The organism is Sphingomonas populi (genome assembly GCF_004208535.1).
Lineage (GTDB): Bacteria > Pseudomonadota > Alphaproteobacteria > Sphingomonadales > Sphingomonadaceae > Sphingomonas > Sphingomonas populi.
This window is the reverse complement of sequence record NZ_SGIS01000017.1, coordinates 55182-103504: the sequence shown is the minus strand read 5'-3', so window position 1 is coordinate 103504 and position 48323 is coordinate 55182. Positions and strand designations below refer to the sequence as shown.

The following is a 48323-nucleotide window of genomic DNA, read 5'->3' as shown; positions in this document are numbered from 1 at the left end:
CCCGCCGCTCCCCGGAGGGGAGAGGGCTTTTACGTGCATCAATGCGACCGACACTCATGAACGCGCCGCATAACCTCATCCCACATCCACGCCCTAATCAGCCACCACCCAGAAGCCTATCTCCCACCCACCGATGGCGCATGTCACCGGCGCACAGGAGTATCGCACATGGAAACACGCACGCTCGGCACCAGCGGTCTCGAGGTCTCGGCGCTCGGCTTCGGCTGCATGGGATTGAACTTCAGCTACGGCCAAGCGCTCGGCAGGGACGAGAGCGTCGCGCTGATCCGCACTGCGGTCGATCTCGGCGTCACCTTTTTCGACACCGCCGAAGTCTATGGCCCGTTCACCAATGAGGAGATCGTCGGCGAGGCGCTGCGCCCGGTGCGCGAGCAGGTGGTGATCGCGACCAAGTTCGGCTTCAACGCCGATAAGGGCGTGGCCGGCGGCCTCAACAGCCGGCCCGACCATATCCGCGCGGTATGCGACGCCTCGCTCAAGCGGCTCGGCGTCGAGGTGATCGATCTGTTCTACCAGCACCGCGTCGATACCGAAGTGCCGATCGAGGATGTCGCCGGAACGGTCCGGGATCTCATCGCCGAGGGCAAGGTCAAGCATTTCGGCCTGTCCGAAGCCGGCGTGGCGACGGTGCGCCGCGCGCATGTGGTCCAGCCGGTCGCGGCACTCCAGAACGAATATTCGCTGTGGACGCGCGGGCCAGAGACCAACGGCATCCTCGACGCATGTGCCGAACTCGGTATCGGCTTCGTGCCGTACAGCCCGCTCGGCAGGGGCTTCCTCACCGGCGCGATGGGCGCTGACAGCCAGCTTTCCGAAGGCGATTTCCGCAAGCTGCTGCCGCGTTTCACCCCCGAGGCGATGACGAAGAACCAGGCGCTGATCGGCCGGATCAGGACGATCGCCGACGCCAAGCAAGCGACCCCGGCGCAGATCGCGCTGGCGTGGCTGCTCGCCCAGCGCCCGTGGATCGTGCCGATCCCCGGCACCACCAAGCACCACCGGCTGGAGGAGAATCTCGGCGCGGTGAATGTCATGCTGAACGACGGCGATCTCGCCGACATTCGTACCGCGCTGGCCGAGATCGATGTCGAGGGCGAGCGCTATCCAGCCCAGTTCCTGGCGGCGACCGGCAATTGATCGCTTTCCGGCGCAGTGCGTCGCGCCGGCCTGATGTGGCATTGCCGGCTGTTCGTCCGCCGCGCGATCTGGCAAGGGCAGCGCGTCGTTCACCTGCCGGATGCCCGCATGCGCTTTCACCTCGACCGCTTCGATCTGGATGCTTTCGTCGCGGCGACGCTCGCCGAGGATATGGGGGACGCAGGCGACATCACGGCGGCGGCGGTGATCCCTGCCGAGGCGCGCTTCACCGGCGTGATGGACAGCCGCGACGCGATCGTCGTGGCGGGGCTGGGCGTGGCCGAAGCGTTCTTCCGTTCGCTCGATCCGAGTGTGGCGATCACCCGGCTGGTCGAGGACGGCGATCAGGTCGCGCCGGGTACTGAGCTGCTCCGGCTCGAAGGGGCCGCGCGCGCGATGCTTACCGCCGAGCGCTCCGCGCTCAACACCGTGCAACATCTGTCGGGCATCGCCACGCTGACCCGCGCCTATGTCGATGCGATCGCCGGCACCGGCGCGACCCTGCTCGACACGCGCAAGACCATCCCCGGCCTGCGCGTGCTGGAGAAATATGCGACTCGCATGGGCGGCGCCACCAACCACCGCATGGGGCTGTGGGATTCGGCGATGATCAAGGACAATCACGTCGCGGTCGCTGGCGATATCGGCGAGGCGGTGCGGCGCGCGAAGGCGGCGGGGATCGCGAGCATCATCGCCGAAGTCGATACGCTCGCCCAGATCGCGCCCGCACTTGACGCGGGCGCGACGCACCTGCTGCTCGACAATATGGCGCCCGACATGCTGCGCGAGGCGGTCGCCTTGGTGGCTGGCCGCGTGCCGACCGAAGCCTCGGGTGGGGTGCGGCTCGATACGATCCGCGCGATTGCCGAGAGCGGCGTGACCTATGTCAGCGTCGGGCGCATCACCCAGTCGGCGCCCGCCGCCGATATCGGGCTTGATTTCGCCGCGCTGTGAAGGCGATGGCGACCGGACACGAGGGGAGACGCCGCATGAAACTGTCGTACATCCTGCCGCTGCTGGCGCTGGCCTTGCCCGGTGTCGCGAGCGCGCAGGCGTTGCAATGCGCGATCCCCGCCTTTGTGCCGGCCCCGCGCCCCGAACTGCCGTCGATTAAGGAGCCGATGCGCAATCTGCCGATCGGCAGCTACACGCTCGCGCTCACCTGGGCGCCCGAATATTGCCAGGCGCACCGCCGCGACGCGGGTGCGCAGATCGAATGCGGCGGCGGCAACCGCTTCGGCTTCACGCTGCATGGGCTGTGGCCGGACGGGGTGGGGGCGGAGTGGCCGCAATATTGCCAGGCGACGCCGATCCTGCCGGCCGCGCTCATCAAGCAGCATCTGTGCTCGACGCCGTCGGCGCAGTTGCTCCAGCACGAATGGGCCAAGCACGGCACCTGCATGCCGACCACGCCTGCGGAGTATTTCAAGCGCTCGACCGGACTGTACGCGAAGCTGCGCTACCCCGACATGAACGCGCTCTCGCGCCGGCCGCTGACGGCGGGCGATTTCGCGGCGGCGTTCGCGGCGGCCAATCCGGGTCTGCCGGCCAGTGCGATCCGCGTGACCGCCAACCGCAGGGGCTGGCTCGACGAACTCTGGCTGTGCCTCGACAAGAGCTTCGCGTATGAGCGGTGCAAGCCCAATTCCGGTGGGGTCGCTGCGGGAGCGCCGCTAAAAATCTGGCGCGGCCGCCGCTAAACCGTCGCCCCGGCGCAGGCCGGGGCCGTTACGTAATTTGGCGATCCGGTCGCCCAAAACCCAGCGGCCCCGGCCTACGCCGGGGCGACGGTGATTACCGCTGCTCGACCACCGCGATCGACGGATGATGTTTGTCGAGATGCTTGTGGATGATCTTCAGATTGCGCGTGTTCGATCGGAACAGCGCATCGGGAATCGCGCCGATGAACGGGATCAGCCCGAGCGCGAAGTCGATGCCGACGTTGCCCATCATCCGCGCGATCTGCGTCTTGGACATGCCGAGGTTGCGCGCCTCCCACACCATCCACGCGCCCATCGCCGCGCCGACCGCGTCGCCACCGACCGGGATCAGGTCGAGGATCACGTCGAGACCGATCTTCCGGTTGATGCCGGGGATGACGAACAGCCCTTCGAGCAGATGCTCCATCGCCTCGATGCGCTTGCGCACGGCGGCGGCGTCCTTGCCGACATAGCCGGAGGCGAAACGGTGGAGCGGTTCGGGCTTGATGCGGGTTGCCTGGGTCATGTCACCTCAATTGGTGTCGCTGCGTAGCCGATTCAACGGATGCCATGCGCGCGGGTTCCCGGCCCACGCCTTGAGCCGCGCCGAAACCAGCGACCAGCGCAGTGGCCGCGCGATCGGCACGAACGCGACATCGGCGGCGAGCGCGGCGTCGGCATCGGCGATATGGCGCCCGCGCTCGGCCAGCGTCGGCGCGTCGCGCGCGGCGTCGATCGCGGCCTGCGCGGTGTCGCCGCACGGTTGGCACGCCATCGCCAGATACCAGCGCGCGCTGTCATACGGCGCGACCGCATCGACCAACCGCAGGTCGGCGGGGTCATTCAGCGCCACCCGCTGCGGCACGATGCCGATCCGCACGAGCGCGGCGGCGACATGCCCGTAGAGGATCGTCGCGCCCGGCCCAGCCGGCAGCGCGACGCGCAGGTACAAAGGCAGCGGGTGCATCTGGCGCCATTGCTGCACGCGCTCCGCCGGGGAGAGGTTGATCGCCCCGGCCTGCTGCCAGGTCGGCACGGCGGGCGGCGCGGCGGAATCGAGCTGTTCGGGCAGGATGCTCAGCGTCGCCGCCCAGCCGGGCGCGAACGCGGCGACGATCGCGTTGCGGTCGATCACCTGCGCGATCGCGGCGCGGTTGCCGGGATCGGCGAGGAAGCCGGTGCGATCGGCGATGGCCAGCCCGAACACCCCCGCCGCCGGATCGACCCGCAACGCGGCGGGCGCGATCGACGCCTGCGCAAGCAGCGGCCAGTCAGTGAACGTGCCACCCGTGACGAGACTGGTGTCATGATGCTGGAAATGCAGGATCGCTTTCGCCGCGCGTTCGCCGATCAGCCGTACCGAGGCTTGCCGGGGCGGCGCCGTGGCGTCGTCGTCCTCGGCACGGTTCGGGTCGAGCGCCGGGTGCAGTATCACCCCGTCGCGCCGGACGGTGCCGGCGCGGAACGGTCCGCTGCCACCGGGCGGGCGGGCGCGCAGGATGGCGAGTTCGGGCTGCGCGAACAGCTTGAGCAGATCGGGGCGTGGCCGGCTCAGCCGCACCTCGATCACCTCGGGCGTCATCTCGACGATTTCGTGGATCGCGGTGAGGAACGGGCGCAGCGGGTTGCGCGAGGCTGGCGAAAGCTGGCGCTTGAGGATCGTGACCACCTCGGCGGCGGTGACGGGCTCGCCGTCGCTCCACGTCGCATCGCGGATGCGGAAGATGTAGCTGCGGCCGTCATCAAGCACGGTCCAGCGCTCGGCGAGGCCGGGTTCGATCTGCCCCGCCGCGTCGAAGCGCACCAGCCCCTGCGCGGCCGAATCGAGCAGCAGCCGGTCGGGCGTGGTGAGGCTCCCACGCGCCGGATCGGCCAGCGTGGGCGCGCCGCCAATCGCGCTGACCACCACCGCGCCCGCATCCGATCGCGAGTCGCACCCGCCGGCAGCGAGCAACAGAATGAGAGGCAGTAGGCGACGCATCCGGGGTGTCTTGCCACCGCGCCGCCGTCGCCGCCACCTATCGCGCAAAAAAGCCCGGGGTCTGGTCGCGTTCGGGGTGCAGCATCGCGTCGATCCGCGCCGCGTCGTCTTCGGTGGCGGGGTTGTAGACGATCAGCCCGAGATCGGGCCGGCCATCGACCGCGAACGCCGAATATTCGAACGCGATCGGCCCAAGCACCGGATGGCGCAACTGCTTCAAACCCCCGCCGTAATAGCGCACGTCGTTATCCGCCCACAGCCGCGCGAAATCGGCACTCGTGGCGGACAGTTCCTCGACCAGCGCGCTCGCCTGCGCGGTGGCGCCAGCGCGTGTCACGTCGGCGCGGAACGCCGCGACGACGAAGCGGGCGACACTCTCCCAATCATATTGCGCGGCGCGGACGCGGGGATCGCAGAACAGGAAGCGCAGGATGTTGCGCTTGTCGGGCGGCAGCGCGCCGTAATCGGTCAGCACCAAGGCTGCGGCGCGATTCCACGCCACCACATCCCAGGTCAGCGTCTTGATGAGCGCGGGGCAATTGCCGAGCGCATCGAGCACGCGTTGCAGCCGCGGCGTGACGCCGTCGCTCGATTGATAGCGCACCTCGGGCGGGCGGCCGAGCGCGAGCAGGAAGATATGCTCGCGTTCGACATCGGTCAGCATCAGCGCGCGCGCGATGCGGTTGAGCACGTCGGCCGAGGGCGCGCCGCCGCGCCCCTGTTCGAGCCAGGTGTACCAGGTCGCGCTGATATGCGCGCGCTGCGCGACTTCCTCGCGGCGCAGGCCGGGCGTGCGGCGGCGGCCCGGCGCGAAGCCAAGCACCGCCGGATCGAGCCGGGTACGCCGGTCGCGCAAATAGGTGCCCAGCAAATTGTCGTCGGTGCGGCTCGCCATGCTGCCCGCTATACGCCGATATCATCGCGTCTTTAAGCAGATACGATAGCGCAAACGTGGGGCGAACATACGGTCTGGCGTACCCCATTGGCCTGTCCTATTGACAGCGCTGGCCCTGCCGTGCTGGTAGCGCTATCAAATCTAATAGACGACCGGAGTGGGATATGAGGGGCGGGACCGCAATTCAGAACAGCTTGCCAAGCGACTGGCAGGCCGGGCGTTTCCTCGGTCGTGTGCAGACCGCGCAAGGCCCGAGCCCGGTGCTGGTCATCGGCGGCGAACTGTTCGACATGTCCCGAGTCGCGCCGACCGTTTCGGCGCTGGTCGAAACGGGCGATTTTTCCGGCGCGGGCGGCGTGTCGCTCGGCGCGCTCGACCATGCCGATGTCACCGTCATCAGCCCGGTCGATCTGCAATGCGTGAAGGCGTGCGGCGTCACCTTCGCGGTGTCGGCGGTCGAGCGCGTTATCGAAGAGCGCGCGCGCGGTGACTGGGCCGCTGCCGGCGCGATCCGCGACAGCCTCGAAGCGCGCGTCGGCGGCTCGATCCGCTCGGTCGTGCCCGGTTCGGCCGAGGCGGCCGAACTCAAGGCGGCGCTGGTCGAGGCTGGCCTGTGGTCGCAATATCTCGAAGTCGCGATCGGCCCCGATGCCGAAGTGTTCACCAAGGCGCCGGTGCTCTCCACCGTCGGCGCCGGTGCCGAGATCGGCATCCGCTCCGATTCGAGCTGGAACAACCCAGAGCCGGAAATCGCGCTGCTCGTCGACAGCAAAGGCCAGGCGGTCGGCGCGTGCCTCGGCAACGACGTCAACCTGCGCGATTTCGAGGGACGCTCGGCGCTGCTGCTCGGCAAGGCCAAGGACAATAACGCATCGTGCTCGCTCGGGCCGTTCGTGCGGTTGTTCGACGACAGCTTCACGATCGACGACGTGCGCAAGGCCGAGGTTCGCCTCACCATCGAAGGCGAGGACAATTACCGCCTCGAAGGTGCGAGCAACATGGCCGAGATCAGCCGCGATCCGCTCGATCTCGTCAAGCAGACGCTGAGCGAGCATCAATATCCCGACGGCTTCGTGCTGTTCCTCGGCACGCTGTTCGCGCCGGTGCAGGACCGTGACGAGCCGGGCCGGGGCTTCACCCACAAGGTCGGCGATACGGTGCGGATCGAGAGCGCGCGGCTCGGCGAACTGGTCAACCGCGTGGTCTATTCGCGCGACGCGGCGCCGTGGGAAACCGGCATCGGCGCGTTCATTGCCAACCTCGCCGCGCGCGGCCTGCTCGGCGGCGCAGCGTGAGCACCGCACTCCTTCCTGTCGAAGACCGCGCCGTCTATCCGAGCCTCAAGGGCAAGCGCGTGCTGGTGACCGGCGGCGCGACCGGCATCGGCGCCGGTCTGGTCGAGGCGTTCGCGCGTGCCGGCGCGCGTGTTGCCTTTCTCGACATCAATGCCGAGGCGGGCGCGGCCCACGCGGCGCAGTTCGAAGGCGCGATCTTCAAGCCCTGCGACTTGCGCGATCTGGCCTTGCTCAAGGCAACGATCGAATCGATCATCGCCGAGTTCGGCGGCATCGACGTCCTCATCAACAACGCCGCCAGCGATGACCGCCACACGATCGACGAGATCACGCCCGACTATTGGGACGAGCGGATGGCGACCAACCTGCGCCACCTGCTGTTCGCCGCGCAGGCGGTGGTGCCCGGTATGCGCGCCAATGGCGGCGGCGTGATCCTCAACTTCGGGTCGATCTCCTGGCACCTCGGCCTCGCCGAACTGCTCCTGTACGAGACCGCCAAGGCCGGCATCGAAGGCATGACGCGCGCGATGGCGCGTGATTTCGGCCGCGACAACATCCGCGTCTCGACGATCGTGCCCGGCAACGTCCAGACGCCGCGCCAGGAACAATGGTACACGCCCGAGGGCGAGGCGGAGATCGTCGCCGCGCAATGCCTCGGCGGGCGCATCCAGCCCGCCGATGTCGCGGCGCTGGCGCTGTTCCTGGCTTCGGACGATGCGCGGATGTGTACCGGCCACAATTATTGGGTGGACGCGGGCTGGCGCTGATCCACGAAGCACGACACGATATCAGGTGGGATGAACGCCGGTAGCGGCGCAACAATAGGAGCAGGGTGTGACAGGTTCGGCGACATTATCCCCCGACCAGAAGCTGAATATGGGCTTCATCGCCATGATCGTGGCGGTGGCGACGATCGGCGGCTTCATGTTCGGCTATGATTCGGGTGTCATCAACGGCACGCAGAAGGGGCTGGAGGCCGCGTTCGATCTCGGCAAGCTCGGCCTCGGCATCAACGTCGGCGCGATCCTGATCGGGTCGTCGATCGGCGCGTTCATCGCCGGGCGTCTCGCCGACCGGATCGGCCGGCGCAGCGTGATGATGCTCGCCGCCGTGCTGTTCCTCATCAGCGCATTGCTCGCCGGCGCGGCGGGCAGCTCGGTGGTGTTCATCCTCGCCCGCATCATGGGTGGCCTTGGCGTCGGCGCGGCCAGCGTCATCTCGCCGGTGTACATCTCGGAAGTCACGCCGGCGGCGATCCGCGGGCGGCTGTCGAGCGTGCAGCAGGTGATGATCATCACCGGCCTCACCGGCGCGTTCGTCGCCAATTACGCGCTGGCGCGCTTCGCCGGCGGCTCGACCGCTGATTTCTGGTTCGGCTTCTCGGCGTGGCGCTGGATGTTCTGGCTCCAGGCGATCCCGGCCGCGATCTACCTCGTCGCTCTGTTCTTCATCCCGGAGAGCCCGCGCTTCCTCGTCAGCAAGGGCCGCGATGAGGACGCGCGCGGCGTGCTCACCCGGCTGCTCGGCAGCAACGAGGCCGATCGTAAGGTGACCGAGATTCGCGGCAGCCTCGCCGCCGATCACCACAAGCCCAAGCTGTCCGATCTGATCGACAAGACCACCGGCAAGATCCGTCCGATCCTGTGGGCGGGTATCGGCCTTGCGGTGTTCCAGCAGCTCGTCGGCATCAACGTCGTCTTCTATTACGGCGCGACCTTGTGGGAAGCGGTCGGCTTCTCCGAAAACGACGCGCTGATGACCAACATCCTGTCGGGTGTCCTCTCGATCGGCGCGTGCCTCGCGGCGATGGCGATGGTCGACAAGGTCGGCCGCAAGCCACTGCTGCTGATCGGGTCGGCCGGCATGACCGTGACGCTCGCCACCGTCGCCTGGGCGTTCTCGACAGCGGTGACCGGCGCCGACGGCGCGGTGACGCTGCCGGGCCACAACGGCGTGATCGCGTTGATCGCGGCCAACCTCTACACGATCTCGTTCAACATGAGCTGGGGCCCGATCATGTGGGTGATGCTCGGCGAGATGTTCCCGAACCAGATCCGCGGTTCGGGCCTCGCGGTGGCTGGTTTCGCGCAGTGGATCGCCAATGCGGCGATTTCGGTGAGCTTCCCCACGCTCGCCAAGTCGCCGGGCCTCGCGCTGACCTACACCGGCTATGCCGTGTTCGCGGCGATCTCGTTCTTCTTCGTCCAGAAGATGGTCAAGGAAACGCGCGGCCGCGAGCTGGAAGCGATGGAGGGATAAGTTGGATGGGGTGCTGGACGAGTTTCAGCACCCCACCTATTTTGGGGCCTGACGACATCATCTTACCCGTTCGTGCTGAGTAGTGATCGAGTAGGCGAAGCCGTATCGAGAGCACGTATCGAAGCACAGGGGATCGCGCGGGTCCTGTCCTTCGATACACTACCTCGATACGCCCTGCGGGCTACTTGGCAGTTACTCAGGACGAACGGAAATCTTTAACGCCTCGCGCTCAGCCTGGCGCCGATCATCCGGCCAGATCGAGACGGTTTACAGAGCTTCCTGCGCGCGTGCGCCGCGCCGGGCCGCCGGGCGGCGGCGTGGCGCAGCATCGGACTGGCGCCGGATCAGCTCATATTCGGCGACGAGATGCGCGCCTGACGCGTTCCTGTCGCTCGCCTTGCGCGCGCGGATTTCGCGGACCAGCATGTCGATCGCCATGCGCGACATATCGATGACCGGCTGGCGGATCGTGGTCAGTTCGGGCCAGATCGTCGTCGCCAGCGCGGTATCGTCGAACCCGCACACCGTCAGATCGCCCGGCACATCGAGCCCGCGCCGGTGCGCGATCGCCACCGCCGCTGCCGCCATGTCGTCGTTCGACGCGAAGATCGCCGACGGCGGGTTGGCAAGTTCGAGCAACTGATCGGCGGCATCGAGGCCCGATCGATAGGTGAACAGCCCTTCCGCGATCAGCTCGGGCGCTTCCGCCAGCTTCAGGTCGATGAGCGCGGCGCGATAGCCTTCGAGCCGCTCGGCGCTCGCGGTCAAATTCGGGTTGCCGGTGATGAAGCCGATCCGGTTGTGGCCGAGCGCGCCGAGGTGACGCGTCATGTCATAGGCGGCCTGGCGATCGTCGATGCTGACCGACATCGCCCAGTCCGGCGCATGGCTGGTCGCCACCGCCACCACGGGGAGATCGGTCGCCTCCAGCGCGCTGAGGATCGAGGGCGAGTCACTGAGCGGCGGCGGCAGCACGATGCCATCGACCCGGCCGCGCAGCAGATGTTCGATCGCGGATTGCCCGCTGTCGTCGTCGTCGCATTTCTCGACGACGATCTGCACGTTGCTGCGGCTCGCCTGATCGAGACTGCCGACCAGGAACGCGCTCAGATAGGCGAAGCTCGGGTTCGAATGGAGCAGGCCGATGCGGATCTCGTCGCCGCCGGCCAGCGTCCGCGCTGCCGCGCTGGGGCGATAGTTGAGCGCGGTGATCGCTTCCTCGACACGCCGGCGCGTTTCGTCGCGCACGTTCGCCTCATGGTTGATGACCCTGCTCACCGTCATCGGTGACACGCCAGCCTGCGCCGCGACATCGTTGATCGTCGGCACGTTGCGTTGGCGCCGGAGGCCGCGGGGTTCCTTCAATGTAATACCTTTCGCAGACCAGTTTACGCACCCGCGAACAATGTGCAAGCTCGGGAAGGTCGCGGTCCCCTAACCCAATTCACTGCTGAGCAGCAAAAAACCTTGCACCCCCCGCGCGCGACGGCGGCTCATTTGCCCTGTCCGGGCGCGAATGGGAATGTCTGCCCCTTGTACCAGTCAAGATCATGCTCGGGTGCCGCCTCGCCCGCCGGCAGCGGCAGGTGGTTGAGCGACATCCAATAGGCGAGGCTCGCGTCGCGCCACCAGCGCGCCTCGCGCTCCTGGATGGCGAGATAGGTCGCGGTTTTCTGCCAGCGCTCGGCATCGACCAGTGGCTTCAGCCCGTCCCAGCGCGCGCGCATGCCGGTGACATAGGCGATGCCGCGATCGTAATGGGCGATCAACTCGGCCCAGAGCGTGCGGCCCGATGCCATCTTCCGGTCCCATGCGACATGGTGGAACCACAACAGGTCGCGCTCGGGCGTCAGCGTGGGGTCGGCGAAGATCTTCGCGAGCGGCGGCGCATATTGCGACACCGCGTCGCTGCCAGTGGCGGTGCGGTCGAAACCGATGCCCTTGGCGTCGGCGCGATTGTAATAGACCGGATTCCATTCCGGGCGCTTGAGATCGGCGATCCACGGTGCCGGCCCGTAGTGGCCCGACGTGCTCATCTGGTGGGCGAGGCCGAGCGGCGTCATGTAATCGACCACCGCCTCGCGCGAGCCCTGCATCATCGCCACGCTGGTATCGACGACTTTGGGATCGGTGCCGAGCGTCTGCTCGGCCCATTCGCGCGCGATCCCCTCCGACGACAGCGACGGGTCCCACGCTAACCGCCCGAAAGCATACCAGTTCGCCTGGTTGAAGGTCGATCCCGACCAGTCGCGGTCGCGCCCGATATTGGCGACGCCGGCGATGCCGGTGAGCTTGTGCCCCTCGATCGACCCGTCGATCACCCGCGCTACGGTCGAGCCGGGGCCGCGCTCATAGGTGTCGGAGTCGAGCGTTTCCTTGAACAGCGGCGCGAGATAGGCGAGGTGAGTCGCGAAGCCGAGATATTCCTTGGTGATCTGGAATTCCATCATCAGCGGCGTCTTCGGCATCGCGCCGAACAGCGGATGGAACGGTTCACGCGGCTGGAAATCGATCGCGCCGTTCTTCACCTGCAGGATCACGTTGTTCGCGAAGGTGCCGTCGAGCGGCTTGAACTCGCTATACGCCTGCTTGGCGCGGTCCTCGGCGTTGGTCTCGGCATAGACGAACGCGCGCCACATGATGATGCCGCCGTGCGGCGCGACCGCCGCCGCCATCATGTTGGCGCCATCGGCGTGGCTGCGGTGGTAATCGCGCGGGCCGGGCTGGCCTTCGCTGTTGGCCTTGACGAGGAAGCCGCCGAAATCGGGGATGGCGCGGTAGATTTCGTCGGCCTTGGCCTTCCACCACGCCGCGACCTGCGGGTCGAGCGGATCGGCGGTCTTCAGCCCGCCGATCTCGATCGGCGCCGAGAAGCGCGCCGACAGATAGACCTTGATGCCATAGGGCCGGAAGATGTCGGCGAGCGCCGCCGCCTTGGCGATGTACGGCGCGGTCAGGCTGTCCGGCTTGGCGTTGACGTTGTTGAGGACGGTGCCGTTGATGCCGATCGAGGCATTGGCGCGCGCATAGTCCACGTAGCGCGGGTCGCGGAAATCGGGGAGCGTCCACCAGTCCCACAAGGATTGCCCGGCGTAGCCACGCTCTATCGAGCCGTCGAGATTGTCCCAATGATCGAGCATGCGCAATTTGATGCGCGGCGCAGAGGTGAGGGTAGCGGTATCCACGCTGCCGCCGGTGTGCGCGTGGCGGATCAGCGCGAACGCGCCGTACAGGATCGCGACGTCGCTGTTGCCGGTGACGAGCGTGACGGCGCGGCCGGCGAGTCGCACCTGCCGCACCGCATAGCCTTCGCCCCCAAGCGTGCCCAGCTTCAGCCCAAGCGCGCTGACCTCGGGTGCAGTGGCGCGCTCCAGCACGATCGGGTGTGAGGCGCGGGGCAGTCCGCGCCGCAGTTCGGCAGCGGCGACAGCGAGCGTCGGCGAGCTTTGCGGGACGGAAATCGCCGCAGCGCCGGGTTGGCCGTAGCGCAACCAAAGGTCATAACCATCTTCGGCGTTTGCCACGCCGGTGGTCATACCAAAAAGCGCGATACCCGCGCACAGCGTCTTTACGAGTTTCACATGCCTCTCCCGCCGTTCGCGCCATTGACAACGGCGCCCGGTATCGTGAGTGATATCGCTATCACCACGACGGCAGCACAGCAATGCCGCGTTTTATGAGAAAAAAGCAGGAGAGGCTTGGTGATGCGACGATCGACTACGGATGTGCCGGGTGGCGACGGGCCATCGATGCCGCCGGTGTCAGAACGCGCTTCCAATTTGCGCGCGCGCCCTGCATATGATCTGACCAATTCCTGGGAGATGGTCATGTCGTGGTGCGCAAAGCTGTGAACAGCCGTCGCGATTTCCTGCGCTGGAGCGCGGGCGTCTCGATGCTGACGCTGCTGCCCGCCGCGACTCGGGCCGCGCTGCCGGTCTATAAGGATGCGCGCGCGCCGATCGATCTGCGCGTGCGCGACCTGATGGCGCGGATGACGCTCGACGAAAAGGTCGCGCAACTCGATGTGCTCTCCACCCGCAAGCGCGCGGTGATGGCGCCCGATGGCGGGTTCGATGCCGCGCGCGCCGACACGCTCCATCCTTCCGGCATCGGCCAGATCACCCGTCCGTCCGACCTCGCCGGCGCCGCCACCGCGACCAACACCGGCGCCGACGTGAGTGGCCGCTGGCGCACCCCCGCCAACACGATCGCGTTCGTCAACGCGGCGCAAGACTGGGCGCGGACGCGCACGCGGCTGGGCATCCCGATCCTGTTCCACGAGGAAGGGCTGCACGGCTATATGGCGCCCGACGCGACCAGCTTCCCGCAGGCGATCGCGCTCGCCGGCACGTTCGATCGCGATCTCGTCCAGCGCGCCAACAGCGTCATCGCGCGCGAGGTGCGCGCGCACGGATCGACCCTGGTGCTGTCGCCGGTCGTCGATATCGCGCGCGATCCGCGCTGGGGCCGGATCGAGGAAACCTTCGGCGAAGATCCCTATCTGTGCGGCGAGATGGGCGTCGCCGCCGTCGTTGGATTGCAGGGCGAGGGCCGCGAACTCGCGCCCGGCAAGGTCCACGCCACGCTCAAGCACATGACCGGCCACGGCCAGCCGCAAGCCGGCGACAATATCGCGCCGGCCTTGCTCGGCGAGCGCGAGTTGCGCTCGGCATTCTTCCCGCCGTTCCGCGCGGTGGTGTCACGCACCGGCATCGGCGCGGTGATGCCGTCGTATAACGAGATCGACGGCGTGCCGAGCCACGGCAACCGCTGGCTGCTGACCGATGTGTTGCGCGGCGAATGGGGTTTCGACGGCGCGATCGTCAGCGATTACGCCGCGATCGGCGAACTCGCGACGCTCCACCACGTCGCCGCCGACGCGGGCGAGGCGGCGCGGATCGCGCTCGATGCTGGCGTCGATTGCGACTTGCCCGACGGCAGGAGCTACGGCGCGCTCGCCGATCTGGTCCGCGCCGGCACGGTGCCGCTCGCCAACGTCGATGCGGCGTGCCGGCGCATGCTGACGATGAAGTTCCGCGCCGGGCTGTTCGAAGCGGCACCCGCCGATCCGCGCGCCGCCGCCAGCCTCACCGGCAATGCCGATGCCCGCGCGATCGCGCTGGAAGCGGCGCGCAAGAGCATCGCCTTGCTCGTCAACGACGGCACCTTGCCGCTCGACGCCAGGGCGCTCAAGCGCGTCGCGGTGATCGGCCCCAATGCCGCCATCGCCCGGCTCGGCGGCTATTCCTCCGTTCCCAAGGCGACCGTCTCGCTGCTTGACGGCGTCAAAGCGCATCTCGCCGGTAAGGCGGAGGTCGTCCACGCGCAGGGCGTGTTCATCACCCGCAGCGAGGATCGCTCCGCCAACGACGTTCAGCTCGCCGATCCGCCACGCAACCGCACGCTGATCGCCGAGGCCGTCGCGGTCGCCAGGACCGCCGACGTCATCCTGCTCGCGATCGGCGACACCGAACAGACCAGCCGCGAAGGCTATGCCGCCAACCATCTCGGTGACCGCGTCGATCTCGATCTGCTCGGCGAACAGAACGCGCTGTTCGCCGCGATGAAGGCGACCGGCAAGCCGGTGGTGGTGATCGCGATCAACGGTCGCCCGCCCTCCTGGCCGACCGTCGTCGCGCAGGCCAACGCGCTGCTCGAATGCTGGTACGTCGGGCAAGAGGGCGGCACCGCGATCGCCGAGGCGGTGTTCGGCGCGATCAACCCCGGCGCCAAGCTGCCGGTGACGGTGGTGCGCGAGGTCGGCCAGGTGCCGCTCTATTATGATCACAAGCCGACCGCGCTGCGCGGCTATCTGTTCGCGGACAAGGCGCCGCTGTTCCCGTTCGGCTTCGGCCTCAGCTATACGACCTTCGAGATCGGCACGCCGCGTCTGTCCGCACCGCGCATCGCGCGCGAGGGGACCGTAACCGTCGAGGTCGATGTCCGCAACACCGGCGCGCGCGCGGGCGACGAGGTGGTGCAGCTCTACATCCGCGATCAGGTCTCGTCAGTCAGCCGCCCGGTCCGCGAACTCAAGGGGTTCGAGCGCGTCACGCTTGCGCCCGGCGAGCGCCGCACGCTTCACTTCGAGCTTGGCCCCGAGGCGTTCCGCCTGTGGAACGCCGAGATGCGCGAAGTCGTCGAGCCGGGCCTGTTCGACATCATGGCGGGGCCGAACTCCGCCGATCTCAAAACCGTCACTCTCGAAATAGCCTGAGGAGCACCATGCCAAAGATCGTATCCGCCAAAGTCATCATCACCTCGCCGGGTCGCAACTTCGTCACGCTCAAGATCGAGTGTGACGACGGCACCACCGGCGTTGGCGACGCGACGCTCAATGGCCGCGAACTGTCGGTGGCGAGCTACCTGACCGATCACGTCATCCCCTGCCTGATCGGCCGCGACGCGCACCGCATCGAGGATATCTGGCAGTATCTCTACAAGGGCGCCTATTGGCGGCGCGGCCCGGTGACGATGAGCGCGATCGCCGCCGTCGATACCGCCTTGTGGGACATCAAGGGCAAGCTCGCCGGCCTGCCGGTCTATCAGTTGCTCGGCGGCGCGAGCCGCGAGAGCGTGATGGTCTATGGCCATGCCAACGGCACCACGATCGAGGACACCGTCAAGGTCGCGCTCGATTATCAGGCGCAGGGCTACAAGGCGATCCGCATCCAGTGCGGCGTGCCCGGCATGGCCTCGACCTACGGCGTGTCGAAGGACAAATATTTCTACGAACCGGCCGACGCCGATCTGCCGACCGAGAACGTCTGGAACACGTCGAAATACATGCGCGTCGTGCCCGAGCTGTTCAAGGCGGCGCGCGAGGCGCTGGGTTGGGACGTTCACTTGCTCCACGACATCCACCACCGCCTGACGCCGATCGAGGCGGGGCGGCTCGGCAAGGATCTCGAGCCGTATCGGCCGTTCTGGCTGGAGGATGCGACGCCAGCCGAGAATCAAGAAGCGTTCAAGCTGATCCGCCAGCACACCACCACGCCGCTCGCGGTGGGGGAGATCTTCAACTCGATCTGGGATGCCAAGGATCTCATCGAGAACCAGTTGATCGACTATATCCGCGCGACCGTGGTCCATGCCGGCGGCATCACCCATCTGCGCCGCATCGCCGCGCTCGCCGATATGTATCAGGTCAAGACCGGCTGCCACGGCGCGACTGATCTGTCGCCGGTGTGCATGGCGGCGGCGCTGCACTTCGATCTGTCGGTGCCCAATTTCGGCGTGCAGGAATATATGCGCCACACGCCCGAGACCGACGCGGTGTTCCCGCACGCCTATACCTTCGCGAACGGCGCGATGCATCCCGGCGAAGCGCCCGGCCTCGGCGTCGATATCGATGAGGACCTCGCCAAGGGCTATGAATATAACCGCGCCTTCCTGCCGGTGAACCGGCTCGAAGACGGCACGATGTTCAACTGGTGAGCGAGTCCGCCGCCTTGCCGCGAAAGCCGCGCGGCCGCATCCGCTGGGTGATCTGCGCCTTGCTGTTCGCGGCGGTGGTACTGAGCTATATCGACCGGCTCGTGCTGCCGGTGCTCAAGCCCTCGCTCCAGGCCGAATATGGCTGGAGCGAGCAGGGCTATGCCGATCTCGCGATCTGGTTTCAGGGTGCCTACGGCCTCGCTTATGTGCTGTTCGGGCGGCTGGTCGACCGGTTCGGCGCGCGGATCGGCTATACGGTCGCGGTGACGCTTTGGACGATCGGCCACGTCGCGCACGCGCTGTTCACCTCGACCACCGGCATGCTGATCGCACGCGTGCCGCTCGCGATCGGCGAGGCGGGCGCGTTCCCTGCGGCGCTCTCGGCGACCAACGAATGGTTCCCCAAGTCCGAACGCGCGCTGGCGATCGGCATCTTCAACGCCGGCTCGAACGTCGGCGCGATCGTCACGCCGCTGATCGTGCCGGTGATCGCGCTGACGTTCGGCTGGCGGATGGCGTTCATCGCCACCGGCGCGCTGACCATCCTGTGGCTGGTGGCGTGGCTCGGCTTCTACCGCCGCCCGCGCGACCACACGCGCGTCACGGCCGAGGAACTGGCGTGGATCGAGCATGAGCCGGCCGAGGCGGCGCGGCCGATCCCGTGGCGGACCTTGCTCGGGATGCGCCAGACCTGGGCCTATATGCTTGGTCGCTTCCTGATCGATCCGGTGTGGTGGACCTTCCTGTTCTGGCTGCCCGATTTCTTCAACCGGCAATACCACGTCAAGATGCTCGATTTCGGGCCGCCGCTGGTCGCGGTGTATGTGCTCGCCGATATCGGCTCGATCGGTGGCGGCTGGCTGTCGTCGCTGCTGCTGCTGCGCGGCTGGCGTGTCGGGCGCGCGCGCAAGACGGCGATGTTCGTCTGCGCCTTGTTCGCGTTGCCGATCGCCTTCGCGACTCACGCGCCGAGCATGTGGTGGGCGGTGCTGCTGATCGGGCTTGCCTGCGCGGCGCATCAGGGCTTTTCCGCCAACGTCTTCGCGCTGCCGGGTGATCTGTTCCCACGCGGTCGCGCGGGGTCGGTGATCGGGCTGGGCGGGCTGTCGGGCGCGGTCGGCGGCATGCTGATGGCGAAGTTCGCCGGGGTGATCCTCGCGACCGTCGGCAGCTATCAGCCGATCTTCCTCGTCGCGGCCTGCGCCTATCTGGTCGCGCTGCTGGTCATCCATCTGCTCGTGCCGGGCTATGATGCGGTGAAGCTTGATGGAAATGCGACATGACGTGGTTTGTCACTTGACACGAATTGGCCAGACATTAGAAATGGTAACGTTATCAGGCGAGCCAAGGTGGTTTGCGGGTGACCCGGAATTTTCAGGATGCCAGCCATCCGATGCGTGTTTTTCAGAGATACACTCCCCAGTGTAGACCTTCGGGGGTCGGCCAGTCGGCCGGCCCCCTTTTTCTTGTGAGGAACGGTTGATGCGTACCCTGTTCAAGGCGTTGCTGCTGGCTTGGGGCATCGGCGGCATGGTCTCAGCGGCGCAGGCCGCGCCAGCATGTTCGTGGCAGGCGGCCTGGGCCTCCGCGCAATTGGCGCCCGATGCCGCCAACGCGATGCCGGCGGCGGGCATGACCGGCGCGACGCTGCGTGAGATCGTCCGCCCGACGCTTGGTGCGAGCAAGCTGCGCGTGCGCTTCTCCAACGCGTTCGGCGGCACGCCGCTGGTGATCCTCGGTGCCGGGCTGGCGCGCTCCGCCGACAACCATAGCAACCGGATCGATCCGGCCAGCCGCCGCACGCTGACCTTCGCAGGCGCGGCGGGCATCACCATCCCGCCCGGTGCGGACTGGCTCTCCGATCCCGTCGCGCTCGACGTGAAGGCGTTCGACGATCTCGCCATTTCGCTGCGCGCAAGCGGCGATCCCGCCAGCCAGACCGCGCATCCCGGCTCGCGCGCGACCTCCTATGTCGCCGCCGGCGACCAGGTCGCGGCGGCGACGCTGACCGGCGCGACCCCGGTCGATCATTGGTATCTGCTCTCCGGCATCGAGGTCGAGCGCTGCGCGGCGGCGAACGGCATCGTCACGCTCGGCGATTCGATCACCGACGGGCGTGGTTCGACCACCAACGGTAACGATCGCTGGCCCGACGTGCTCGCGCGCCGGCTCGGCGGCGAGGCGGCGGTGCTCAACCAGGGCATCGGCGGCAATCGCGTGCTGCTCGACGGTCTCGGCCCCAGCGCGCTGGCGCGGCTCGATCGGGACGTGCTCGCGCAACCGGGCGTGCGCTACGTGCTGGTGCTGGAGGGGATCAACGATCTCGGCGTGCTGACCCGGCTCGAAGCCAAGACCCCGGCTGAGCGCAAGGCGTTCGTCACCCAGCTCACCGCCGGCTATGCGCAGATCGTCGCGCGGGCGCATGCGCGCGGGATGAAGGTCTATGGCGCGACGATCACGCCCGATACGGGGAGCGAGTATTACCACCCCGACGCCGGCAGCGAAGCCGACCGGCAGGCGATCAACGCCTGGATTCGCGCGCCAGGCCATTTCGACGCGGTGGTCGATTTCGACGCTGTGACGCGCGACCCCGCCAACCCGTCGCGGCTCGCGCCCGCGTTCGATTCGGGCGATCACCTCCACCCCAATCCGGCCGGCTACAAGGCGATGGGCGAGGCGGTGCCGCTGGCGCTGTTCCGCTAAACGTCCAAACCCGTTCGTGCCGAGCGAAGTCGAGGCACCTGCGCTTGGGTCTGCCCCTCGACTTCGCTCGGGGCGAACGGGCGAAGGTATGCCCGTCAGGCGACGGCTTTGCCGTGACGCCCGGCGAGATCGACGATATAATGCCACGCCACCCGGCCTGACCGGCTGCCGCGCCGCGTCGCCCAGCCGACTGCCTCCTGCGCGTCGAACGGCAGGTCGAGCGCCTGCGCATAGCCTGCGACGATGCCGAGATACGTGTCCTGATCGATGACATGGAAGCCGAGGCTCAGCCCGAACCGGTCGGCCAGCGCGAGATTGTCGTCGACTGAATCGCGCGGGTTGATCGCGTTATCCTGCTCTTCCAGGTTGCGCGGCACGAGATGGCGGCGGTTCGAGGTGACGAACAGCCGCGCATTGCCGGGCCGCGCCTCCGCGCCGCCGTCGAGCATCGAGCGCAGCGCCCGCGCATCGCTCGCCGCGTCGAAGCCGAGATCGTCGATGAAGATCGCGAACGCGCGCGGCACCGCCGCGATGAACGCGAACAACGCGGGCATCGTCTCCAGCCCGGCGCCGATCACCTCGATCAGCGCGAGGTTGGCGCCCTCCGCCTGCACCGCGCCGGTACAGCTCTTGACCAAAGCCGACTTGCCGGTGCCGCGCGCGCCCCACAGCAGCACGTCATGCGCCGCCGCGCCGCGCGCCAGCCGGTCGAGATTGTCGAGCAACGCCTGTTTCTGCGCGGCAAGCCCGAAGATCCGTTCGAGCGGCACCGGCGCGAACGCGCGCGCCGCCGCCAGCGTGTCGCCGCGCCAGACATAGGCCGGGTGCGCGAGCGGGTCGGCGGGGGCGGGGCGGGGCGGTGCGATCCGCTCCAGCGCAGCGGCGATCCGCTCGATCGGGTCTGTCATTGGTGTCTTCCTCAGCGAGAGCGTTCGCGCTGTATCGCCACCGAGCGCCAACGCAACCTACCTGTTCCCCCGCGAAGGCGGGGGTCCAGAGCCAAGCAGTGCGCCGCCCGTGGCTCTGGACCCCCGCTTTTGCGGGGGAACTACGTGTTCAAAGCCTTCAACGCCGCCGTCGCAGCCGCGCGATCGGTAAACCCCGGATCAGCCAGCGCCGCACGGATCTGCGCCGCCGCCTCGCCGTTCCGGTTCAAATCCCCCAGCGCCTGCCCGAGATGCCAGCGCAGCGTCGCATCGCCCGGCGCGATCGCCACCGCCTTCTGGAACAGTTGCAGCGCGAGATCGGTCTTGCCGAGTTGGTACAGCGCCCAGCCATAGGCATCGGTCGCCGCCGGGTTCATTGGCGCCAGCGCATAGGCGGCCTTGGCGTAGCTGCGCCCGGTGTCGGCATCACCATCGCCGGTATAGGCGAAAGCAAGCTCGGCGAGCATCGCCGCATCGCGGTCGCCGATCTGCTGGCGCAGACCCTCCAACGTGTCGATCGCATCGTCATATTGCCCGGCCGCGATCTGCCAGTGCGCGGCGATGCGCTGCGCGGCGATGCTCTGCGGGTTCTGCGACAGGAACTTGGTGAGCGCGTCGAGCGCGGCGGGGCGCTGCGCGGCGCGGTCGAGCGCATCCACCATACGCAGCATCGTCGGCTCGTCGAAGCGGATGTCGGCGGCGCGGGTATAGGCGCGCGCGGCCTCGCCGAACCGCCCCATCGCCGCGAGCGTATCGCCCAGCGCGAGCCACGTCGCGGGCGCACCGGGCAGGATGTGCGTGATCGCCTGCGCCTCGCCGAGCGCGCCATTCTGGTTACCCGCCTCCAGCAGCCCGCGCACCGCGCCCAGCCGCGCGACCGGCTCGCCCGGTTGCGCGGCGGCGGCGGCGCTGAGCGCGGCGGGCGTGTCGTCAGTGCCAAACGGTGCCGCGCCCGGCCGCGCCGGCCAGAACGAACGGTCGAGATAGGGCGCCGCCCAGTTGCGCTCGCCCGATTGCTCGAACGCGCGCGCGACCAAGGTCAGCGTGTAGCTGTCCGCATCGCCACGCAAAGCCGCCGGCCGCAGCGCCGCCAGCGCGCCGCGCGCATCACCGGCGCGCAACGTGGCAAGCCCAAGCAGCCGCTTGGCGGTGAGGTTCATCGGCTGCTGGCTGGCGAGCGCGCTCCACTGGTCGATCGCCTGCTGGTACGCCCCCGCCTGATAGGCGAGCATCCCGCCGAGCAATCGCACGCCGGGCACATCCCCGAGTGTGTTCGCGGTGCGCGTCAGCAAGGTGCGCGCGAGGTCGTATTTGCCAGCACGCGCCGCGAGCACCGCCTGCAAGTAATACGCCCGCGCATCGTCCGGCCGCGCATCGAGCGCCTTGCGTGTCGCCGCCAGCATGTCCTGATAGCGCCCGACATCGCCGAGCGTCGCGGCATAATCGATCAGCGCGTCGTAATAATAGGCATCGTGCGACAGCGCCGCCTCGAACCACGGCAGCGCCGCGACCAGCCCATATTGCGCACGCACCAGTTCGCCGCGCAGCGTCAGCGCGGCGAGGTTGTTCGGGCTGGCGTGGACCGCGCGCGCGGTCGCGTCGATCGCGCCCGCCAGGTTCCCGGCGGCGAAGCGGATTCTGCCGAGATCGGCCCAGCCGGCGCCGTCGCCGGGGTTGGCGTCGAGCAGACGGCCGAGCAACGCTTCGCCCTCGGGGCCATGCCCCTTGGCGGCGAGCGCCAGCGCGGCGATTCGCACCGCATAGCCGGCGAAGCGCGGCTGCGCCTTGGCCGCCTCGGCCAGCGCGCGATCGGGATCGCCTTCGAGCAGCGCGGCATGCGCGTAGAGCTGGTGCGCGCGGCCGGGATCGAACCCATCGTCGCGCGCGCGATCGAGTTCGCCCTCGGCCGAAGTGCCGTCACCGAGCGCGAGATAGGCGCGCGCCAGCACGGCATGCGCGAGGCCCCAGTTGGGATCGGCCTTGATGGCAAGCTGCGCGTGCAGCCGCGCCGCGCTGTAATTGCCCGCGTCGAGCAACGTGAGGCTCTGCGCCAACTCGCCGCGCGCATTGCCGGCGTCGGCACGCGCCGGGGTGATCGCCCCGAACGCGAAAACGCACGCGCCCGCGACGGCGGCGATCGCGCCGCTCGCCACCAGCGCGATTCGATACAGCGTGCGACGCTCAGGCATGGAGATCATAGCTCTTCAAAAGATCGTAGAGGGTCGGCCGGCTGATGCCGAGCAGCTTGGCGGTGTTCGAGATATTGCCCTCGGCGCGCGCCAGCGCCTGGCGGATCGTCTTGCGATCGGCGCCCTCCCGCGCGGCGCGCAGGTTGAGCGGCACCTCCTCGGCGCCCTCAGCAAGATCGAGATCGGCGGCGGTGACGAGCTTGCCCTCCGCCATGATGACCGCGCGCTTCATCCGGTTCTCCAGTTCGCGGACATTGCCCGGCCAGCCCCACGCATCAATCGCGGCGCGCGCGTCGGGTGCGAGTCCGGTCACGGCGGATTGCATCGTCCGCGCGTATTTCTTGAGGAAATGGCTGGCGAGCAAGCTGGCGTCGCCGCTGCGCTCTGCCAGCGACGGGATTCGCACGACGATCTCGGCGAGCCGGTAATACAGGTCTTCGCGGAACGACCCGTCCGCCACCATCGCATCGATATCGCGGTGAGTGGCGCAGACGATTCGCGTATCGACCGCGATCGGCTTGCGCCCGCCGATCCGCTCGATCACGCGTTCCTGCAAAAACCGCAGCAGCTTGACCTGCAACGGCAAGGGTACATCGCCGATTTCGTCGAGAAACAGCGTGCCGCCGCGCGCCTGTTCGATCTTGCCTTCGGTGGTCTTGATCGCGCCGGTGAACGCGCCTTTCTCATGCCCGAACAATTCGCTTTCGAGCAACGTCTCAGGGATAGCGGCGCAGTTGATCGCGACGAAATTCCCGCGCGCGCGGCGGCTGGTGTCGTGCAGCCCGCGCGCGAGCAATTCCTTGCCGGTGCCGCTCGCGCCCAGCAGCATCACCGACACGTCGGCGCCGGCGACCCGCTCGATCGTGCGCGTCACCTTGAGCATCTCGGGCGCGGCGGTGATCATCCCGCCCAGCGCGGTGCCGCTCGCGCGCTCGGCGAGGCGGCGGTTCTCCGCCTCCAGCGCGTGAACATGAAAGGCACGGGCCACGATCAGCCCGAGCGCGTCGATGTCGATCGGCTTCTGGTAGAAATCCCACGCCCCGTCCGCGATCGCCTGCCGTGCGGAGTCGCGCGCGCCGTGGCCCGAGGCGACGATCACCTTGGTATCGGGCTTGAGCGCGAGGATCTCGGCGAGCATCGCGAACCCCTCGGTCACGCCATCGGGATCGGGCGGCAGCCCGAGATCGAGCGTGACGACCGCCGGCTCCTCCGCGCGCACCGCGTCGATCGCGCTCGCGCGGTCGCTGGCGACGATCACCTCATAGCCTTCATACGCCCAGCGCAACTGGCGTTGCAGCCCGAGATCGTCCTCGATGATGAGCAATTTGGGCAGCGCTTTGGGTTTGTCGGTCATGCGGCCTGCTCCACGGGCATGTTGGGGGCGGGGGCGAGCGTCACCACGAAGCGCGTGCCGGCGCCCTCGCGGCTGGTGACGGACACGCTGCCGCCCATCGCCTCGGCGAGCTGGCGCGCCTCGAACGCGCCGATGCCGAACCCGCCCGGCTTGGAGGAGACGAACGGCTTGAACAATTGCTCGCGCACGAACGCCGGCGACATGCCGCAGCCGGTATCGGCGATCGTGACGGTCGGCCGCGCGCCGCCCGCGACCGATATCTCGATCGGCTGGTCCGCACCGCTCGCCTCGATCGCATTCTGGAGCAGATGCGCGAGCAATTGCTCCAGCCGTGCCGGATCGGCGAGCGCCAGCGCATGCGGCGCGCACGCGAGCGTGATCGGATGCTGGCGGCGGCGCTGGCGGATCACGCGCTCGGCGATGTCGCTGAGATCGATCGCGCGCGGTTCCTCGGCACGGCCCGAATGATGCTGCGACAGCCGCGCGAGAAGATCGTTCATCCGTCCCGCCGACTCCTTGAGCGTGGCGATCATGTCGGCGCGGAACGCCGGGTTCTCGGCATGCCGCTCGGCATTGCGCGCGGTGAGCGTCAACTGGCTGACCAGATTCTTGATGTCGTGCAGGATGAACGCGAAGCGGCGGTTGAACTCGTCGAACCGTTCCGCCTCGGCCAGCGCCTCCTGCGCGCGCGCCTCGGCGAGATAGCTCGCCACCTGCCGTCCGGTGATGCGCAGCAGGTCGAAATCCTCCCAGTCGAGCGCGCGGTCGACCGGCGGCCGCGCGAGCAGGATCGCGCCCGCCAGCCGCCCGAGATGGACGAGCGGCACCAGCGCCCAGGCGTCGGTCGCGAGCATCCATGCCGGCACGCTCGCCCGTTCGGCCGGATCACCGCCGCCGCCGCGCAGGGTATCGAGTTCAACGATGCGGCCGCTGGTGGCGAGATAGGCGGCGAGCGTCTCGTCGCTGCCGTGGGCCGGCACCTGATCCCAGCGCCAGCCCGCGCCCACGCCCAGCCCGGCGCCTTCCGGCACCAGCAGCAGCCCGGCGGGCGAATCGGTCAGGTCCGCCACCGCCTTGACGATCCGCTCCGCGAGCGGCGCCGCGCCATCGGGCTGGCCGAGCGTGTCGGTGAAGCGCACCCATTCGGCGCGGTAGTCATAGCGGTGCGCGAAGAAATGCTTGGCGAGCGTCACCTTCGCCCACGCCTTCACGCGCGGCGAGGACAGCAGGGTCAGCCCGGCGGCGGTGGTGCCGAACACGAAAGCTGTCTGGAGCAGCCGCGCATGGTCGCCGCCCAGCGTGGCGATCGCCCGAATCGCGAGCAGCATCGCGATTCCGTAGAGGATCGTCGCCGCGAACGAGAGCGTCTGCCACGCGACGGTACGCGACACTTGCAGCGTCCAGTCGCCGCCGCGCCGCACCGCCACCGCCAGGATCGGCGCGATCAGCGCCATGACGATGCCGCGCCCCGCGACGAGGCTCTCCGGCGCATCGCCGCTCGCATAGGTCGTCGCGGCGAGCATCAGGTCGACGCCCCACATCGCCGCCAGCGCGATCACCACCAGCCGGATACCGCCGCGCGCGCGCGGCGCCACTGCGCCATGAAGATGCTGAACCAGCACCAGCGCGCCGATCGCCACCATCGCGCGCAGCAGCGTTCGCGCCGCAGCCAGGTCGGCAGTGACAGCCCGGCCAAGCCCCGCCTGCACCACGGCAAGCGCACCCCCCGCCACGATGACGAGCACCACCGCGCCGTAGATCAGCGATACCGCCCGGCGTCGCGCATCGGCGGGGTCGCGCCGCACCAGCGCGAACATGAACGCGAGCCATGCGAGGTTGCGCGCGCTCTCGGCAAGGCGCGTCACCAGCTCCCCGTCACCGATCCCCGCCACCGCCAGCGACCACAAGGCGGTTATGCTCAGCGCGGTCATCAAGGTCAGGCGCGGCAGCCCCGACGCACGCTCGCGCAGCAGCGACAGCGCCACCCCGGCAAACAGCAGCGCAGCGAGCGCATGGCCCCACAGGATCACGCCCGAGATCATCGTGTTTTTTTCCGGCCAAGGCGGTGCCAGCCCGCTCCCCCACCCGGCCTCCCATCAAGGATACACTGAGTGGGAGGCCGGGTGGGGGAGCGGGCTGGCACCGCAAAATGCGCGCTTGCGTGCATTTTCATACAGACGCCTACCGCACGCCTTCGGGGAACAGCACGACGCGGATCGTCTGAAGGATGATGAGCAGATCGAGGAACGGCGAATAGTTCTTCGCGTAATACAGGTCGTATTCGAGCTTGTGCCGCGAATCCTCGATCGAGGCGCCATAGGGATAGTTGATCTGCGCCCAGCCGGTGATGCCGGGCTTCACCATATGCCGCTCGGCATAATAGGGCAGTTGCTGTTCGAGATCCTCGACGAACTGCGGCCGCTCGGGGCGCGGGCCGACGAAGCTCATCTCGCCTTTCAGCACGCTCCACGTCTGCGGCAGTTCGTCGATCCGGCATTTGCGGATGAACCGGCCGACGCGGGTGATGCGCGGATCGTCCTTCTCGGCCCAGACCGCCTGACCCGAGATCTCGGCATCCTGCCGCATCGATCGCAGCTTGATGCAATCGAAGCCGACCCCGAACAGCCCGACCCGGCGCTGGCGGTAGAACGCCGGCCCCCGGCTCTCGAGCTTGACCGCGATCGCGGTGAGCACGATCACCGGCGCCATGAATGCGAGCAACGTTGCGCTCGCGCAGATGTCGAACAGTCGCTTGAACATGCTCGAAAACATCCGGCCCGACGAGAAACCGTCGGAAAAGATCAGCCAGCTCGGGTTGACGCTCTGCAAATCGACCCGCCCGGTCTCGCGTTCGAGGAAGGTCGAAATCTCATTGACGTGGACGCCGGTCGTCTTGATGCGCAGCAGATCCTTCAGCGGCAAAGCGTTACGCCGTTCCTCCAGCGCCAGCACCACTTCGCTCGCATTCAACAGCACGACATGGTCGGCGAGGTTGTAGATCGCGTCGCGCGCGATCGCCTCGGGGATGACGCGCGTCGCCGCCTCGCTCATCGCGACATAGCCGACCACGACGAAACCCGCCCCCGGTGCCGCCGCCAGCGCCTTCAGCCGCGCCGCGCGCGCGCCCGCGCCGAGCACGACGATCCGCCGCTTGAAGATCTGCGCGCCCAGCGCCTTGCCGAGCAGCATCCGCATCGTCATCAGCAGCGCCACGCTGATGACCATCGAATAGAGCAGGTTGGATCGCCAGAAGGTCGCGCCGGGCACGAGGAAGAACACCACGCTGAGCAGGATCACCGCCAGCGAGATCGCCACCACCAGCCGCGCCAGCGCGAAGCGCAGCGATTGCAGCGATTGCGCGCTGTAGACGCCGGTCGCCATCATCGCGACCTCGACACACAAAGCGAAGGTGGCGAGTTGCGGAATGCGATGCTGGATCGGATCGACGATGCTGCCGAGCTGATGGATGCGCAGCACATAACCGGCCTCGCCCGCGATCACGAGCAGCGCGATATCGAGCAGCCCGAGCAGCAGCACGGCGTTGGGAATGTAATGCTTGAACAGCCTGATCATCGTCGCGCGGCCCCGGTGGCATGTGTAAGCAATTCCGACATGCCTTGGCCATGTCGCAGAAATTGACAAACAAAGGCTAAACGTCGCCGGAGCGGTCGCCTGATTGCGCCCTCGCAAAATCGTTACGGTCGCGCGACGGATTCGCTCTCTACAAAGCGCTTCCGCCGCGATAGGCTCGCATCGGGTTTCCCTGGGGGATTTCGATGATCAAGGCCGTGTCCACTCTCCCGAAGCCGACGCCGCGCGCCACCGATCCGGCGGTGCTCGCGGCCGAGATCGTCGAGCGGCTCACCTATCGGAGCGGCAAGAACGCGGCCGCCGCCAAGCCGCACGACTGGCTCGCCGCGGTCATCAACGTGATCCGCGACCGCATCATCGATCGCTGGATCGCCTCGACTCAGGAAACCTATGACGAGGGCGGCAAGCGCGTCTATTATCTCAGCCTGGAGTTCCTGATCGGTCGGCTGATGCGCGATGCGGTCTCGAACCTCGGGCTGATGGACGAGATGCGGCAGGCGCTGGCATCGCTCGGCGTCCAGCTCGACCTGATCCGCGAGCTTGAGCCGGATGCCGCGCTCGGCAACGGCGGCCTCGGTCGGCTGGCGGCATGCTTTATGGAGTCGATGGCGACGGTCGATGTGCCCGCCTACGGCTATGGCATTCGCTACGTGAACGGCATGTTCCGGCAGGAGATCCACGACGGCTGGCAGATCGAACTGCCTGAAACCTGGCTCGCGCACGGCAACCCGTGGGAGTTCGAGCGGCGCGAATCGAGCTACGAGATCGGCTTCGGCGGCATCGTCGAGCCGAGCGCGGCGGACGGCAGCGGCGACGATGCCCGCGTGTGGAAGCCGGGCGAGCGGCTGATCGCAACCGCTTACGACACACCTGTGGTCGGCTGGCGCGCCGAGCGCGTCAACACGCTGCGGCTGTGGACCGCGACGCCGATCGACCCGATCCTGCTCGACCGCTTCAACGCCGGCGACCATCTCGGCGCGCTCGCCGAGAGCAACAAGGCGGACAGTCTCGCGCGCGTGCTCTATCCGGCGGATTCCAACCCCGCCGGGCAGGAACTGCGGCTCCGCCAGGAATATTTCTTCTCCTCGGCATCGCTTCAGGACATCGTGCGCCGCCACGTCCAGTATTTCGGCGACATCCGCACATTGCCCGAAAAGGCCGCGATCCAGCTCAACGATACGCATCCCGCCGTCTCGATCGCCGAGATGATGCGCTTGTTGATCGACGAACACGATCTGTCGTTCGACGAGGCGTGGGCGGTGACTCAGCCGACCTTCGGCTACACCAACCACACGTTGCTGCCCGAGGCGCTGGAGACGTGGCCGGTGCCGCTGTTCGAACGGCTGCTGCCGCGCCACATGCAGCTCGTCTACGCGATCAACGCGCGCCTGCTGATTCAGGCGCGCCGCGAAAAGGGCATGGACGATCGCGCCATTGCCGCGATCTCGCTGATCGACGAGACCGGCGAACGGCGCGTCCGCATGGCCAATCTCGCCTTCGCCGGCTCGCACAGCGTCAACGGCGTGGCGGCGCTCCATACCGAACTGATGAAGCAGACCGTGTTCGCCGATCTGCACCGCATGTTCCCGGATCGGATCAACAACAAGACCAACGGCGTCACCCCGCGCCGCTGGCTGCAACAGTGCAACCCGGAACTGACCGGGCTGCTGCGCGAGACGATCGGCGATACCTTCCTCGACGATACCGAGGCGCTGTCCGCGCTCGACGCCTTCGCCGACGATTCCGCATTTCAGGCGAAGTTCAAGGCGGTCAAGCGCACCAAGAAGGCCGCGCTCTCCAACCTGCTGCGCGAGCGGATGGGGCTGAAGATTGATCCGACCGCTCTGTTCGACATCCAGATCAAGCGCATCCACGAATATAAGCGTCAGCTCCTCAACATCGTCGAGGCGGTCGCGCTCTACGACCAGATCCGCTCGCACCCGGAAAAGGACTGGCAGCCGCGCGTGAAGCTGTTCGGCGGCAAGGCCGCGCCGAGCTATCACAACGCCAAGCTCATCATCAAACTGGCGAATGACGTCGCGCGCGTCATCAACCACGATCCGGCGGTGCAGGGGCTGCTCAAGATCGTGTTCGTGCCCAATTACAACGTCAGCCTCGCCGAAGTGATGATGCCAGCCGCCGATCTGTCCGAACAGATTTCGACCGCCGGCATGGAAGCGTCGGGCACCGGCAACATGAAGTTCGCGCTCAACGGCGCGCTGACGATCGGCACGCTCGACGGCGCCAATATCGAGATCAAGGATCACGTCGGCGACGAGAACATCATGATCTTCGGCCTCACCGCCGAGGAAGTGACCGCCAAGCGTGCCGGCGGGTACAACCCGCGCGAGACGATCGAAGGCTCGCGTGAACTCAGTCAGGCGCTGTCGGCGATCGCTTCGGGCGTGTTCTCGCCCGATGACCGTGATCGCTACCGCGCGCTCACCGACGGCATCTACGATCACGACTGGTTCATGGTCGCGGCGGACTTCGACGCGTACCACACTGCGCAGCGCGCCGTGGATTCGCTCTGGGCCGACGAGACGGCATGGTATTCGAAAACCATTCGGAACACCGCGCGCGTTGGCTGGTTCTCCTCGGATCGGACCATACGACAATATGCCAGCGAAATCTGGGGCGTCCTGCCATAGCCAGATTTCAGTGAGAAGGAGTGCGCGGTGAAACCCGGCGAAGCGGAAGCGATCGTCGCGGGTACGCATGGTGACCCGTTCGCGGTGCTCGGCGTACATCGTGACGGCAAGGCCATCGTCGCACGCTGCTACATTCCCGGCGCGGAGAGCGTCGCGGCCTTCACGCTCGACGGCGCGCCACTCGGCGACCTCGCCTCGGCCGGCCCGGATGGGCTGTTCGCCGGCAAGGTCGCGCTCAAGGCGCCGCAGCCGCTACGCTATCACGCCAACAACGCCGGCGGCGACTGGTGGGTCGATGATCCCTATGCCTATGGCCCGGTGCTCGGCCCGATGGACGATTATTACATCGCCGAGGGCACGCATCTGCGGCTGTTCGACAAGCTCGGCGCGCATCCGCTCCACCACGAAGGCAGCGACGGCATCCACTTCGCGGTGTGGGCGCCCAACGCGCAGCGCGTGTCGGTGGTCGGTGGGTTCAACCAGTGGGACGGTCGGCGGCACGTCATGCGCCACCGCCGCGACACCGGCATCTGGGAAATCTTCGTCCCCGGCATCGGCACCGGCGAGCCGTACAAGTTCGAGATTCTCGCCGCCGATGGCACGCCGCAGCCGCTCAAGGCCGATCCGTTCGCCTTTCACGCCGAGGTTCGCCCCGCCACCGCATCGATCACCACCGCGCCGCTCGCGCACGCATGGGGTGACGCCGACCACCGCGATTTCTGGTCGAAGGCCGATGCGCGCCGCCAGCCGATCTCGATTTACGAGGTCCACGCCGGATCGTGGCGGCGCGACTGGCACGGCAATTTCCTGAGCTGGGACGATCTCGGCGCGCAGATCATCCCCTATGTCGTCGAGATGGGCTTCACCCATATCGAGCTGATGCCGATCACCGAGCATCCCTATGATCCGAGCTGGGGCTATCAGACCACCGGCATGTTCGCGCCGACCTCGCGGTTCGGCGACGGCGAGGGTTTCGCGCGCTTCGTCGACGGCTGCCACCGCGCCGGCATCGGCGTGATCCTCGATTGGGTGCCAGCGCATTTCCCGACCGACGCGTTCGGGCTGGAGCATTTCGACGGCACCGCGCTCTACGAACATGCCGATCCGCGCCAGGGCTTCCACCCCGACTGGAACACCGCGATCTACAATTTCGGGCGCAGCGAAGTGTCGGCGTTCCTCGTCAACAGCGCGCTCTACTGGACCGAAAAGTTCCACCTCGACGGCCTGCGCGTCGATGCGGTCGCGTCGATGCTGTACCTAGATTATTCGCGCAAGGCCGGCGAGTGGGTGCCCAACGAACAGGGCGGCCGCGAGAATTGGGCGGCTGTCGAATTCCTTCAGCGCATGAACATCGCGGTCTACGGCGCGCACCCCGGCATGATGACGATCGCCGAGGAATCGACCTCCTGGCCCGGCGTCAGCAAGCCCGTCCACGAAGGCGGCCTCGGCTTCGGTTTCAAATGGAACATGGGCTTCATGCACGATACGCTCGCCTATCTGGCGCGCGATCCGTTGTACCGGCACTGGCACCATGACGAGATCCTGTTCGGCCTTGTCTATGCCTTTTCCGAGAATTTCGTGTTGCCGCTCAGCCATGACGAGGTGGTCCACGGCAAGGGCACCTTGCTCACCAAGATCGCCGGCGACGACTGGCAGAAGTTCGCGACGCTGCGCGCCTATTACGGTTTCATGTGGGGGTATCCCGGCAAGAAATTGCTGTTCATGGGGCAGGAATTCGCCCAGCGCCGCGAATGGAGCGAGAGCCGCCAGCTCGATTGGGAGCTGCTCGAAGCACCCGCGCATGAGGGCGTGCGCAGCCTCGTGCGCGATCTCAACCACCTCTACCGCGACACGCCCGCGCTCCACGCGCGCGATTGCGAGGGCGAGGGGTTCGCGTGGGTCGTCGCCGACGATCGTGCCAATTCGGTGTTCGCCTGGGTCCGCCGCGCACCCGGCGAAGCGCCGGTCGTGGTCGTCACCAACTTCACCCCGCAGTTGCTCACCGGCTACCGGCTGACGCTGCCGGCGGGCGGGCAGTGGCGCGAGATCCTCAACACCGATGCGCACATTTACGGCGGCACCGGCGCTGGCAATATGGGCGGAGTCGAGGCGGCGGAGGATGGCGCGGCGGTCATCACCGTCCCGCCGCTCGGCACGCTCATGTTCGAACATACCATCTAACGGGAGAGAGGCAGTCATGGTCGAACGGAGAGGCGCACCGCTTGCACGCGACGCAATGGCCTATGTGCTGGCCGGCGGTCGCGGCAGCCGGTTATGGGAATTGACCGATGTGCGCGCCAAGCCCGCCGTCTATTTCGGCGGCAAGGCGCGGATCATCGATTTCGCGCTGTCGAACGCGCTCAACTCAGGGATTCGCAGGATCGGCGTGGCGACCCAGTACAAGGCGCATTCGCTGATCCGCCACCTCCAGCGCGGCTGGAACTTCTTCCGCCCCGAACGCAACGAGAGTTTCGACATCCTGCCCGCCAGCCAGCGGATGGAGGAATATGGCTGGTATTCGGGCACCGCCGACGCGGTGTACCAGAATCTCGACGTGATCGAGAGCTATGCGCCCGAGTTCATGGTCATCCTGGCGGGCGATCACGTCTACAAGATGGACTATGAATTGATGCTGCAACAGCACGTCGATTCGGGCGCCGACGTGACAGTGGGGTGCCTCGAAGTGCCGCGCATGGACGCGACCGCGTTCGGCGTGATGCACGTCGACGAGGCTGACCGCATCATCGCGTTCTTCGAAAAGCCCGCCGACCCGCCCGGCATCCCGGCCCAGCCGGAGCTCGCGCTCGCCTCGATGGGCATCTACGTGTTCCGCACCAGCTTCCTCGCCGATCTGCTCCGCCGCGATGCCGCCAATCCGGAGTCGAAACATGATTTCGGCGGCGACATCATCCCCTATGTCGTCGAACACGGCAACGCGGTGGCGCACCGGTTCGCGGCAAGCTGCGTGCGGTCGGAACTCGAACAGAAGGCCTATTGGCGCGATGTCGGCACGATCGATGCGTATTGGGAGGCCAATATCGACCTCACCGATGTCATCCCGGAACTCGACATCTACGATCGCGCCTGGCCGCTCTGGACCTATTCCGAGATCACCCCGCCCGCCAAGTTCGTCCATGATTTCGAAGGGCGGCGCGGCAGCGCGATCTCGTCGCTGGTCGCGGGCGGCTGCATCATCTCGGGGTCGGCGTTGCACAGGAGCCTGATCTTCACCGGCGTGCGCGCGCACAGCTATTCGTCGATCTCCGAAGCGGTGGTGATGCCCTATTGCGAGATCGGGCGCGGTGCGCAGTTGTGCAAGGTGGTGGTCGATTCGCACGTCAAGATCCCGGCCGGGCTGATCGTCGGCGAAGACCCGGTGGCGGATGCGCAGCGCTTCCACCGTACCGAACAGGGCGTGGTGCTCATCACCCAGCCGATGATCGACCGGCTGGCCGTCTGACGCATGGTTGACGTTCTCGCGGTCGCTTCCGAAATGCACCCGCTGGTTAAAACCGGCGGGTTGGCCGATGTGGTCGGCGCGCTCCCGGCGGCGCTCGCGCCCTACGGCGTGCGCGTCACCACGATCCTGCCGGGCTATCCCGCCGTGCTCGCGGCGCTGCCGGCCACGCGCACGGTGGCGCGCTATGCCGACCTGTTCGGCGGCCCGGCGCGCGTGCTGCGCGCGACGCTCGGCGACACCCGCCTGCTCGTGCTCGACGCGCCGCTGCACTTCCAGCGCGACGGCAGTCTCTACGGCGACCCGAGCGGCCGCGAATGGCCCGACAACTGGCAGCGTTTCGCGGCGCTGTCGTCGGTCGCGGCGGACATCGCCGGCGGTGCGATCAAGGGCTATGCGCCCGATCTCGTCCATGCGCATGACTGGCAGGCGGCGCTGACGCTCGCCTATGTCCGCCACGGCCGCCGCCCCGATCTGCCCACGGTGGCGACGATCCACAACCTCGCCTTCCAAGGCCGGTTCGACGCCGACATCTTCCCCGCGCTCGGCTTGCCGTGGAGCGCTTTCGCGACCGACGGCGTCGAATATTATGGCGGCGTCGGCTATCTCAAGGCCGGGCTGTATTACGCCGACGCGATCACCACGGTCAGCCCGGCCTATGCCGACGAGATCCTGACGCCGACGCACGGCATGGGCCTTGAAGGATTGCTCGCCTCGCGGCGCGGGCGGCTGCACGGCATCCTCAACGGCATCGACACTGCGGAATGGGATGCGGCGACCGACCGCCATGTCCCCGTTCATTACGGCCCGCGCGGCCTCGCCGAACGCCGCCGCAATCGCCGCGCGCTCGAAAAGCGGTTCGGCATCGCGCCGGGCGACGGCCCGCTGTTCGCGGTGGTGAGCCGGCTGACGTGGCAGAAGGGCATGGATATCCTCGCCGACGAGATCGACGATCTCGTCGCGATGGGCGGGCGCCTCGCGGTGCTCGGCTCGGGCGATCGCGGTATCGAGGGCGCAATGCTCGACGCCGCCGCGCGCCACCGTGGCAAGGTCGGCGTGATAACCGGATATGACGAAAGCCTGTCGCATCTCGTCCAGGCCGGCGCCGACGCGCTCCTCATCCCCTCCCGGTTCGAGCCGTGTGGGCTGACCCAGCTCTACGCGCTGCGTTACGGCTGTATCCCGGTCGTCGCGCATACCGGCGGGCTCGGCGATACCGTGATCGACGCCAATCAGGCAGCGCTCGCCGCCGGCGTGGCGACCGGCGTGGTGCATGATCCCGGCACGCGCGAGGCGCTCCACTCGGGCATCCACCGCACCATCGCGCTCTACCGCGAGCGCGAGACATGGGCGACGATGCAGCGCGCCGGCATGCGTGCCGATTTCTCTTGGCGGCAGAGCGCGGCGCGCTATGCGGCTCTGTACCATTCGCTCCTTCAAGAACGGACGCCAGCATGATCGAGACCGTGCCGACGACGGCCTATCAGGACCAGAAGCCCGGCACCTCGGGGCTGCGCAAGAAGGTCCGGCACTTCCAGCAGCCAAACTATATCGAGAATTTCGTCCAAGCGATCTTCGACAGCCTCGAAGGTTTCGCAGGCCAGACCTTGGTGTTGGGCGGCGACGGGCGCTATCACAACCGCGAGGTGATTCAGGTCGTGCTGCGCATGGCGGCGGCGAACGGCTTCGGTCGCGTGCTGGTCGGGCAGGGCGGTATCCTCTCGACCCCGGCGGCGAGCAACGTCATCCGCAAATATCAGGCGTTCGGCGGCATCATCCTCTCGGCCAGCCACAATCCCGGCGGGCCGGACGAGGATTTCGGCATCAAGTACAATATCGCCAACGGCGGCCCCGCGCCCGAGAGCGTGACCGACGCGATCTACGCGCGCACCCAGGTGATCGACGCGTACAAGACCGTCGCCGCGCCCGAGATCGACATCGATACGATCGGCGAGAGCATCATCGCCGGCATGTCGGTTCAGGTGATCGACTCGGTCGCCGATTATGCCGCGCTGATGGAAACCCTGTTCGACTTCAACGCGATTCGCGACCTGATCGGGTCCGGTTTCCGCGTCGTGTTCGATGCGATGAGCGCCGTCACCGGCCCCTATGCGCTTGAGATCATCGGTCGCCGGCTCGGCGCGGGCGAGGCAGCGGTGTTCAACGGCGTGCCGCTGCCCGATTTCGGCGGGCACCATCCCGACCCGAACCTCGTCCACGCCAAGGAACTCTACGATACGCTGATGGCCGCCGACGCGCCCGATTTCGGCGCGGCCTCGGATGGTGATGGCGACCGCAATCTCATCATCGGCCAGCACATCTTCATCACGCCGTCGGATTCGCTGGCGATGCTCGCCGCCAACGCGCATCTCGCGCCGGGCTATGCCGCCGGTCTCAAGGGCATCGCCCGCTCGATGCCGACCAGCGGCGCTGCCGACCGCGTCGCCGAGAAGCTCGGCATCCCGCTCTACGAAACGCCGACCGGCTGGAAGTTCTTCGGCAATCTGCTCGACGCCGGCATGGCGACGATCTGCGGTGAGGAGAGCGCCGGCACCGGCTCGGATCATGTCCGCGAGAAGGACGGGCTGTGGGCGGTGCTGCTGTGGCTCAACATCCTCGCCGTCCGCCGCGAGAGCGTCGCCGCGATCGCCGAACAGCATTGGGCGACCTATGGCCGCAATTACTATGCGCGCCACGATTACGAGGGCATCGACACCGCCGCCGCCGACGCGCTGATGGCCGAACTGCGCGGCAAGCTGGCGACATTGCCGAGCAGCGACGTCGCTGGCCTGCGCATCGCCAGCGCCGACGATTTCGCCTATACCGATCCGGTCGACGGCTCGGTCAGCGCGAAACAGGGCATTCGCATCGGTTTCGAAGGCGGCTCGCGCGTGGTGTTCCGCCTGTCGGGCACCGGCACCTCCGGCGCGACCTTGCGTGTGTATCTCGAACGCTACGAACCCGCCGACGGCGATCTTGCACAGGAGACTCCGCAAGCGCTCGCACCGCTCATCACCGCTGCCGAAGCCATCGCCGGCATCGCCCGCCACAGCGGGCGCAGCGAACCCGACGTCGTCACCTGATGGAGCCGCCTTTCCCGCCCGGCGCGTGCGCAGTCGAAGACGGCACGCATTTCACGATCTGGTCCGAACATGCCGAGACCATCGACGTGCTGCTGTTCGACGCCGACGATGCCGAGATCGCGCGGCAACGGCTCGAGGCGGGGCAGGGCGGCTGGCATCATGCCTTTATCGAAGCGATCGAGCCGGGCGCGCGCTACGGATTCCGCGCGAACGGGCGCTACGATCCGTCGGCGGGCCATTGGTACGATCCCGCCAAACTGCTGGTCGATCCTTACGCGCGCGCGATCGACCGCCCGTTCCGGCAAGACCCGCGGCTCGGCCAGCGTGGTTATGATACCGCCGCGCTCGTCCCCAAGGCGATCGTCACGACACTGCCCGAGCCGGGTTTCCCCGAGCCGCCGCGCTTCACGCCGGGCGGACTGATCTACGAGATCGGCGTGCGCCCGTTCACGATGCTCCACCCCGACGTGCCCGAGGCGCAACGCGGCACCATCACCGCGCTCGGCCACCCGGCGGTGATCGCGCACCTCAAGAAGATCGGCGTCTCGGCGGTCGAACTGATGCCGATCTCCGCGTGGATCGACGAGCGCCATCTGCCGCCATTGTGGCTGCGCAATGGCTGGGGTTACAACAGCGTGCCGTTCATGGCGCTCGATCCGCGCGTCGCGCCGGGCGGCATCGGCGAGTTGCAGGACGCGGTGGCGAAGCTGCACGCCGCCGGGATCGGCGTGATCCTTGACATGGTGTTCAACCACAGCGGCGAGAGCGACGCGATGGGCGGCACATTGTCGCTGCGCGGCATCGACGGCGCCGCTTATTTCCGCATGGCCGACGGCATGCTCATCAACGATACCGGCTGCGGCAACACGTTGGCGTGCGAACGCGCGCCGATGCAGCGGCTGATCCTCGATACGCTGCGGCATTTCGTCGTGAATGCGGGCGTCGACGGCTTCCGTTTCGATCTCGCGCCGATCCTCGCGCGCGGCCCCGACGGTTTCGATCCGCATGCGCCATTGTTGGCCGCCATCGCCGCCGATCCCGTGCTCGCCGACCGGGTGATGATCGCCGAGCCGTGGGATCTCGGCCCCGGCGGCTACCAGCTCGGCAATTTTCCACCCAACTGGCTCGAATGGAACGACCGCTACCGCGACGACGTGCGCCGCTTCTGGCGCGGCGACGAGCATAGGCTCGGCGATTTCGTCACGCGCATCGCAGGATCGTCCGACGTGTTCACCGGCGCGGCCACCCGCTCGGTCAGCTTCGTCGCCGCGCACGATGGTTTCCCGCTCGCCGATCTCGTCGCCTATTCCGCCAAGCACAATGCGGCCAATGGCGAGGGCAATCGCGACGGCCATGACCCCAATTTTTCCTGGAACAACGGTGTCGAAGGGCCGAGCGACGATCCCGCGATCCGCGACGCGCGCCGCCGCGACGTGAAGGCGCTGCTCGCCACCGTGTTCGCCACGCGCGGCACGATCATGCTCACCGCCGGCGACGAATTCGGCCGCACCCAGCGCGGCAACAACAACGCCTATTGCCAGGACAATGCGATCACCTGGCTCGACTGGGCCAACCGCGACATTGATCTGGAGGACTTCACCGCTGCCCTCGCGGGGCTACGCGCGCGCAGCCCGCATTTGTCCGGTCCGACGATGCTCACCGGCGGAGACGTCGCGTGGCTGCGCCCCGACGGCGGCCCGTTCGAGGACGCGGACTGGCACGCGCCGGATGCGGGCGCGATCGCGATCAAGCTCACCGGCGTCAGCGTGCTGTTCAACCGCACCGAGGCGGCAGTCACCTTCGCCGATCCGGCGAAGACGGTGCCCGCGCGCAGCGTCGCGTTCGTGCTTGACGGGGAGCCGGCGTAACCTTCGGCGTAAAGATCAGGCGCGCGCGATCCAGCCGGCCAGCGTGATCACCGGCGCGCTATACCCGCCGATCATCACGATCAGGATGAAGGCCGTCTGCACGCCCGCCCCCCACCAATAGGCCGAATGAATCGAGCCGCGCGCGCGAACGTCATACACCATCCCCGCGATGACATAGAGCATCAGGCCGACATAGACCGCCACCGGCGCCCACACGCCGAGCAACGGCATCGGCAGGATGCGCCCCAGCGCAGGCGAGATCACCACCGCCATCGCGCACAGCATCAGCCGCTTGTGCCAGTCGGGCCGGTTGCGCAGCCGGATCGCGGCGGCGACGAGCCCACCGAACACGAGCACACCCAGCCCGTCGATCAGCAGGAACACGCCCGGCGGGAAGAAGAACGGCACCGCGCCACGGCGCATGCACATCACCGTCACCACCAGCCCGAGCACCACCATCAGCGTCGCCAGCACGCCGCCGACCACGCCGAGCCGGCGGTGAATCGCGACCGACCCGCTCGCGACGAGGCCGTTTTGAAGCAGGTAGAACCCCACCCAACTCACGAACACCATCGCGTGCAGGTGGATCTGGATCGGCAGCGACGTCGGCGGCTGAGTCATCCGCGCATAGCTCATCGAAAAGCCCGCCACGACCGTAACCGCGAAGGCGATCGCCATCGCAAAAAAGAATCTGCGTTCGGCCGAAACCGGGTCCTGCGCGGATGCAATCGACGCCATGAAGTCCCCCCACACCTGCCCGACGAATGACGAAGGTAATAGCATACACCGCGCCGCTGGCGAAGGATTGGCGATTTTCGACATGGCGCGCGGTGGACAAGCCCGGCGCGGCGGGGGCATGAAACCCCATGCAGCCCGGCACGCCGACCTTCGATCAGTTGCGCATCTTCCTCGCGGTGGTCGAAACCGGCAGCTTCGCCGGCGCCGGGCGGCGGCTCGGCCGGGCGGTGTCGGTGGTCAGCTACGGCATCGCCAATCTCGAAGCGCAGCTCGGCGTGGCGCTGTTCGCGCGCGCCGGCACCCGCCGCCCGACCTTGACCGAGGCCGGCCATGCCGTGCTCGCCGAGGCGCGGATGGTGTCGAGCGGCATGGACGGGCTGCGCGCCAAGGTGAAGGGCCTGCTCGATGGGCTGGAGGCGGAGGTCGATCTCGCCGTCGACGTGATGTTCCCGGCGCATCGCCTTGCCGCCGTACTGCGCGCGTTTGCCGAGACCCACCCGACGGTGACGCTGCGGCTGCATGTCGAGGCGCTCGGCGCGGTGGCTGCACTGGTGCTGGAAGGGCGGGCGGTGATCGGGCTGGGCGGGCCGCTTTCGGCGACGATCGAGGGGCTTGTATCGCGCGCCGGCGGCAGCGTGACGATGCTGCCAGTCGCCGCGCCCGGCCATCCGCTCGCCCGGCTTGATCCGGTGCCGCCCGGCGCGGCGCGTGAACATGTCCAGCTCGTGCTCAGCGATCGTTCGCGGCTGACCGAAGGGCGGGACTTCGCGGTCATCAGCCCGCGCACCTGGCGGCTTGCCGATCTCGGCGCCAAGCATGCCTTGCTGCGCGAGGGGATCGGCTGGGGCAACATGCCGTTCGAGGCGGTCGCGGCCGATCTCGCCGCTGGCCGGCTCGTCCGGCTCAGCTTGCCCGACGGACCGCTCGACCTCTACCGGTTTCGCGGCGTCTGGCGACGCGATCGGCCACCGGGGCCGGCGGCGGCGTGGCTGCTCGACCGGCTGGTCGAGGACGGCGCGAACGCCGACTGAGCGCGATTCAATGCTCGGTGAAGTCGAACGAACCACGCCCGACTGCGATCAGCGCTTCCATGTCCGCCATATGCGTCACCGCCGGCTCGCACGGCGGCGTCGCGGCGCTCGCTTGCGTCTCGACTCGCGCGCCGCCGGTCAGTGTGCGGTGGACCGGGCAGCGATCGGCGATCTCGATCAGCCGGGCGCGCTGCTCCGCGTCGAGATCGCCGTCGATCGCGATTCGGCGGGTGAACAGATCGGGCGGCGTCACGCCGGTCTCGCGGCGATGGCCGACCTGCGTGCGGATCGCACCGACCGGCCAGCCTTTCTGCGTCGCATAGAGCCGCAGCGTCATCGTCGTACAGGCGGCGAGCGCCGAGCACAGCAGCTCGTAAGGAGTGGGGCCGCTGCCAAGTCCGCCCGCCGCGACCGGCTCGTCGGCGAGGATCGTCGTCCCGCCGGTTTCGATGCGGATCTGGAAACGGCTAGCGCCGGTCTCTTCGGCGATGGCGCCGCCGGGCAGCGGATCGGTCATGCGGTTGCTCCTGCTATGATGCTGCGTCATGCCATTCGCCGCGCGCGGCGTCACGCGCGCAGCTTTTCTATTTTATCGAACACAGTCGCCGACTTTATTCTACTGTTCCGCAGGAGGCGGCCTCACCATCTTGGTGGAGACGGCGGGCGTGTGCCTCGCCACCTTCATCGGGACATGATTCATGGCTACGCTTCCACACTCTTCCGCCGCTTCGCAGTCCGCATCGGCGCTGCCGCTGATCGGCCGCGTGCTGATCGCGACGATCTTCATCCTCAGCGGCATCTCCAAAGTCACCGCGCCGGCCGCGACGATCGGCTACATCCAGTCCGCCGGCTTGCCGCTGCCGCAGGTCGGACTCGCCGTGGCGGTGCTGATCGAACTCGGCGGCGGCATCGCGCTGGTGCTCGGCTACCGCACCCGCATCGTCGCGGCGATCCTGGCGGCGTTCGCGATCGTCACCGCCTTCGCCTTCCATTCGGCGCTCGGCGACCAGAGCCAGTTCATCAACTTCTTCAAGAACGTCGCGATGGCCGGCGGCCTGCTCAACGTCGTCGCGTTCGGCGCCGGTGCGTGGAGCCTCGACGCGCGGCGGTGATCGTCACGCCCCCCGCGCCGCACGAAACCGGCGCGGGGATTGCCCGGCATGGCGCGTGAAGAAGCGCGAGAAATAGGCCGGGTCTTCGAACCCCACCGAATATGCGATCTCGTTGACTGACATGTTGGTGTAGAGCAGCAGCCGCCGCGCCTCGAGCATGGTGCGCTCATCGAGCATCGCGCTCGGCGACAGTCCGCCGACCCGCGCGCACGCCAGCCGCAATGCCGTCTCGCTCACGCCGAGCGCGGCGGCCTGTGCGGCGACACTCTCGCGGTGGCGGAAGCGCGCCTCGATCCGCTCACGCAAATGCGCCACCACCAGCGCCTGCCGCCCCGGCGCATCGCCCTCCAGCCGCGCCACCTGCGCCCGGCGCAGCGCCCGCACCAGGATCGCCAGCACCTCCGCCTCGACCGCGCTGCGCTGCGCCGGGCCGATCCAGCCGAGCTCGCGCAGCATCTGGCTCACCGACCGCTCGATCGCGCCGCGATCCTCGCCATCGAGCGCGACCGCCTGCGCGTGCCGGAACAGCCGCCCGAGATCGCGGTCGCGCTCGGCAAGCTGCGTGACGTAGCTGTCGGCAAGCGTGATGACCCAGCCGCGCGATTCACTGTGCCACGCGAAGCCGTGGATCACGCCGGCGGGGATCAGCAGCAGCGCGGGCGCGTCGAACCGGCACGCGACGCCTTCGGCCTGCATCGTCCCGCCGCCCTCGGCGATCAGGATGACATGGTTGAGATCGCGGTGGAGGTGCGGCTGAATCGTCCATTCGCTCGGCCGCGAGCGATCGTCGAGGCTTTCGACATGGACGAACCCCTCGCGCACCGCACGCTGCGGCTCGCCGTAGAGGTAGAAGCTCGGGACGGCGCTGGCGGGCGCGCGCATGGCGGCATATCCTTCGGTTGGATCGTCCAGATATCCGGTCGCCGCGCCCATGTCCAACCAACCCCTCCATGGGCATCCTCCCCCCAACGAAAAGCGGGAGAGCATGCGTGAAGACACAGGTGGCGATCGTCGGTGCCGGGCCGGCCGGGCTGTTGCTCGGGCATCTGCTCCGCGCCGAAGGGCTGGACGTCGTCGTCGTCGAGCGGTCTTCCGCCGACTATGTGCTCGGCCGCATCCGCGCCGGCGTGCTCGAAACGACGCTCACCGATCTGCTCGACCGGCTCGGCCTCGGCACGCGGATGCACGCGGAAGGGCTGCCGCACGATGGCTTCAACCTCGCCGATGGTGAGCGGCTGATCCGCATCGATGTCGGCGCGCTCACCGGGCGGCAGGTGATGGTCTATGGCCAGACCGAGGTGACGCGCGACCTGATGCATGCCGCCGACGCGCGCGGGCTGGAGGTGATCTACGAGGCCAGCGACGTCGCGCTCCACGACATCGAGAGCGACGCGCCGTATTTGACCTATGAGAAAGACGGCGCGCAGCACCGCATCGACGCGCGCTTCATTTGTGGTTGCGACGGCTATCACGGGCCGTCACGCAAGGCGATGCCGGCGTCGGTCGCGCAAAGCTTTGAGAAGGTCTATCCGTTCGGCTGGCTCGGCATTCTCGCGGATGTGCCGCCGTGCAACCACGAACTGATCTACGCCAACCACGCCAACGGCTTCGCACTCGCCTCGATGCGCTCGGCGACGCGCAGCCGCTATTACATCCAAGTGCCGCTCGACGAGAAGCTTGAGGCGTGGCCCGACGACCGGCTGTGGGACGAACTCGCCGTCCGGCTCGGCCCCGACGCCGCCGCGCACATGACACGCGGCCCCGCGCTGGAGAAATCGATCGCGCCGCTGCGCTCGTTCGTGTTCGAACCGATGCGCCACGGCAGCCTGTTCCTCGCCGGCGACAGCGCGCATATCGTGCCCCCGACGGGCGCCAAGGGACTCAACCTCGCCGCCTCCGACGTGGCGTATCTCTCCGACGCGCTGATCCGCTGGTTCAAGAGCAACGACGGCGCCGGCATCGCCGGCTATTCCGACAAGGCACTCGCCCGCGTCTGGAAGTCCGAGCGCTTCTCATGGCAGCTCACCAACCTGATGCACCGCTTCCCCGGCAGCGACGCCTTCGATCGCCGCATGCAACTCGCCGACTTGGATTATATCGCGTCTTCGGTGGCGGCGCAGACCACGATCGCGGAGAATTACGTGGGATTGCCGCTGTAAGGGACCTGCTCCCCTCCCTGGAAGGGAGGGGCTGGGGGTGGGTCGGCCAGTGGGGGACCGTTTCGCCGGCCCCAAAACCACCCACCCCCAACCCCTCCCTTCCAGGGAGGGGAGAAAAGCGCGAAGTCGCCTACGCGAGTACCTCACCCGGCAGCAGTTCCGTTTCGATCATCGCCTGCATCGGAGCCGTGTAGCGTGGGCCGGCGATCTCATGAATCGCGAACATCGCATCGACCGCTGCCAGCGTCGCCGCCGGGATCGGCGTGGCGAGCGTGGCGAGATCCTCCTCCAGATGCGCGATGCTGCGCGTACCTGGCAACGCAATCACATGTGGCCCGCGCGACAGCACCCAGGCGAGCGCGAGTTGGGCGGGAGTCGCGCCGACATCCGCCGCAGCGGCATCGAACGCCGCGACCAGATCGAGGTTGTGCGCGAGCTGCGGCGCGATGAAGCGCGGCATGGTCGCGCGGATATCGCCGGGCTTATAGGCGTCGTCGCGGATCGCCCCTGCCAGCATCCCGCGCGCGACCGGCGAGAAGGCGACGAAGGCGATGCCGAGATCGCGGCAGGTCTCCAGCACCGCCACTTCGGGGTTGCGCACCAGCGGCGAATATTCGCTCTGCACCGCCGCGACGGGGTGAACCGCATGCGCGCGGCGGATCGTCTCGGCGGACATTTCCGACAGCCCGACCATGCCGATCTTGCCCGCCTCGATCGCGCGCGCGAGCGCACCGACCGACTCCTCGATCGGGACAGCCTTGTCGAGCCGGTGCAGGTACATCAGGTCGATATGGTCGGTGCCGAGCCGCGCCAGCGAACGGTCGATCGACGCGGTGATCGCCGCCGCACTGCCGTCGAGCGAGCGCTTGCCGTCGATCATATCGAGCACGCACTTGCTGGCGAGGGTGAACTCGGCGCGCCGGTGCATCACCGCGCGGTTGAGCAGCTTCTCGTTCTCACCGCCACCATACAAAGCGGCGGTATCAAGCATCGTCACGCCGAGATCGAGCGCGGTGTTGAGCAGCGCGACCGCCTCCGCCTCGGGCGGGGTCACGTCATAGGCGTGGCTGAGGTTCATGCACCCGAGGACAATCGCCGATACCGGGCGATCCCCGAGTGTTCGAGTTTCCAAAGCCACGCAATTCTCCTTTACTTCAACTGCTCTTCCAATGCGCCGAGCACGCGGTAGCACGGCAGCACCTGCGCGACCGAAGAGTTCGGCTCACGACCCTCACGGATCGCGGCGATGAACTCGCGGTCCTGCAATTCGATGCCGTTCATCGACACATCAACTTTCGACACGTCGATCGGCTCTTCCTTGCCGTTCACGAGATCGTCGTAGCGCGCGATATAGGTTGCGGTGTCGCCGATGTAGCGGAAAAACGTCCCGAGCGGCCCGTCATTGTTGAACGACAGTGACAAAGTGCAGATCGCGCCGCTCTCCGCCTTCAACTGGATCGACATGTCCATCGCGATGCCGAGCTCCGGGTGGATCGGCCCTTCGATGGCATTGGCCTTGACGATCGGCCCGGCTTGATAGGCGAACAGATCGACCGTGTGCGCGGCGTGATGCCACAGCAGATGGTCGGTCCAGCTCCGCGGCTGGCCCTTGGCGTTCATGTTCTTGCGGCGGAAGAAATAGGTCTGCACGTCCATCTGCTGGATGGCGAACTCGCCCGCGACGATGCGGTTGTGGACGAACTGGTGGCTCGGATTGAACCGCCGCGTATGCCCGACCATGCAGGTGAGGCCGGTTTCCTGCTGCTTGGCCAGCACCGCCTCGGCATCGGCAAGGCTGTCGGCCAGCGGGATCTCGACCTGAACGTGCTTGCCCGCCTCCATGCACGCGATCGCCTGGGCGGCGTGCATCTGCGTCGGCGTACACAGGATCACCGCGTCGACATCGTCACGCGCGAGCGCATCGGCGAGTTCGGTCGAGCTGTGCTTGGCGCCATATTTGGCGGCGACGGCGGCGGCCTGCTCGGCGGTGCGGCTGATGATCGAGACGATCTCGACACCGTCGATCTGCTTGAGGCCATCGAGATGCTTTTCACCAAAAGCACCGGCGCCAGCGAGGGCGATTCTCATAGTCTTTCTCCCTCTCCCGCTTGCGGGAGAGGGCCGGGGAGAGGGGCTGTCCCTCCACCGACCCATTGGTTGTTTTGCGAGACTGCCCCTCTCCCAACCCTCTCCCCGCAAGCGGGGCGAGGGCTATTTCGTCAAACCGGCTCCAGCACGATATGCCCGACCGCCGTATTGCTCGCCGGCACATGATAATGCCGGTGCAACACCCGCGTCGCCTTGCCCAGCGCACCGCGCATGATGAGCCACATCACCATCTCGATGCCTTCCGAGCCAGTCTCGCGCAGATATTCGATATGCGGAATGTGCCGCAGCCGATCACTGTCGCCGACCAGACCATCGAGGAAATCATTGTCCCAAGCCGCGTTGATGAGGCCGGCGCGCGGCCCCTGCAACTGGTGGCTCATCCCGCCGGTGCCCCACACCTGCACGTTGAGATCCTCCTCGAAACTCGCCACCGCGCGCGCGATCGCCTCGCCGAGCGCCCAGCAGCGGTTGCCCGAGGGCGGGGGGTACGTCACCACGTTCACCGCGAGCGGGATCACCTTGCAGGGCCACGCCTCGGGCTTGCCGAACATCATCGACAAGGGAACGGTCAGCCCATGATCGACGTCCATCTCGTTGATGATGGTCATGTCGAACTCGTCGATGATCAGGCTCTGCGCGATGTGCCAGGCGAGATCGGGGTGCCCCTCGACCACCGGCACCTTGCGCGGCCCCCAGCCTTCGTCGGCGGGCTGGTAGCTTTCGCCACAGCCGATCGCGAAGGTTGGGATGATCTTCATGTCGAACGCAGAAGCATGGTCGTTATAGACCAGGATCACCACGTCGGGCTTCTGCTCGGCCTCCCAGCGTTTGGTCCACTCGTAGCCGGCGAAGGCGGGCGCCCAATAGGGTTCGGCGGTCTTGTCGAAATCGCTCGCCACGCCGAGCGCGGGGATGTGCGACGAGGCGACGCCAGCGGTGATGCGTGCCATGTCAGCGGCCCTCCCGGATCGAGCGTTGCCCTTCGGCCGAGCGGCCGCCGGCGATCATCATCGCCGCATACTCATCAAGGCTCATGCCGCTCATCGTCGAAACCGCCTGCAGGAAGGAGAGGCCATCGGTCGAGAACAGCTTGGCCAGGAAATAGATGTTGCCGCCGAGATCGAGCAGCCGGTTGTAATCGCGCGCCAGCACCGCTTGCTTCTGCTCTTCGGTCATCGCCCAGCCGTCGAGATAGGCGCGCTCGTCCGCCTTCCAGCGCTCGCGATTCTCGGGCTTCATCAGGCTCATCGCGAACTGGTTGAGATGATAGCCGGCCCGCGCGCGCTTGGCGGTGAACACGCGCGTGCCGGGAATATCGTCGAACTCGGCGAGATACGCGTGGATATCGGTCACACGGTTCATGATGTTTCCTCGGGCCAATACAGCCGCATCGGATTGTCGACGAGCAATTTGCGTTGCAGCGCCTCGGTCGGCGCGATGCGCGGGATCATGTCGACCAACGTGCCGTCATCGGGCATGTGGCCGACCATGTTGAGATTGGGATGCGGCCAGTCGGTGCCCCAGATCACGCGATCGGGGAAGCTCTCCACCACCTTCCGCGCGAACGGCACGAAATCGTCATAGGTCGGCGGGCCGGACTTCGACAGACGCTCGGGGCAGGTGGTCTTGCACCAGATGTTGTCGCCTTCCATGAACGTCAGGAAGCGCGCAAACTCTGGTCCGTCCGCATCCTTGGTCACGTCGGGGCGGCCCATGTGATCGACCACGACGGTGGTCGGCAGCGACGTGAAGAAATTCCACTTCTCGGCGAGATCGGCCGCCTCGAAATAGATCACGATATGCCAGCCGAACTCGGCGATCTTATCGATGATGCCGCGATAATAAGCATCGGGCTTGGGATCGACGAGCCGCTTCACATAGTTGAACCGCACGCCACGCACGCCCGCGTCATGCATCGCCGCCAGCTCGTCGCGGCCGATATCGGCCTTCACATCGGCAACACCCCGCGCGCGGCCGCCGGCATGGACCAGCGCGTCGACCATCGCGCGATTGTCCTTGCCGTGGCAGGTCGCCTGCACGACGACGTTGCGCGAAAACCCGAGGAAATCGCGCAGTTCGTAGAGTTTGTCCCGGCCAGCGTCGCACGGCGTATATTTGCGCTCCGGCGCGAACGGGAACACGTCGCCGGGGCCGAACACATGGCAATGGGCATCGACCGCGCCGGGCGGTGGCGTGAAAACGGGCTTGGTCGGCGCCGGATCGAAGCACAGCCAGTTGGCGTCCATCGTGAAAGCGGTCATGCGGCCACTCCCATCTCCGTTCGTCCCGAGCGAAGTCGAGGGACATGCCGCAGGCGGTGGCGTGTGGGGCACGTACCTCGACTACGCTCGGCACGAACGGGGGAGGAGGGAGCGCCCATCACAGCCCGCGCGCCTTCAACATCGCGTCCAGTCGTGGGAACACCCGCCGCGCATTGCCCTCATAGATCGCATGGCGCTGCTCGTCCGAGATCGGCAGCGCATCGACATAGCGCTTGGTATCGTCGAAATACTGCCCCGTCGTCGGGTCGATCCCGCGCACCGCGCCGACCATCTCGCTGCCGAACAGGATGTTCTTGGTGTCGATCACCTCAGCGAGCAGATTCACCCCCGGCTGATGGTACACGC

The 48323-nt window shown here is 67.4% G+C and carries 38 protein-coding genes (1 of these 38 only partly in view); 19 read left to right on the top strand and 19 right to left on the bottom strand.

From position 1 onward, the window contains the following. Positions 1-168: 168 nt before the first annotated feature. The 3 genes from EWE75_RS12655 to EWE75_RS12645 all read left to right on the top strand — a co-directional run bounded on the left by EWE75_RS12655 (position 169) and on the right by EWE75_RS12645 (position 2858). On the top strand, positions 169-1158 hold the full coding sequence (locus tag EWE75_RS12655) for an aldo/keto reductase (RefSeq protein WP_130157984.1): 990 nt from the start codon (positions 169-171) through the stop codon (positions 1156-1158). 108 nt (positions 1159-1266) lie between these two features. After that, positions 1267-2112: a carboxylating nicotinate-nucleotide diphosphorylase gene (gene nadC / locus EWE75_RS12650; protein ID WP_130158008.1), complete on the top strand. Its 846-nt coding sequence runs from the start codon at positions 1267-1269 to the stop codon at positions 2110-2112. Between the two features lie 35 nt (positions 2113-2147). Next, positions 2148-2858: a ribonuclease T2 family protein gene (locus EWE75_RS12645; RefSeq protein ID WP_130157982.1), complete on the top strand. Its 711-nt coding sequence runs from the start codon at positions 2148-2150 to the stop codon at positions 2856-2858. Between the two features lie 94 nt (positions 2859-2952). Here EWE75_RS12645 and EWE75_RS12640 read toward each other — a convergent pair whose 3' ends face one another. Genes EWE75_RS12640 through EWE75_RS12630 form a run of 3 tightly spaced genes read right to left on the bottom strand, consistent with a single transcriptional unit; the run spans position 2953 to position 5734 of the window. Further along, a complete protein-coding gene (locus EWE75_RS12640; RefSeq protein ID WP_130157980.1) occupies positions 2953-3384 on the bottom strand; it encodes a DUF4112 domain-containing protein in 432 nt (143 codons plus the stop codon). Positions 3385-3390: 6 nt separating this feature from the next. Then, entirely contained in the window at positions 3391-4839 is a 1449-nt protein-coding gene (locus EWE75_RS12635) for an ABC transporter substrate-binding protein (protein WP_130157978.1), read from the bottom strand. A gap of 37 nt (positions 4840-4876) precedes the next feature. Beyond that, entirely contained in the window at positions 4877-5734 is an 858-nt protein-coding gene (locus tag EWE75_RS12630) for a helix-turn-helix transcriptional regulator (protein WP_130157975.1), read from the bottom strand. Positions 5735-5898: 164 nt separating this feature from the next. On the opposite strand from EWE75_RS12630, the gene EWE75_RS12625 reads away from it, so the two are divergent. The 3 genes from EWE75_RS12625 to EWE75_RS12615 all read left to right on the top strand — a co-directional run bounded on the left by EWE75_RS12625 (position 5899) and on the right by EWE75_RS12615 (position 9288). After that, the gene (locus EWE75_RS12625) at positions 5899-7029 is read left to right on the top strand and encodes a fumarylacetoacetate hydrolase family protein (protein ID WP_130157973.1); all 1131 of its coding nucleotides are present in this window, start codon (positions 5899-5901) and stop codon (positions 7027-7029) included. After that, positions 7026-7796 (top strand): D-xylose 1-dehydrogenase, encoded by a 771-nt coding sequence (gene xylB, locus EWE75_RS12620; RefSeq protein WP_130157971.1) that lies wholly within the window; start codon positions 7026-7028, stop codon positions 7794-7796. The genes EWE75_RS12625 and xylB overlap by 4 nt, the downstream gene beginning before the upstream one ends. Positions 7797-7905: 109 nt before the next feature. Continuing rightward, positions 7906-9288 carry a sugar porter family MFS transporter gene (locus EWE75_RS12615; RefSeq protein WP_130158006.1) on the top strand — a complete coding sequence of 461 codons (1383 nt, stop codon included), beginning with the start codon at positions 7906-7908 and terminating at the stop codon, positions 9286-9288. A 267-nt stretch (positions 9289-9555) separates the two neighbouring features. On the opposite strand, the gene EWE75_RS12610 is transcribed toward EWE75_RS12615, so the two are convergent. Together EWE75_RS12610 and EWE75_RS12605 are read right to left on the bottom strand one after the other, a co-directional pair. After that, positions 9556-10653, bottom strand: a complete 1098-nt coding sequence (locus tag EWE75_RS12610; protein ID WP_130157969.1) for a LacI family DNA-binding transcriptional regulator — start codon at positions 10651-10653, stop codon at positions 9556-9558. Between the two features lie 128 nt (positions 10654-10781). After that, on the bottom strand, positions 10782-12824 hold the full coding sequence (locus EWE75_RS12605; protein WP_130158004.1) for an alpha-glucuronidase family glycosyl hydrolase: 2043 nt from the start codon (positions 12822-12824) through the stop codon (positions 10782-10784). Positions 12825-13180: 356 nt separating this feature from the next. On the opposite strand from EWE75_RS12605, the gene EWE75_RS12600 reads away from it, so the two are divergent. From EWE75_RS12600 to EWE75_RS12585, 4 genes are all read left to right on the top strand, one after another. After that, positions 13181-15505: a glycoside hydrolase family 3 N-terminal domain-containing protein gene (locus EWE75_RS12600; protein ID WP_206364757.1), complete on the top strand. Its 2325-nt coding sequence runs from the start codon at positions 13181-13183 to the stop codon at positions 15503-15505. Between the two features lie 8 nt (positions 15506-15513). Continuing rightward, complete coding sequence (gene manD, locus EWE75_RS12595; protein ID WP_130157967.1) at positions 15514-16725, top strand: D-mannonate dehydratase ManD; 1212 nt, start codon at positions 15514-15516, stop codon at positions 16723-16725. Beyond that, positions 16722-18008 carry an MFS transporter gene (locus EWE75_RS12590; protein ID WP_130157965.1) on the top strand — a complete coding sequence of 429 codons (1287 nt, stop codon included), beginning with the start codon at positions 16722-16724 and terminating at the stop codon, positions 18006-18008. The genes manD and EWE75_RS12590 overlap by 4 nt, the downstream gene beginning before the upstream one ends. A gap of 199 nt (positions 18009-18207) precedes the next feature. After that, the gene (locus EWE75_RS12585) at positions 18208-19428 is read left to right on the top strand and encodes an SGNH/GDSL hydrolase family protein (protein WP_231708335.1); all 1221 of its coding nucleotides are present in this window, start codon (positions 18208-18210) and stop codon (positions 19426-19428) included. Between the two features lie 95 nt (positions 19429-19523). Here the strand turns inward: EWE75_RS12585 and EWE75_RS12580 are convergent, their stop codons facing one another. The 5 genes from EWE75_RS12580 to EWE75_RS12560 all read right to left on the bottom strand — a co-directional run bounded on the left by EWE75_RS12580 (position 19524) and on the right by EWE75_RS12560 (position 27470). Then, on the bottom strand, positions 19524-20336 hold the full coding sequence (locus EWE75_RS12580; protein WP_130157963.1) for an ATP-binding protein: 813 nt from the start codon (positions 20334-20336) through the stop codon (positions 19524-19526). Positions 20337-20476: 140 nt separating this feature from the next. Next, positions 20477-22543, bottom strand: coding sequence for a tetratricopeptide repeat protein (locus EWE75_RS12575; RefSeq protein ID WP_130157961.1), 2067 nt, complete (start codon positions 22541-22543; stop codon positions 20477-20479). Next, complete coding sequence (gene prsR / locus EWE75_RS12570; RefSeq protein WP_130157959.1) at positions 22536-23897, bottom strand: PEP-CTERM-box response regulator transcription factor; 1362 nt, start codon at positions 23895-23897, stop codon at positions 22536-22538. The genes EWE75_RS12575 and prsR overlap by 8 nt, the downstream gene beginning before the upstream one ends. Further along, complete coding sequence (gene prsK, locus EWE75_RS12565; RefSeq protein WP_130157957.1) at positions 23894-25939, bottom strand: XrtA/PEP-CTERM system histidine kinase PrsK; 2046 nt, start codon at positions 25937-25939, stop codon at positions 23894-23896. Before prsK ends, prsR begins: the two co-directional genes overlap by 4 nt. A gap of 139 nt (positions 25940-26078) precedes the next feature. Continuing rightward, on the bottom strand, positions 26079-27470 hold the full coding sequence (locus tag EWE75_RS12560; protein WP_130157955.1) for a TIGR03013 family XrtA/PEP-CTERM system glycosyltransferase: 1392 nt from the start codon (positions 27468-27470) through the stop codon (positions 26079-26081). Positions 27471-27673: 203 nt separating this feature from the next. On the opposite strand from EWE75_RS12560, the gene EWE75_RS12555 reads away from it, so the two are divergent. From EWE75_RS12555 to glgX, 6 genes are read left to right on the top strand one after another with little or no spacing between them, the layout of a single operon-like run. Beyond that, entirely contained in the window at positions 27674-30139 is a 2466-nt protein-coding gene (locus tag EWE75_RS12555) for a glycogen/starch/alpha-glucan phosphorylase (RefSeq protein WP_130157953.1), read from the top strand. A gap of 27 nt (positions 30140-30166) precedes the next feature. Then, positions 30167-32320 (top strand): 1,4-alpha-glucan branching protein GlgB, encoded by a 2154-nt coding sequence (glgB, locus tag EWE75_RS12550; RefSeq protein ID WP_130157950.1) that lies wholly within the window; start codon positions 30167-30169, stop codon positions 32318-32320. A gap of 16 nt (positions 32321-32336) precedes the next feature. Then, entirely contained in the window at positions 32337-33599 is a 1263-nt protein-coding gene (glgC, locus tag EWE75_RS12545) for a glucose-1-phosphate adenylyltransferase (RefSeq protein ID WP_130157948.1), read from the top strand. Positions 33600-33602: 3 nt separating this feature from the next. Then, the gene (gene glgA / locus EWE75_RS12540) at positions 33603-35054 is read left to right on the top strand and encodes a glycogen synthase GlgA (protein WP_130157946.1); all 1452 of its coding nucleotides are present in this window, start codon (positions 33603-33605) and stop codon (positions 35052-35054) included. Continuing rightward, a complete protein-coding gene (locus tag EWE75_RS12535; RefSeq protein ID WP_130157944.1) occupies positions 35051-36679 on the top strand; it encodes an alpha-D-glucose phosphate-specific phosphoglucomutase in 1629 nt (542 codons plus the stop codon). The genes glgA and EWE75_RS12535 overlap by 4 nt, the downstream gene beginning before the upstream one ends. Further along, the gene (glgX, locus tag EWE75_RS12530; RefSeq protein WP_130157942.1) at positions 36679-38547 is read left to right on the top strand and encodes a glycogen debranching protein GlgX; all 1869 of its coding nucleotides are present in this window, start codon (positions 36679-36681) and stop codon (positions 38545-38547) included. Before EWE75_RS12535 ends, glgX begins: the two co-directional genes overlap by 1 nt. 15 nt (positions 38548-38562) lie before the next feature. Here glgX and EWE75_RS12525 read toward each other — a convergent pair whose 3' ends face one another. Then, on the bottom strand, positions 38563-39285 hold the full coding sequence (locus EWE75_RS12525; protein ID WP_130157940.1) for a hypothetical protein: 723 nt from the start codon (positions 39283-39285) through the stop codon (positions 38563-38565). Between the two features lie 128 nt (positions 39286-39413). Between EWE75_RS12525 and EWE75_RS12520 the strand changes: the two genes are divergently transcribed. Next, entirely contained in the window at positions 39414-40316 is a 903-nt protein-coding gene (locus EWE75_RS12520; protein WP_130157938.1) for a LysR family transcriptional regulator, read from the top strand. A gap of 7 nt (positions 40317-40323) precedes the next feature. Here the strand turns inward: EWE75_RS12520 and EWE75_RS12515 are convergent, their stop codons facing one another. Then, positions 40324-40833, bottom strand: a complete 510-nt coding sequence (locus EWE75_RS12515) for an OsmC family protein (RefSeq protein ID WP_231708334.1) — start codon at positions 40831-40833, stop codon at positions 40324-40326. A gap of 181 nt (positions 40834-41014) precedes the next feature. On the opposite strand from EWE75_RS12515, the gene EWE75_RS12510 reads away from it, so the two are divergent. Further along, positions 41015-41428, top strand: a complete 414-nt coding sequence (locus tag EWE75_RS12510; protein WP_130157935.1) for a DoxX family protein — start codon at positions 41015-41017, stop codon at positions 41426-41428. Positions 41429-41431: 3 nt separating this feature from the next. On the opposite strand, the gene EWE75_RS12505 is transcribed toward EWE75_RS12510, so the two are convergent. Further along, a complete protein-coding gene (locus EWE75_RS12505) occupies positions 41432-42310 on the bottom strand; it encodes a helix-turn-helix domain-containing protein (protein WP_130157932.1) in 879 nt (292 codons plus the stop codon). Between the two features lie 107 nt (positions 42311-42417). Here EWE75_RS12505 and pobA point away from each other — a divergent pair, with 107 nt between their 5' ends. After that, the gene (gene pobA, locus EWE75_RS12500) at positions 42418-43587 is read left to right on the top strand and encodes a 4-hydroxybenzoate 3-monooxygenase (RefSeq protein ID WP_206364753.1); all 1170 of its coding nucleotides are present in this window, start codon (positions 42418-42420) and stop codon (positions 43585-43587) included. A gap of 130 nt (positions 43588-43717) precedes the next feature. On the opposite strand, the gene EWE75_RS12495 is transcribed toward pobA, so the two are convergent. The 6 genes from EWE75_RS12495 to EWE75_RS12470 form a co-directional block, all read right to left on the bottom strand. Further along, positions 43718-44725, bottom strand: a complete 1008-nt coding sequence (locus tag EWE75_RS12495; RefSeq protein WP_282432692.1) for an aldo/keto reductase — start codon at positions 44723-44725, stop codon at positions 43718-43720. 11 nt (positions 44726-44736) lie between these two features. Further along, complete coding sequence (locus tag EWE75_RS12490; RefSeq protein WP_130157928.1) at positions 44737-45675, bottom strand: Gfo/Idh/MocA family oxidoreductase; 939 nt, start codon at positions 45673-45675, stop codon at positions 44737-44739. Positions 45676-45806: 131 nt separating this feature from the next. Further along, on the bottom strand, positions 45807-46646 hold the full coding sequence (locus tag EWE75_RS12485) for a class III extradiol dioxygenase subunit beta (protein ID WP_130157926.1): 840 nt from the start codon (positions 46644-46646) through the stop codon (positions 45807-45809). A 1-nt stretch (position 46647) separates the two neighbouring features. Continuing rightward, entirely contained in the window at positions 46648-47058 is a 411-nt protein-coding gene (ligA, locus tag EWE75_RS12480) for a protocatechuate 4,5-dioxygenase subunit alpha (RefSeq protein ID WP_130157924.1), read from the bottom strand. Next, positions 47055-47957 carry an amidohydrolase family protein gene (locus tag EWE75_RS12475; protein ID WP_130157922.1) on the bottom strand — a complete coding sequence of 301 codons (903 nt, stop codon included), beginning with the start codon at positions 47955-47957 and terminating at the stop codon, positions 47055-47057. Before EWE75_RS12475 ends, ligA begins: the two co-directional genes overlap by 4 nt. Before the next feature lie 118 nt (positions 47958-48075). Continuing rightward, positions 48076-48323, bottom strand: the 3' portion of a protein-coding gene (locus EWE75_RS12470) for an amidohydrolase family protein (protein WP_130157920.1). It continues 769 nt past the right edge of the window; the window shows 248 of its 1017 coding nt (coding positions 770-1017); its start codon lies off the right edge, out of view; it ends in the stop codon at positions 48076-48078.

Coding starts and splice junctions, on each gene's coding strand:
- EWE75_RS12655 (WP_130157984.1), top strand. CDS start 169: ATGGAAACACGCACGCTCGGCACCAGCGGTCTCGAGGTCTCGGCGCTC.
- nadC (WP_130158008.1), top strand. CDS start 1,267: ATGCGCTTTCACCTCGACCGCTTCGATCTGGATGCTTTCGTCGCGGCG.
- EWE75_RS12645 (WP_130157982.1), top strand. CDS start 2,148: ATGAAACTGTCGTACATCCTGCCGCTGCTGGCGCTGGCCTTGCCCGGT.
- EWE75_RS12640 (WP_130157980.1), bottom strand. CDS start 3,384: ATGACCCAGGCAACCCGCATCAAGCCCGAACCGCTCCACCGTTTCGCC.
- EWE75_RS12635 (WP_130157978.1), bottom strand. CDS start 4,839: ATGCGTCGCCTACTGCCTCTCATTCTGTTGCTCGCTGCCGGCGGGTGC.
- EWE75_RS12630 (WP_130157975.1), bottom strand. CDS start 5,734: ATGGCGAGCCGCACCGACGACAATTTGCTGGGCACCTATTTGCGCGAC.
- EWE75_RS12625 (WP_130157973.1), top strand. CDS start 5,899: ATGAGGGGCGGGACCGCAATTCAGAACAGCTTGCCAAGCGACTGGCAG.
- EWE75_RS12615 (WP_130158006.1), top strand. CDS start 7,906: ATGGGCTTCATCGCCATGATCGTGGCGGTGGCGACGATCGGCGGCTTC.
- EWE75_RS12605 (WP_130158004.1), bottom strand. CDS start 12,824: ATGACCACCGGCGTGGCAAACGCCGAAGATGGTTATGACCTTTGGTTG.
- EWE75_RS12600 (WP_206364757.1), top strand. CDS start 13,181: ATGCTGACGCTGCTGCCCGCCGCGACTCGGGCCGCGCTGCCGGTCTAT.
- manD (WP_130157967.1), top strand. CDS start 15,514: ATGCCAAAGATCGTATCCGCCAAAGTCATCATCACCTCGCCGGGTCGC.
- EWE75_RS12585 (WP_231708335.1), top strand. CDS start 18,208: ATGCGTACCCTGTTCAAGGCGTTGCTGCTGGCTTGGGGCATCGGCGGC.
- EWE75_RS12580 (WP_130157963.1), bottom strand. CDS start 20,336: ATGACAGACCCGATCGAGCGGATCGCCGCTGCGCTGGAGCGGATCGCA.
- EWE75_RS12575 (WP_130157961.1), bottom strand. CDS start 22,543: ATGCCTGAGCGTCGCACGCTGTATCGAATCGCGCTGGTGGCGAGCGGC.
- prsR (WP_130157959.1), bottom strand. CDS start 23,897: ATGACCGACAAACCCAAAGCGCTGCCCAAATTGCTCATCATCGAGGAC.
- prsK (WP_130157957.1), bottom strand. CDS start 25,939: ATGATCTCGGGCGTGATCCTGTGGGGCCATGCGCTCGCTGCGCTGCTG.
- EWE75_RS12560 (WP_130157955.1), bottom strand. CDS start 27,470: ATGATCAGGCTGTTCAAGCATTACATTCCCAACGCCGTGCTGCTGCTC.
- EWE75_RS12555 (WP_130157953.1), top strand. CDS start 27,674: ATGATCAAGGCCGTGTCCACTCTCCCGAAGCCGACGCCGCGCGCCACC.
- glgC (WP_130157948.1), top strand. CDS start 32,337: ATGGTCGAACGGAGAGGCGCACCGCTTGCACGCGACGCAATGGCCTAT.
- glgA (WP_130157946.1), top strand. CDS start 33,603: ATGGTTGACGTTCTCGCGGTCGCTTCCGAAATGCACCCGCTGGTTAAA.
- EWE75_RS12535 (WP_130157944.1), top strand. CDS start 35,051: ATGATCGAGACCGTGCCGACGACGGCCTATCAGGACCAGAAGCCCGGC.
- glgX (WP_130157942.1), top strand. CDS start 36,679: ATGGAGCCGCCTTTCCCGCCCGGCGCGTGCGCAGTCGAAGACGGCACG.
- EWE75_RS12525 (WP_130157940.1), bottom strand. CDS start 39,285: ATGGCGTCGATTGCATCCGCGCAGGACCCGGTTTCGGCCGAACGCAGA.
- EWE75_RS12520 (WP_130157938.1), top strand. CDS start 39,414: ATGCAGCCCGGCACGCCGACCTTCGATCAGTTGCGCATCTTCCTCGCG.
- EWE75_RS12515 (WP_231708334.1), bottom strand. CDS start 40,833: ATGACCGATCCGCTGCCCGGCGGCGCCATCGCCGAAGAGACCGGCGCT.
- EWE75_RS12510 (WP_130157935.1), top strand. CDS start 41,015: ATGGCTACGCTTCCACACTCTTCCGCCGCTTCGCAGTCCGCATCGGCG.
- EWE75_RS12505 (WP_130157932.1), bottom strand. CDS start 42,310: ATGCGCGCGCCCGCCAGCGCCGTCCCGAGCTTCTACCTCTACGGCGAG.
- EWE75_RS12490 (WP_130157928.1), bottom strand. CDS start 45,675: ATGAGAATCGCCCTCGCTGGCGCCGGTGCTTTTGGTGAAAAGCATCTC.
- EWE75_RS12485 (WP_130157926.1), bottom strand. CDS start 46,646: ATGGCACGCATCACCGCTGGCGTCGCCTCGTCGCACATCCCCGCGCTC.
- ligA (WP_130157924.1), bottom strand. CDS start 47,058: ATGAACCGTGTGACCGATATCCACGCGTATCTCGCCGAGTTCGACGAT.
- EWE75_RS12475 (WP_130157922.1), bottom strand. CDS start 47,957: ATGACCGCTTTCACGATGGACGCCAACTGGCTGTGCTTCGATCCGGCG.